Below are 55,811 nucleotides of genomic sequence, written 5' to 3'. Positions count from 1 at the left end.
ACCTCTTCGGCCGCCAGCTCTCCGAGATGGACATGGCCGAGGCCAGGCGGCAGGCCGAGCGCATGCCCGAGATCATGCTCCAGTCGCAGGCCATGCAGGAGCTGCGCAAGGAGAACGCGGCGAGCACGCAGAAGATGGGCGGCTACGAGCTGCAGAAGAAGGCGGAGGCCCTGGCCGAGAAACGGCTGAAGCAGATGCCCGCGGCCGAGCGCCAGCAGCTGGTGGACAGCGAGTACGAGCGCCAGGTGGACGAGCGTCGGGGCGGCTACTTCCCGCCGGACATGCACAAGGAGAACCTCGTCATGTACGGCGAGGCGCTGCTCGAGACCGTGGCCATCGCCATCTGGGGCACCCTCTTCGCCTTCATCGCGGCCGTGCCGGTCTCGGTCTTCGCGGCCAGGAATACGCTCGGCCTGCTCGTCTCGGGCGAGGACCGCGTCTCGGCGGCCATCCGCTGGTTCTGCCAGTTCGGCGTGCGCCGCTTCCTGGACTTCTGCCGCGGCTTCAACGAGTTCGTCATGGCCCTCATCTTCGTGGCCGTGATCGGGCTCGGGCCCTTCGCGGGCGTCATGTCGCTCGCCATCCACACCTTCGGCATCCTGGGCAAGGTCTTCAGCGAGGGCATCGAGGCCATCGAGCCCGGCCAGGTGGAGGCGGTGGAGGCCAGCGGCGCCGGACCGGCGCAGATCATCTCCTTCTCGGTCCTGCCGCAGATCATGCCGCTCATCGTCAGCTACACGCTGCTGCGCTTCGAATCCAACGTGCGCAGCGCGACCATCCTCGGCTTCGTGGGCGCGGGCGGCATCGGCTTCCTGATCTTCGACAAGATCAACGGCTACCTCTACCGCGAGGTCTCGACCATGATGATCATGGTCATCCTCTGCGTGACCCTGATCGACTACGGCTGCGGCATCCTGCGCAAGCGGTTCACCTAGGGAACGGGCTCAGGGGACGGAAGAGACATCATGCGGCGGTCAGCACAGATCACGCTCGGGCTCCACGGCGAGCTGCACGCGCTCGGAGGCCCAGCGGCAGATGCCCCATTCCACGGGCCTGCCCTGCGCGTCCACGTTCACGGACTCGGCCACGAGCACGGGACGGCTGCGCGGCTGGCCGAGGAGGCGGGCCTCGCGCGGGGTGGGCATGCGCGCCGTGACCAGGGTGCTCTTGCGCACGTAGTCCGGCAGGCCGCAGGCCCGAAGCGCCTCGGTGATGGAGCCGCTCTCCCGGTAGGCCTCGACGAGGCCGGGAAAGCGGGCGCCGGAGAAGTGGGAGGTGCCGATGCTGAGCGGCACGCCGTCGGCCTGGCCCAGTATCTCCAGGCGGCAGACCGGGTCGTTCTGCGCGACGTGCAGCGCCTTGGCCGCCTCGGCCGAGGCGCGCACGACCGAGGCCTCGAGCAGCCTGCCCCTGGGCGCGCGGCTCTGGCGCAGGAGGTTCTGGCTGAAGCGCACCCGCCGCGCGAGCTGGTAGCTGACCATCTGCGGCCTGACGAAGGCACCGCGGCCCTGCTCGACCACGATCAGCCCCTCGGCCTCGAGCACGGCCAGGGCCCGGCGCACGGTGTGCCGGTTGACCCCGAAGCGCTCGGAGAGCTCCTTTTCCGTGGGCAGCCTGCCGTCCTCGGCCTGTCCTGCATCCGCGATCTCGTGCTCCAGCACGTTCCTGATCTGGCGCCACAGGGCGACGCCGCTTCCGCGCTCAAGAGTCATGACTAGGTTCCTCGTGCATGGCGCGCGCGGGATGGACCGCGCGACAAGATGTCCACTCATCTAGACGAATACTGTTACGGGACGACTACACGTGAGAAACGAAGAGAATTCAGGGATGCGGGAGGCGAACGCCGCCCGCAGGGAATGGATGGGGCTTTTCGCCCGCGCGCCGCGCGAGGAGCTGGAGACGGCCGCGCGCGAGCTCGCGGCCGACGGCCCCTGCGAGATGCTGCGCCGCCCCGAGGCGGGGCTGGTCATGGTGCGCGGCCGCATGGGCGGCACGGGCAACGCCTTCAACCTGGGCGAGATGACCATGACCCGCTGCGTGGTGCGCGCGGCCTCCGGCCGCGTGGGCTTCGGCTACGTGGCGGGCCGCGACCGCAGACACGCCGAGCTGGCCGCGCGCCTGGACGCCGCCATGCAGGACGGCGCGGGCAACGACGCAGACAACGGGGCGGGCAACGGGGCGCGCGAGCGGGTCCTGGCGCGGCTGCGCGCGGGGCTCGCGCGGCTGCGCGCCGAGCGCGAGGCCGAGGTGCGGGCCACGCGCGTGGACTTCTTCACCCTGGTCAGGGGAGGCGACGCCAATGGCTGATCTCCTGTGCCGGACGGAACGCCGCCTGGGCCTCCTGCCCGGCTTCCCGGACGCGGTGCGCGACGCGCAGGCCACGTTCCGGGCCGTGCTCGCGGCCATGTCGCGGCCCGGCCGCGTCGTGCCCCTGCCCGTGCTGCCCGCCTGCGGCCCGGACCTGCCCGCGGCCGCCCTGGCCGTGCTCCTCTGCCTGTGCGACCTCGAGACCGCGCTGTGGGCCGGGGCCTACGGCGAGGGCGGCCATGCCGGGAGGGAGGCGGCGGCCTACCTCGCCTTCCACTGCGGCTGCCCCGAGGCCCGGACCCCGGGCGAGGCGGCCTACGCCCTGTGCGACGTGAAGAGCCTGCCCGAGCGGCTGGCCGGGCTCCCCCTGGGCACGCCGGAATTCCCGGACCGCTCGGCCACCGTGGTGGCGACCTGCGAGGCCCTGGGCCAGGGACACGGCGTGCGCATCGGCGGCCCGGGCGTCCCGGGCGAGGCCGAGCTTCGCGTCGCCGGGGCGCGCCCGGCCCTGTGGAGCCATCTGCGGGACCTCGCGCACGCCTTTCCGCGCGGGCTCGACTGCATCTTCGTGGACGGACGGCGCGTGGCCTGCCTGCCGCGCTCGGCCCGCATCCTGGAAATTCTGTGAGCATGGAGACGAAGATCATATGTACGTAGCCGTCAAGGGTGGCGAGAAGGCCATCCGCGCAGCCCACGAGCTGCTCGCCAAGACGCGCCGGGGCGACCCGGCCGAGCCCGCCATAGGCGTCTCCCAGATCCGTCGGCAGCTCTCCCTGGCCGTGGACCGGGTCATGTGCGAGGGCTCGCTCTACGACCCCGAACTTGCCGCCCTGGCCGTGAAGCAGGCCGCGGGCGACCTCGTGGAGGCCGTCTTCCTGCTGCGCGCCTACCGCACCACCCTGCCCCGCCTGGCCGTGAGCCTGCCCGTGGACACGGGCGCCATGCGCATCAGGCGGCGCATCTCCGCGAGCTTCAAGGACCTGCCCGGCGGACAGGTCCTCGGCCCGACCTTCGACTACACCCACCGCCTGCTGGACTTCGGCCTGCTCGCGGACGAGGACGGCGAGGCTTGCGAGCCCGAAACGCCGCCCCGGCCAGTCCCCCGACCGGAACCCCGGGCGGATGCCGGGGCCGAGCCCCACGCGGCCATGCCCGGCATCGCCGAGCTCCTGGCGGGCGAGGCCATGGTTGAGAAGCAGGCGGACGACGGGCGCGAACCGGGCGACCTGACGCGCGATCCCCTGACCTATCCGGCCGGACGCGATCTCAGGCTGCAGGCCCTGGCGCGCGGGGACGAAGGCTTCGTCCTGGCGCTCGGCTACTCCACGCAGCGCGGCTTCGGCAGCACCCACCCCTTTGCGGGCGAGATCCGCCAGGGCGGCGTGGAGGTGGAGATCGTGCCCGAGGAGCTGGGCTTTCCGGTCTGCGTGGGCGAGGTGACGCTCACCGAGTGCCAGATGCTCGGCAAGTTCGCGGGCGACGAGACGCGGCCCGCGCAGTTCTCGCGCGGCTACGGCCTGGCCTTCGGCTCCTCGGAGCGCAAGGCCATGTCCATGGCCCTGGTGGACCGGGCCCTGCGCCTGGACGAGTTCGGCGAGGACGGGAAGGGCCCGGCCCAGGACCAGGAGTTCGTGCTCAGCCACTGCGACAACGTGGAGGCCTCGGGCTTCGTGCAGCACCTGAAGCTGCCGCACCACGTGGACTTCCAGGCCGAGCTCGAGAGCGTGCGCAGGCTTCGCGCCGCGCGGAAGAGTGCGCGGGCCGCGGCGGCCGCCGCAGACGATGCCGCAGACGATGCCGACGACGCGGCCGGGTGCGACGCGCCCGGCGAGGAGAGGACCACATGCTGACCTTCGACGCGGCCGCACCGGCCGCCTCCGTCCCCCTTCCGGCTCCCGGCGCCGAGGCGCCGAAGCCTTCGGACAACGCCGCGCCCGAAACGGCGGACGGGGCCTACAACTTCGCCTACCTGGACGAGCAGACCAAGACCATGATCCGCCGCGCCATCCTGAAGGCCGTGGCCATTCCCGGCTACCAGGTGCCGTTCGCGGGCCGCGAGATGCCCATGCCCTTCGGCTGGGGCACGGGCGGCATCCAGCTCACGGCGAGCGTCATCGGGCCGGACGACGTGCTCAAGGTCATCGACCAGGGCTCGGACGACACCACCAACGCGGTCTCCATCCGCGCCTTCTTCCGCCGCGTGGCGGGCGTGGCCACCACGGAGCGCACGGCCGAGGCCACGATCATCCAGACGCGCCACCGCATCCCCGAGGCGCCGCTCACCGAGGACCAGATCATGGTCTACCAGGTGCCCATCCCGGAGCCGCTGCGCTGGATGGAGCCGCGCGAGCGCGAGACGCGCACCATGCACGCCCAGGAGGAGTACGGCGTGATGCACGTCAAGCTCTACGAGGACATCGCGCGCCACGGCCGCATCGCCACGAGCTTCGACTATCCCGTGCAGGTGGCGGGCCGCTACGTCATGAGCCCGTCGCCCATCCCCAAGTACGACAATCCCAAGATGGACGGCTGCCCGGCGCTGCAGATCTTCGGCGCGGGCCGCGAGCGGCGCATATACGCCATCCCGCCCTACACGGAGGTGAAGAGCCTCGATTTCGAGGACCACCCCTTCGAGGTCCAGCGCTGGGACGACTGCTGCGGACTGTGCGGCTCGCGCGAGAGCTATCTGGACGAGATCATCCTCGACGACGCGGGCGGCCGCATGTTCGTCTGCTCGGACAGCGACTTCTGCCGCTCGCGCCGCGAGGCCGGACACGTGGGCCCCATGGGCGGCCCCACGGACGGACAGGCATCGGCCAAGGCCGGGGAGGACGCGTGATGCAGACGACGCAGCCCGGCCTTTCTTCCGTCACCGGTGCCTTCCCCTCCGGTTTTGCCGCCGATTTCCCCGCCGACGCGCCCCTGCTCGAGGCGCGCGGCCTGTGCAAGGACTACGGCGGCCGTCCGGCCTGCCGGGACGTGGACCTGACGCTCTGGCCCGGCGAGGTGCTCGGCATCGTGGGCGAGTCCGGCTCGGGCAAGACCACGCTCCTGCGCTGCCTGGCGGGCCGCATCCCGGTCTCGTCCGGCCGCGTGACCTACCGCTCGCCCGAGCTCGGCGAGGTGGAGCTGACCGCCTGCGAGGAGCACGTGCTCAGGCGCCTGCACCGCACGGAATGGGGCCTCGTGCGCCAGAACCCGCGCGACGGGCTCAGGCTCTCGGTCAGCGCCGGGGCCAACATCGGCGAGCGGCTCATGAGCCAAGGGCAGCGCCACTACGGCGCCATCCGCGCCCAGGCCCTGGAGTGGCTGGCCAGGGTGGAGATCGACGCGGGCCGCATCGACGACCTGCCCCGGACCTTTTCCGGCGGCATGCAGCAACGCCTGCAGATCGCGCGAAACCTCGTGACCAGGCCCCGTCTGGTCTTCATGGACGAGCCCACGGGCGGGCTCGACGTCTCGGTGCAGGCCAGGCTCCTGGACCTCTTGCGCTCGCTCTCGGCCGAGCTCGGCCTGGCCGTGGTCATCGTGACCCACGACCTGGCCGTGGCCCGCATCCTGGCGGGCCGCCTCATGGTCATGCGGCGCGGCCAAGTGGTGGAATCCGGCCTGACCGACCAGGTCCTGGACGACCCCCACCACCCCTACACCCAGCTCCTCGTCTCCTCGATCCTGGAGGTCTGACCGGCATGCCCCAGCTCGCAACGACATCCGCAACGACATCCGCCGCGCCATCCGCCCCTTTCGCGGGAGCGGTCCCCATGGACGCGGCCCTGTCCCCCGACGTCCGCATCCTCGCCAAGGGCCTGAGCAAGAGCTTCGTCCTGCACACCCAGGGCGGGGCGCGCATCGACGTCTTTTCCGACCTCTCCCTGTCCGTCTCGGCCGGGGAGTGCCTGGCCCTGTCCGGCCCCTCGGGCACGGGCAAGTCCACGCTCCTGCGCTCGCTCTACGCCAACTACAAGCCGGACGCGGGCAGCATCCTGGTGCGCCACGAGGGCGCCTTCGTGGACCTGGCCTCGGCCGCGCCGCGCGAGGTCCTCGCCGTGCGCAAGAGGACGCTCGGCTACGTCAGCCAGTTCCTGCGCGTCATCCCGCGCGTTCCGGCCCTGGACATCGTGGCCGCCGGGCTGTGCGAGGACGGCCTGCCGCGCGGCGAGGCCGAGGCCCGCGCCCGCGACCTCCTGCAGCGGCTGCGCATCGGCCCGGAGCTCCTGGGACTCGCGCCCAAGACCTTCTCCGGGGGCGAGCAGCAGCGCATCAACATCGCGCGCGGCTTCGCCCGCAGCTACCCCATCCTGCTCCTGGACGAGCCCACGGCCTCGCTCGACGCGCAGAACCGCGCCACCGTGGTCGCCCTCATCCGCGAGGCCAAGGCGCGCGGCGCCGCCGTGGTCGGCATCTTCCACGACGAGGAGGTGCGCGACGCCGTGGCCGACAGGGTCTTCACCATGCCTTCCAGGGAGAGAACGAAATGAGATCCGAATGCGTCCTGACCAACGCCGCCGTGGTCCTGCCGGACGGTATCGTGCACGGCACCGTCTGCCTCGCGGACGGCCTCGTCCGCACCGTGGACGAGGGCAACACCGCCCTGCCCGGCTCCGTGGACCTCGAGGGCGACTACCTCATCCCCGGGCTCATCGAGCTGCACACGGACAACATGGAGGGGCACCTGCGCCCCCGCCCCGGCGTGCAGTGGCCCTCGGCGCTGGCCGCCCTCATCTCGCACGACGTGCAGGTCACGGGCGCGGGCATCACCACGGTGCTCGACAGCATCTGCTGCGGCGACCTGCACCGCGAGCGCGACCGGAGCGCCCTGCTCGCCACCTCCGTGGAGGCCGTGCGCTCCGGACGCGAGAAGGACGTCCTGCGCGCCGACCACATGCTCCACCTGCGCTGCGAGGTCTGCGACCCCGCCGTGGTCGACCTCTTCGCCCCCTATGCCGACGAACCCGGACTGCACCTCGTCTCCCTCATGGACCACACCCCGGGCCAGCGCCAGTTCACCTCCATGGACAAGTACCGCCAGTACTACCGCGGCAAGCACCTGAGCTGGAGCGACGAGGAGTTCGAGCAGAACATCGACGAGCTGCGCGCGCAGCAGACGCGCCACGCCGAGCCCAACCGCGCGGCCCTGCTCGGCCTGTGCCGCGCGCGCAACATCCCCGCGGCCAGCCACGACGACACCACGGCCGAGCAGGTCCGCCAGGCCGACGAGGAAGGCATCTCCATCAGCGAGTTCCCGACCTCCGTGGAGGCGGCGCGCGAGGCCCGCGAACGCGGCATCGGCATCGTCATGGGCGCGCCCAACGTGGTGCGCGGGGGGTCCCATTCCGGCAACGTCTCGGCCCTGGACCTCGCGCGTCTGGGTTTGCTGGACATCCTCTCCTCGGACTACGTGCCCGCGAGCCTGCTGCACTCCGCCTTCCTGCTGCACGAAAAGCTCGGCGTGCCGCTTCACGAGGCGATCGGCACGGTCACCTCGGCTCCGGCCCAGTTCCTGCAACTCTCCGACCGGGGAGCCGTGTCCCCGGGCAAACGGGCCGACCTGGCCCAGGTGCGGCTGGTGGACGGCTACCCCGTGGTGCGCACGGTCTACCGCCAGGGCACGAGAATCCTCTAACCACAGGCGAGCTGCCGGGAGGGGCAATGTCGTCGCGTTACGCCATCTACTATTCGCCGGAGGCCCAGAGCCCGCTCTCGGCCTTCGGCAACGCCTGGCTCGGCCGGGACACCGAAAGCGGCCTGGACGTGCCCCGCCTGCGCGCCGAGGCCCTCGCGCCCGAGGCCCTGGCCGAGGCCACGGCCCTGCCCGCGCGCTACGGGTTCCACGCCACCCTGAAGCCGCCCTTCCGCCTGCGGCCGCCCTACACCGAGACGGACCTGCGCAAGAGCATGGCCAGCTTCGCCGCCTCCCAGCCGCCCGTGGCCACGCCGCCCCTCGAGCTCACCGTCATCGGCTCCTTCATCGCCCTGGCCCCGGCGCGCCCGGCCGAGGAGCTGGACGACCTGGCCCGCAACTGCGTGGTCTTCTTCGACCTCTACCGCCGGCCGCCGGACAGGGACGAGCTCAAGCGCCGCCGCGCCGTGGGCCTCTCCCCGCGCCAGAACGAACTCCTCGAACGCTTCGGCTACCCCTTCGTGCTGGACGAGTTCCGCTTCCACATGACCCTCACCGGCAAGGTCGCGGACCAGGAGCTGCGCCGCTCCCTCTTCGCCACCCTGTGCCGCCTCGTGGAGCCCTTCTCCGGCCGCGCCGTGACCGTGCGCGAGATCTGCCTCTTCAGGCAGGAGGGCCCGGAACGGCGCTTCACCTGCGTGCAGCGCATGCCGCTCACGGGCAGGTGAGGCCATGCCCCGCCCGATCTACCTCATCGGCGCCTCGGGCGCGGGCAAGGACAGTCTGCTGGCTGGCCTGCGCGCGCGCCTCGACCCGCGCGCCTTCGCCTTCGCCCACCGCTACATCACCCGGCCCGCGGAAAGCGGCGGCGAGAACCACGTCTCCCTCACGCGCGCGGAGTTCACGGCCCGCCTCGACCTCGGCCTCTTCGCCCTCTCCTGGGAAAGCCACGGCAACCTCTACGGCATCGGCCGCGAGATGGACCTCTGGCGCGCCGCGGGCCTGCACGTGGTCATGAACGGCTCGCGCGCCTACCTCCCCACCGCGCGCGAACGCTACCCGGACCTCCTGCCCGTGCTCGTCTCCGTGCCGCCGGACGTGCTCGCCCTGCGCCTCGCCGCGCGCGGCCGCGAAACCCCGGAAGAGATCGGCCTGCGCCTCGAACGCGCCCGCGCCTACGATCTCGACGACCTCGACGACCCAGCCTGCCTGCGCATCGACAACAGCGGCACCCTCGACCAGTCCCTGGACCGCCTCATCACCGCCCTGCGCACGGCCCTTTGACGGGGGGAAGGACGGCGGCGGATGCCTCCGGCGGCCAGGGAGGGATTATCCCTCGGCGGCTGCGCGCCCCCGCCCTGGCCCCACCCCGCGCCAGGCTGAGCCTGGACCCGCTTCGCTCATGGCACGTGGTCAGGCCCGGCAGACGAAGCCCGGGCGCGGCAGGCGGCAGGACTGGAATGCCCGGACCCTTCACGCACCGGCGGCCCCGGGGGGCGTGCCCCCTCCTCCCTGGCTCCACGATCAGTGGTCCCGCACGAAGCGGACGCCCACGGGGATGCGCTGGTCGAAGGGATTCTGGTGTCCGGCATCCAGGCGATGCTCGGCGATCTCCTCTTCCTCGGGATCGCCGATCCAGGGAAGCTTCTTTTCGAGGATTCCGGACGTGGGGCCGTCGTGGGTCATCTCGAGCCACGCCCGTCTGAAGCGGTAGCCCGGTCCGAGGACCGCTGCGAGCGTGCCGGGCAGCACCACGCGGACAGAATCGGGATCGCCGGGATTCGTGAAAGTCACCAGGGTGGGCAGGAATTCGCCATACAGCTCGGCCTGGCCCGTCCAGAACGGGGCGGCGCGATAGAATCCCGTCTGGTAGCGTCCGAGCGCCGCTGCCGCCAGCACGGGAAGTCGGTTCGCGCAGGAGCCGGAAGGACCGAATGCGAGGAGCGCAAGGAGATTCTTGCCCTTGCCGAGGTCCACGTACACGGCTTCGCCTCGGACATCGGCCCGCAGGAATTCCAGGGACAGCTGCCCCCCGCTTGCTTTCTTGCGCAGGGAGACCTGTATGACGCTCGATCCGGTCCTCACGCCGTCCGGCGTGTCAACTTCGAGAGTGATGCGGTAGCGATGTGTATAAACATCTGAGTTACTGTAATATATGTAGCATCCAACCACGAGGACCAGGGGAAGGACCAGGAGCAGGATCATGGGGAAGATAAATCCCTTGAGGCGTCTTCGGAAAAGCAGCAGCAGGGTGACTGCGATGAGCACCGGCAGAAGAATGCCGGCCACGCTCGCGTAGAAGAATCCGACGAAGTTCATGATGGTGAGCATGGGAAGCGGCACGAGCGGTTGCTCCGTCCCTGCGGTTGCGGTCGTAGCGGGAGCGCTGCTCCAGGACGGATTCCCCCTGGAGCCGAGAGGCCGGATATGGCTGCGCGCCGCAGGGATGAGGCGCCACACGCGTCGGCCGCTTGCGGCCGGACGTATTGCAAGGAGGATACCTGTTGCGGCTCACCGATTTTCAGACGAGCCCGCATCTCGCGTCCAGGCGTGGCAACCTGCCTTCAATACGTATTCTTTTGGGAATGAATCATGGTTTGGCCCCTGCTTCGTGGAGAAGCCGGGACCCGTTTTCCGTGGGGTGGAATGCGCATTGCGGTCCACGATGTGTGGATGAATCCAGTGATTTCAGTTGCCTCTCGCAACGGTCGGCTTTTCGGCCGGAAGACGGATGGGGAGCAGCGGGATTCGTCCTCCCGGCTCCAGCGGAAGTCCGCGCGGGAGCCGGGAGGGGATATCTCAGACGCGAGTCCGGGGCCGGACTATTTCTCGCAGTGCTCGGGCACGTGCTTCTCGAGGTCGGCGACGACCTTGTCGAGGTCGCCGGTCATGCGCACGAGGATCTGCACCGCCCGGGCGGCCTCGTGCATGGCGTGGGCGCTCTGCTCGGCCTCGCGGGCGATGTCGCCCACCGAGGCGGAGACGGTCTCGCTCGAGGCGGACTGCTGCTCCGCGGCCGCGGCGATGCCGCGCACGCTGTCCGCGGTCTGCTCGGTCAGCCCCACGATCTCGGCGAGCACCTGGCCGGAGTCCTCCATGCGCCTGGTGTTCGTGTCGATGGCGGCCACGGCGGATTCCGTGCCCGTGACGCTCTTCTCCACGCTCTGGCGGATTCCCGCCACGGCGGAGGCGACCTCCTTGGTGGCGGTCATGGTCTTCTCGGCGAGCTTGCGCACTTCGTCCGCGACCACGGCGAAGCCGCGGCCCGCGTCGCCCGCGCGCGCAGCCTCGATGGCCGCGTTCAGCGCCAGCAGGTTGGTCTGGTCCGCGATGTCCGTGATCACGGCGGTGACGGCGCCGATGCCCTCGGCCTGGCGGCCGAGGTCGCTCATGTCGGCCTTGAGCGCGGCGGCCTGCTCCGCGACCTCGGCCATCAGGCTGCGGACCTCGGCGAGGACGTTCGAGCCTTCCTGGGCCTTGCCGCGGGCGTCCTCGGCCAGTCCGGCCGCTGTGGAGGCGCCCTTGGCCACGTCGAGGATGGCGGTGTTCATCTGCTCCATGGAGTCGGCCACGTGGGCGGTTCCGTCGCGCTGGCGGGCCACGGCGCCCTCGGCCTGCTCCACCTGCCCGGTCATCTCCGCGGCGGCCTCGTTCAGCTGGTGCGAGATGCGCGTGGCCTGCTCGGCGGCGGCCAGGATGAGGTCGTTCTGGGAGCAGATGTGGTCTTCCTTCTCCTTGATGGCGGTCATGTCCAGGTAGATGCACATCCCGCCGATGCAGCGGCCGTCCAGGTCGTGGATGGCGTAGACGTTGGCCAGGACGTGGCGCTTGCCGCCCTTGTGGCCGTTGATGGTCACCTCGAGGTTGCGGAAGACCGCCCCCTCGCGGATGGACTTGCCCACGGCCGTGGTCCGGCCTGGGTCGTTGTAGAAGATCTCGGCCAGGGTGCGGCCGTACTGCTTCTCCGGCGGGGTGTCGATCTCGAGCATCTCCATGCAGGCCTTGTTGCTGGCCACGGCGCGCTCGTTCTCGTCCACCAGGAGAAAGGGAGTGGGCAGTCCGTCGAGGATGCCCCTGGACAGGCCCTTGGCCTTCTTCAGCTCGTCGACCACCCGGGCCAGCCCCTGGGCGGCTTCCTGGGCGAAGCCGGAGATTTCGGGCGGCTTGGCGGAGAGCTCGCCGGACGCGGCCTTGGCCGCGTAGTCGGCGAGCGCGGCCAGGGGCTTGGCGGCGGAAGGAGCGAGGATCAGCGCGGCGAGGACGAAGAGGGCCGCCGCAGTGCCCCCTGCCGCCCATATCCAGGCGGAATCGCCGCCCGAGACCTGCGCGAAGACGGCCGCGCCGACGAGCGCCGCCGCCGCGCACACGCCGTTCACGACCCAAATCCTGGAAGAAATTCGCATGACCCCTCCGATGTTCCGGCCCTATACCGGCAATACCCCTGGAAATTCAGTCCCGCCGGTGACTTGGGGTTGAGGCAAACGTACCTGAGGGTCGGAACAATGTGAAGTGCTATGCAAGGGATGCGTGAGGCTGCGGCGCCGGCGGCGGACGGGATTCCAGGGAGAGGGGAAGCGGGGTTCGGGCGTGGCCGAAGCAAAAAAAGCCGCGCGGGAGGATTCTCCTCCCGCGCGGCCGTTTCGTGCGTCGTGAAGGCTTACGTGGTGGGCAGGTAGCGGGCGAGCTCCCAGTCGGTGACGTGGGTGCGGTACTCGTCCCACTCGGCCCGCTTGGCCTCCAGGTAGGCGGCGTGCATGTGCTCGCCCAGGACGTCCTTCATCAGGTCCGAGGACCCGAAGTGGTCCAGGGCGTCGGACAGGCTGCCGGGCAGCGAGGCGATGCCGCGCTCGACCATCTCGGCGTCGCTCATCTTGAAGATGTTCTCCTCCACCGGGGTGGACAGCTCGTAGCCCTCCTCGATGCCCTTGAGGCCCGCGCCGAGCATGACCGCGAAGGCCAGGTAGGGGTTGCAGGTCGGGTCCGGGCTGCGCAGCTCGATGCGCGTGGCGGCCTCCTTGCCGGGCTTGTACATGGGCACGCGGATGAGCGCGGAGCGGTTGCGGTTGGCCCAGGCCACGTAGACCGGGGCCTCGTAGCCGGGCACGAGGCGCTTGTAGGAGTTCACGATGGGGTTGGTGATGGCGCAGAATTCCTTGGCGTGGCGGAGCATGCCCGCGATGTAGGCCTTGCAGTCGCGGGAGAGGTTGAACTTCTCGGCCGGGTCGAAGAAGGCGTTCTTGCCGTTCTTGAAGAGCGACTGGTGGGTGTGCATGCCCGAGCCGTTCTGCCCGAAGAGGGGCTTGGGCATGAAGGTGGCGTAGCAGCCGTGCTTGCGCGCGGTCTCCTTGATGACCACCTTGTAGGTGATGGCGGTGTCGGCCATGCGCAGGGCTTCCTGGTAGCGCAGGTCGATCTCGTGCTGCGAGGGGGCCACCTCGTGGTGGCTGTATTCCACCGGAATGCCCATGCGGGAGAGGGAGAAGATGATGTCGCGGCGGATGTCGTTGCCGAGGTCGAGCGGCGGGGCGTCGAAGTAGCCGCCCACGTCCAGGATGCGGGGCTCGTTCGGGCTCGCGAAGAGGAAGAACTCGAGTTCGGGGCCCACGTACATGGTGTAGCCCTTGGCCGCGGCCTTCTCCAGCACGCGCTTGAGCACGAAGCGGGGGTCGCCTGCGAAGGGGGTGCCGTCCGGGTTCTTCACGTAGCAGAACATGCGCGCGACGGGACGCTCCGAGGGCCGCCAAGCCACGAGCTGGAACGTGGTCGGGTCCGGGAAGGCGACCATGTCCGATTCCTCGATGCGGGTGAAGCCGAGGATGGAGGAGCCGTCGAAGCCCATGCCTTCCTCGAAGGCGCCTTCGAGTTCGGAGGGGGTCACCTGGAAGCTCTTCAGGTTTCCGAGGATGTCCACGAACCAGAACTGAAGAAAGCTGACGTTGTAGTCATGGACCGCTTTGAGTACGTCGTCGGCGTTCTTGCAGTTGAAAACGGGCGTTTCCATGCAGCCGCTCCTTGTTCGAAAGTTTGGTGTTGACGGACGGCCCCGTCGCCGGGGGCGATACCCGCCGACTATGCCAAGGATATGTGAAAAAATCCATCCTGAAAAAGGAAGCTATTACAGCTGGTAAGAGATTTTCTGCATTTGTCCGCCTTTTCTCTTTTGACATAAATGTCATCGCCATCGTCAAGGGAGCCGCCCCATCCGGCGGCACTCCCCCGCATCCCCTTCCGTTCCAGGCAGGCAGGGGATCGGCGGCTTCTGGGCCCTGGCCGGAAAAGGGGCAGGGAAGGGCCGGAGACAGATGCCGCGGGGAGGCTGTTTGGCAAAAACGCAAATCACACTTGCCTTAGTCGTTTCGTTTTTGTAAAATTTCCTTTTGAACGGATGCGGCATTTTCTGCTTAACAGCTTGAAATCATGAGCCATGCGGCGGATGGCCCGGTTCTTGTTTAAGAAGAATGCCCATTCCCGTATCCGGGGTTGGAGGTAGGGTCCGGCGCCCCCTGTGCCGGGCCACCGACGTGCAACGCAAGGCCGCCGGCGTGTCCGGCGGCACATCTCGTAAAATGAGGAGTGTCGAATGAACCAGGGACGTATGAATGCCATCGCCGCCGTCACGAACTTCAAACCCATCTCGGAGCCGCTGAATTTCGCGGAGACTTCGGCGACCGAGATCTTCGGAAGCAACGTCTTCGGCGACAAGGTCATGAAGGCCATGCTGCCGAAGGAGATCTACAAGTCGCTGAAGAAGACCATCGAGATGGGCGAGGAGCTCGATCCCGCGGTGGCCAACGTCGTGGCGCAGGCCATGAAGGACTGGGCCATCTCCAAGGGCGCCACCCACTTCTGCCACGTCTTCTACCCCCTCACCGGCCTGACCGCCGAGAAGCACGACTCCTTCCTGACCCCGGACGGCAAGGGCGGGGCCATGGCCGAGTTCGACGGCAAGATGCTCATCCAGGGCGAGCCCGACGCCTCCTCCTTCCCCTCCGGCGGCCTGCGCACCACCTTCGAGGCGCGCGGCTACACCGCCTGGGACGTGACCTCCCCGGCCTACATCCTGGAGAACCCCAACGGCACCTTCCTGTGCATCCCCACGGCCTTCGTCTCCTGGACCGGCGAGGCCCTGGACAAGAAGACCCCGCTGCTGCGCTCCCTGCAGTCCCTGAACAAGCAGGCCCAGCGCGTGCTCAAGCTCTTCGGCAAGCAGACCGAGACCCCGGTCACCTGCTTCGCCGGTCCCGAGCAGGAGTACTTCCTGATCGACCGCAATTTCTACTTCGCCCGCCCGGACCTCTACATCGCCGGCCGCACCCTCTTCGGCGCCAAGTCGCCCAAGGGCCAGGAGTTCGAGGACCAGTACTTCGGCGCCATTCCCCGCCGCGTCCTGGCCTGCATGATGGAAGTCGAGCGTGAGCTGTACAAGATCGGCGTGCCGGTCAAGACCCGTCACAACGAGGTCGCCCCGGCCCAGTACGAGATCGCGCCCATCTACGAGCAGGGCAACATGGCCACCGACCACAACCAGATGGTCATGCACACCCTGCGCTCCGTGGCCCGCCGCTACGGCCTGGCCTGCCTGCTGCACGAGAAGCCCTTCGCCGGCATCAACGGCTCGGGCAAGCACCTCAACTACTCCATCGGCAACGCCGAGCTGGGCTCCCTCTTCGACCCGGGCGCCACTCCGCACGCCAACGCCATGTTCCTGGTCTTCTGCGCCGCCATGATCCGCGCCTGCCACAAATACAGCGGCGTGCTGCGCGCCACCGTGGCCTCCGCGGGCAACGACCACCGCCTGGGCGCCAACGAGGCGCCGCCGGCCATCATGTCCATCTACCTGGGCGAGATGCTCACCGACGTCTTCGAGCAGATCAAGAAGGGCGGCGCCAAGTCCTCCAAGAACAAGGGCGTCATGCACGTCGGCGTGGACACCCTGCCGCCGCTGCCCATGGATCCGGGCGACCGCAACCGCACGAGCCCCATCGCCTTCACCGGCAACCGCTTCGAGTTCCGCGCCGTGGGTTCCGCCATGTCCATCGCGGGCTCCCAGGTGGCCCTGAACGCCATGATGACCGAGTCCCTGGACTTCATCGCCACCGAGCTCGAGAAGAAGACCGGCGGCAAGAAGTCCCTGCTCAATCAGGCGGTGACCGAGGTCATCCAGGACATCATGAAGAAGCACGAGGCCATCGTCTTCAACGGCAACGGCTACTCCGAGGAGTGGCACAAGGAAGCCGAGAAGCGCGGCCTGCCCAACTTCCGCAACACCCCCGAGGCGCTGCCCGCCCTGACCACCAAGGAGTCCATCGCCCTCTTCGAGAAGTACGGCGTGCTCTCCCCGCGCGAGGTCGAGTCCCGCCAGGAGATCTACTTCGAGTACTACTGCCGCACGATCAAGACCGAGGCGGCCCTGGCCGTCAAGATCGCCAAGACCATGATCCTGCCCGGCGCCATCCGCTACCAGAGCGACCTGGCCGCCACCTGCGCCAACCTGAAGACCATCGGCAAGGAGTACCGCTCCGTCGCCCTGGACGAGGTCACCGCCAAGCTGCGCGGCCTGCAGGACGCCATCGTCGCCCTGGAGAAGCTCTGCGAGAAGGAGAACGGCGACGCCCACGCCGAGGCCAAGTACCTCTGCGACAAGGTCCTGCCCGGCATGCTCGAGGTCCGCAAGTGGGCCGACGAGCTCGAGCAGATCGTTGCCGACGACTACTGGCCGCTGCCGTCCTACATGGAGATGTGCTTCATCAAGTAGTCTGCGGCTGCAAATGGCTTCACGGCCCGTCTCCGCAAGGGGACGGGCCTTTTTTTCCCGCCCGGAACGCCGTTCGCCCCGGGCCTTCCGGGCGCTCCTGGCGCCCGGCCCCGGGCCGTGCTACCGCTTGCCGCCCGGATCGCGGAGAGGCTCTGCCGCCGCGAAAATCCCGACCACGGACCGAAACAGTACAGGAACACGCATGCCCATGGATCCCGATACCCTCTCCGGGGAGGCCGCGGGCGAAGACGCCGCGACCCTCGCCGCGCCCGGCATGCCGAACGACCTGGAGGCCGCGCAGTGCCTGGGCGTCCCCGACGCCGAGTCCTGCGCTCCCGATGTCCGCGAGGACGGCCGCTGGGCGCCCATCCTCTGGCTGCTCGCCGGATCGGTGTGCATCAGCTTCTCGCCCGTGCTGGTCAAGGTCGCCTCCATCGGCCCCATCGCCGCGGCCTTCTACCGCATGTTCTTCGGCGGCGCGGCCCTGGCCCTGCCGCTCCTCGTCCGCGGCGGGCTGCGCGGTGAGCGCGGCGGCCTCCTGCCCGCGCGCGGGGAGAGCTTCTCCCTGGGGCTGGCGCTCGTCTGCGCCCTGGCCTTCTGCCTGGACCTCAGCTGCTGGCACACCAGTATCCGCCTCGTGGGCCCGGGCATGGCCACCATCCTGGGCAACAGCCAGGTCGTCTTCCTCGCCGTCTACGGCGTCGTCTTCCTCGGCGAGCGCGGCATCGGCCGCCTCGTCGCCTCCCTGGTCCTGGCCGCCGCGGGCATCGGCCTGCTCTTCGGCCCGGACTGGGCCGTGAACCCCGGCGAGTCCCGCGCGGGGCTCCTCTTCGGCCTGGCCACGGCCGTCTCCTACGCCGTCTTCCTCATCACCCTGCGCCGCATGCAGACCGCCCAGGGCTTCACCGCGCGCCTGCGCAACATGGCCCTGCTCGGGCTGCTCGCCGCGGCCCTCCTCGGCCTCGGCGTCGCTTTCAGCGGAGAATCCTTCGCCATCCCCGGCCTCGTCTCCCTGCTCGCCCTGCTGGCCTACGGCGTGATCTGCCAGGGCGCGGGCTGGATGCTCATCTCCTCCAACCTGCCGCGCGTGCCCCTGTCCACGGCCGGGCTGGCCATCCTGCTGCAGCCCACCCTGTCCTTCGTCTGGGACGTGCTCTTCTTCGGCCGCCGCGCCGGGCCCATGGACATCCTGGGCGCCGCGCTGGCCCTGTGCGCCATCTTCCTGGGCGCGACCCGCCGCAAGTAACCGGGCGGACAGCGGTCCCGTCCGCGAAAAACCGCGATGCCGGGAGCGCCGTCTATGCGCGCTCCCGGCTTCGTGCTACTCTGACCCCATGTTCCGCATCCGCCGCATCTTCGACGACACCCTCTCCGTGGACCGACACGCCGTGGCCCAGGTGCAGGAGATCCTGCGCCAGCAGTTCCACCTGCTCTCGAACGAGGAGGTGGACAAGCTCCCGAGCCTGCTCAAGGAGCCCGTGCGCCACGGCTTCTCCACCGTGCTCTTCGTGGCCGAGAAGGCCGACAGCCTGCTCGGCTTCGCCACGGTGCTGCACTTCCCGGACGTGGGCTTCGCCTATCTCGACTTCGTCTCCGTGAAGCCCAGGCTCACCGGAGGCGGCGTGGGCGGCGCGCTCTACGAGCGCGTGCGCGACGACGCCCGCCAGGCCAGCCCGCTCGGCCTGTTCTTCGAATGCCTGCCCGACGACCCGGCCCTGTGCCGCGACCCGGCCACGCTCGAGCAGAACAAGGCGCGCCTGCGCTTCTACGAACGCTTCGGCGCCCGCCCCCTGGACGGCACCGCCTACGAGACCCCGCTCTCGGAAAACGACGACTGCCCGCCCTACCTCGTCTGGGACGGACTGGACCGCGGCCGCCCCCTGCGCCAGGGACCGGCCAAGGCCGTGGTCCGCGCCATCCTGGAGCGCAAGTACAAGGGCACCTGCCCGCCGGACTACGTGAACGCGGTGGTCAATTCCCTGCGCGACGATCCCATCCGCCTGCGCCGACCGCGCTACGGCGCCCGCCCCCTTGCGAAGACCGCAATCGACCACAATCTGGACCGCAAGATCCTCACCGTGGTCAACGACCGCCACGAAATCCACCACGTGCGCGAACGCGGCTACGTCGAGGCCCCCGTGCGCGTGGGCTCCATCCTCAAGGCTCTGCAAGACGCGGATCTGTGCTTCACGGCCAGGCCCCGCCACTACGGCGACGCCTACGTCCGCCGCGTGCACGCCGGGCCCTTCGTGGACTACCTCAAGCGCATGTGCGCCGCCCTGCCGCCGGGCAAGTCGCTCTACCCCTACGTCTTTCCCATCCGCAACGCGGCCCGGCCGCCCAAGGAGATGCCCGTGCGCGCGGGCTACTTCTGCATCGACACCTTCACGCCGCTGAACAGCAACGCCTGGCAGGCCGCGCGCCGCGCCGTGGACTGCGGCCTGACCGCGGCCGAGGCGATACTCAAGGGCCAGCGCCTGGCCTACGCCCTGGTGCGTCCGCCCGGCCACCACGCCGAGCGCCGCACCTTCGGCGGGTTCTGCTACTTCAATACCGCCTCCGTGGCCGCGGACCTCCTGGCCCGCCACGGCCGCGTCGCCCTCCTGGACATCGACTACCACCACGGCAACGGCAGCCAGGACATCTTCTACGCGCGAAGCGACGTGCTCACCGTCTCCATCCACGGCCACCCCAACTTCGCCTACCCCTACTTCAGCGGCTTTGCCGACGAGCACGGACAGGACCAGGGCGAGGGCTTCAACCTCAACCTTCCGCAAAAGGAGCACCTGGACGGCGAGGGCTACCGCACGGCCCTGCGCAAGGCCATGCAGCGCATCGAACGCCATGCCCCGGATTTTCTCGTCGTAAGCCTCGGCCTGGACCCGGCCAAGGGCGACCCGACCGGCACCTGGAGCCTGTCCGCGCGCGACTTCCTCGAGAACGGCAAGCTCCTCGCCGGTCTGCGCCTGCCCACCCTGGTCATCCAGGAAGGCGGCTACCGCATCCGCACCCTCGGAACCAACGCCCGGCATTTTTTCACCGGCCTGGTGGCGGTCCGCTGAAAACGCATCATCTGCTGCGTCGCTACGAAAAATGCAGACCCTCGCGTAGGGGGACCTGCATTTCTCTTGCTCCTTGCATCTGGCGCGTTTTGAGCTGCCCGCGCCGAAGGCTGGGGAGTGTTGAAGAGGAGGGCGCTTGCCTATTCTTGAAGAAGCGGAAGCGCCCGCTGGGTGCGGCACTCCGGACGCAAAAAAGCCCTCATATCATCAAAGATACGCGGGCCATAGAAACGGGAAGGGCCGCCTTCCCTTTCGGGGAGGCGGCCCTCTCGCATCCGGCGTACTTTCTTCCGCCGGGAACTCTTTGATTCCGAAACCCTCTGCGCAGGAGGCGGTTTGCCCGCCAGTGCCTTCGTTCTCTTGCCGAGCCGGCCACTTACAAGGCGCAATCCCGGGTCGGAATCGCCCCGCAACCTGTGCGGGTGCTGTATGGGGAGATGGTATTTATTTGATCCGACCCTCCGCTTGATTGTTTGTAACCTTTGCCTCTTGCCTCAAGGTACAGATAAGCACCGAACGCCCCGCGTCAACCCCCACCCCCTCGACTTCCCCCGCCCCGGCCGCGTTGCATTTTGCGCCGGGCCGCGTATCTTCGCCGCAGGGAGCGCGACCTCCCGCATCACACCACAAAGGATCCCGCATGACCGGAACGCTTCGCCGCCTGGCCAAACTCTTCGACTCGGACAGCAGCAAGAGCCTCGTCCTGGCCCTGGACCACGGCGCCCGCCAGGGCATGCTGCCCGGGCTGTCCAGCATGCCCCAGATCGTGGACGGGCTCGCGACCCGCCGCGTCCAGGGCGTGATGCTCAACAAGGGCTTCGCCCGCGTGCACACCATGGAAATTCCCCTGGAGATGACCATGATCGTCCAGCTCTGCGGCGGCACCAAGCACGGCGAGCCGCCCTACAGCTCCGCCCTGGTCTGCTCCCCGAGCGAGGCCGCCCGCCTGGGCGCAGACGCCGTGGGCATGCACATCAACATCGGCAACGAATACGAAGACCGCATGCTCGCCGACCTCGGCCTGACCACCGACGACGCCCACCAGCTCGGCCTGCCCGTGCTCGCCACCATCTGCCCGCGCGGCCGCAACGTGGTCAACGAGCTCGATCCCCACCTCATCGCCCACTGCATCCGCGTGGGCGCGGAAATGGGCGTGGACCTCGTCAGCGTGCCCTACTCCGGACACGCCGAGTCCTTCGCAGAGGCCGTGGAAGCCTCGCCCTCGCCCGTGCTCGTCACCGGCGGCCCGAGCCAGCCCGACTTCGACTCCTTCCTCGCCATGCTCAAGGAAGCACTCAGCACAGGCGCCGCAGGCGTCTGCGTCGGCCGCAACATCTTCGAACACACCGACCCCCTCGCCAAACTCGACGCCGTCATCGAACTCGTGCACGGCTGAGCCCGAAGGCCGAGGCGGAAGCCAGAGGGGGGCTGCGCGCCCCCTCTGGACTCCCCCGCGCCAGGCTGAGCCTGGACCCGCTTCGCAAGCGATACCTGGGATGATCGGGTAGACGTCGCCTGGGCGTGGGGGGCCGCGGAACGAATGTGCCCGAGCTTTTTCCCGCGCGCCGCGCCTGCGGCAGGGCGCGCGGAAAAAATCTCGGGCACGGTTGCCCATGGGGAGTGACCTCCCCATGCCCCTCCACCTCCGAACGCAAAGCCTTCTCCCATCTCTCCCCTTCTCCTTTGCCATAGGCCTTCAAAGGCGCTCGCCGGCATTTTCAGGGGCAAAGGAGATGGCGCGGGCCTGATTTTTCGCCGTCCGGCGAAAAATCAGGCCCGATCTTCCCATCCGGCCGCGGCGCACGACCGCACCGTCCCGACAGGCCCTTCACGCCCAGGCAGCCCCGGGTGCATCGTCCGTGCGTATCGCGTGCGAAGGCGGGTCGAGGGGGTGACCCCCTCGCGAGGGTGGGTGCAGGGAGGGGCGAGGAGCCCCTCCCTGCCCGCCGGAGGCATCTTCTCTTCCTCTCCTCTCCTCTCCTCCCCCTTCTCCCTTCTACAACAACCCGCTCCTGTCCATGCTGCGGTAGTTGATGGCTTCCGCGAGGTGGCTGACGGCGAGTGCCTGATCCTTCCCGAGGTCGGCGATGGTGCGGGCGAGCCTGAGGATGCGGGTGTAGGCGCGGGCGGAGAGGCCGAGGGAGCGGACGGCCTTCTCGAGGAAGGCGTGCTCGGCCTGGCCGAGGCGGCAGTGCTCCTCGAGAAGACGGCCGGAGAGTTCGGCGTTGAGGCGGATGGGCGTGCCTTTGTAGCGCTCGGCCTGGACCGTGCGCGCGGCGAGGACGCGGGCGCGGATGGAGGCGGAGTCGGTGCCGGACGTTCCGGCGCGCAGGTCTTCGTAGGGCACGGCCGGGACCTCGACGTGCAGGTCGATGCGGTCGAGCAGCGGCCCGGAGAGGCGCGAGCGGTAGCGGGCCACGGCCTGGGGCGTGCAGGTGCAGGTGTGGTGCTCGTCCGAGAGGTAGCCGCAGGGGCAGGGGTTCATGGCGGCCACGAGCATGAAGTCCGCGGGGTAGCTGAGCGAGACCGCGGCGCGGGAGATGGTCACGGCGCCCTGCTCCAGGGGCTGGCGCATGACTTCGAGCACGGGCTTCTTGAATTCGGGCAGCTCGTCGAGGAAGAGCACGCCGCGGTGCGCCAGGGAGACCTCGCCGGGCCGGGGGTAGGCGCCGCCGCCGATGAGCCCGGCGTCGGAGATGGTGTGGTGCGGCGCGCGGAAGGGGCGGGTGACGACCAGGGCCTGGTCCGCGTCGAGCATGCCTGCCACGGAATAGATCTTGGTGACCTCCAGGGCCTCGTCGAAGGAGAGCGGCGGGAGGACCGTGGGGATGCGGGCGGCGAGCATGGTCTTGCCGCTGCCTGGAGGGCCTGAAAACAAAAGATTATGTGAGCCGGCCGCGGCGATCTCGATGGCGCGCTTGGCGTGTTCCTGGCCTTTGACCTCGGCGAAGTCGAGGGGGAAGGTCTCGCGCCGCTGCCAGAGCGAGGCGACGTCGGCGCGGGCCGGGGCCAGGGGTTCGTCGCCCGAGAGGTGGGAGACGACCTCGGCCAGGGTGTTCGCGCCGAATACGGGCAGGCCGTCGACCACGGCGGCCTCCACGGCGTTTGCGGCGGGCACGATGAGCCCGGCGGCGCCCTGGTCGCGGGCGCGCACGGCAAGCGGCAGGACGCCGGGCACGGGGCGCAGCTCGCCGGTCAGGGAGAGCTCCCCGGCCAGGAACCAGCCGGAGAGGGCTTCGGCCGGGAGGATTTCGGCCCCGCCGAGCAGGGCCACGGCCAGGGGCAGGTCGTAGGAGCTGCCTTCCTTGCGCACGTCGGCCGGGGCGAGGTTCACGGTGATGCGCGCGGGCGGCAGGCGGTAGCCGCAGTTCTTGAGCGCGGCGAAGACGCGTTCCTTGGCCTCGCGCACGGCGCCGTCCGGCAGGCCGACCAGGGTGAAGGCGGGCATTCCCTGCCGGGCCACGTCGGCCTCGAGCGTCACGGTGATGGCGTCTATGCCGAGCAGCGCGGCGGTACGGACGGTGCAGAGCATTGTGCGGTGCTGCCTCCGGGGCGTGAAGGGTCGGCAAGGACGGCGAAAGGCCGCCGCAGCCGTTATAGGCGATGCAGCGTCCGAAGGCCAGGACGGAAAGTCGGGGCGGGGAGTCCGGGCAGAGAGGCGGCGGGCGAGGCGGGGCTCAGATGCCGCGGAACTCGCGCCGGGCCATGACGACCTTTTGGAGGTAGCGCCGGGTCTCGGCCGCGGGGTGGTCCTCGGTGAGGGTGTCGTAGACGTGGTCCGGGGGCATGGCGTTGATGCGCGAAAGCGCCTCGTCGCGGTCGCTGGAGAAGGTGCGCAGCACGCTGCCCGGGCCGCCGTTGTAGGCGGCGATGGCGCAGTACTCGGCGGAGATGGGGTCCGCGACGGGGCCCACGTACTTGCTGACGAGCAGGTGCAGGTAGGCGGCGCCGTAGCGGATGTTGGTGGCCGGGTCCTGCAGTTCGGCGCCCGTGGGGAAGCCGGGCCTGTTGTGCAGGAACTGGTAGACGTCGCGGCCCGCGGTGCCCGGCACGACCTGCATGAGGCCGAAGGCGCCCGCCTCGGACACGGCGAAGGGGTTGAAGTCGGACTCCACGCGGATGATGGACAGGATGAGGGTCTTGTCCAGGCCGTAGGCGTCGGCCTGGCGTTCGACCAGGGGCAGGATCTTCTCGGCGCTTCGTTCCAGGTGGCCGGGGACCATGGCGATGCGCACGGAGCGTACGGTGACGGGCTTGCCGTTGCGGGTGATGGTGCGTTCGCTCAGGGAGTGGTCCATGAGCCAGTCCGCGAAGCGCCCGGCGCGCCATTCCCAGCGGATGTCCCTGTCGTCCTGGTCCTTGACCAGTCCGAGGAGGTAGGGCTCCTCGCCGAGCTTGACCGGGTGGTCGGAGAAGAGGTCCACGGAGCGCGGGTCGCGCGGGGTGAGGAGGGTCACGACCACGGCCTCGCGCAGGGATTGGCGCGGCTTGTCCTGGTCCACGGTCTCCACGGTCACGGAGCCGTCCTCGAAGTCCACCAGGGTGCGGCTCTTGTAGTTGTCCAGGTACTTCACGTAGCGCTTGGCCGAGGGAACCTGTGCGCCGTCCTTGCCCCACTTGTCCTCGGCCTTGCCGCGCAGGACGTGGAAGAGCTTGTCCAGGGCGTCGCTGACGGACTTCAGGTCGCGCTCGAGGCTCGCGGGGTTGGCGGCGTAGTCCACGGCGCGGCGGCCGAGCACCCGGGTCAGGGTGGTGGGCGTGGGGCTCGCGGCGATGCTCACGGCATCGTTCAGCGTGCGGGTGGAGCAGGCGGGAACGAGGAACAGGGCGGCCGCGGCCGCGAGGCTTGAAAACCGGCGCAAGGATCGCATGGGCCTTTGCATTTTGGCCCAAAAACGCCTATTTGCCAAGGCTTCACGGGGGGAAGGACCTCCCCGGAAGATTCTTCTGGAGGCCGTTTCCCATGTCAGCCTGGATCAGCTCGTTTCTTCTCGCCTTCATCCCGCTCTTCGTGGCCATAGACCCCGTGGGCATGGCCGGAATGTTCGTCGGCCTGACCGACGGCATCGACGACGCGGTGCGCAACAAGGTCGCCAAGCAGGCGGCGGTGACGGCGTACGTCGTCACCCTGGCCTTCATGGGACTCGGCTCGTTCATCTTCAAGGCGCTGGGCATCACCATCGCGGACTTCCAGATCGCGGGCGGGCTCATCCTGCTCATCGTCAGCACGCGCGGCCTGCTGGACTACGAACGCAAGGCCTTCTCGCTGAGCGAGGACTTCGGCGTGGTGCCGCTCGGCCTGCCGCTCATCGCGGGCCCGGCCGTGCTCTCGGCCGTGCTGGTGCTCAAGGACACGGCCGGGCTCTCCGCCACCGTGGTGGCCATGACGCTGTGCACCTACCTGACCTACCTCTCCATGCGCCACGTGCGCGGGGTGGTGCGGGTGCTCGGCAAGCGCGGCATCCGCGCGGTCTCCAAGCTCATCGCCCTGCTCCTGGTGGCCTTTGCCGTGCACATGATCCGCGTGGGATGGCAGACCCTGTGAGCGAGGCGCTCGTCACCCCCGCACCCGGTCCGGCCTCCGGGCCGCTGTCCGGCAAGACGCGGCGCATGCGCGCCAACGGGCTTTTGCTGCTCACCGCAGCCATCTGGGGCGCGGCCTTCGTGGCCCAGCGCGTGGGCATGGAGCACATCGGCCCCATGGCCTTCAACGGCATCCGCTTCACGCTGGGGGCCCTGGCCCTGCTGCCGCTGGCCGCGCGCAGCGCGGGCACGGCCGAGCGTCCGCTCGGACGGCGCGGCGCCCTGCTCGTGTCCCTGGCCGCGGGCTGCGTCCTCTTCCTGGGCGCCAGCCTGCAGCAGTGGGGCATCGTCTACACCACCGCGGGCAAGGCCGGGTTCATCACCGGACTGTACGTGATCCTCGTGCCGCTGCTCGGCCTGTGGTTCGGCCAGCGGCCGGGCATCGGCTGCTGGATCGGCGCGCTGCTGGCCGTGGCCGGGTTGTACCTGCTTTCGGTCGAGGGCGACTTCTCCATGCAGTGGGGCGACGTGCTGGTGCTCATAAGCGCCCTGTTCTGGGCCGTGCACGTGCTGCTCGTGGGCGCGGTCTCGCCGCGCATGAACCCGGTGCGCTTCGCCATGGCCCAGTACGCGGTCTGTGCGCTGCTGAGCCTCGTTTCGGCCTTCTTCCTGGAGGAGACCACCCTCTCCGGCGTCACGGCCGCGGCGGTGCCCATCCTCTACGGCGGGCTCATGTCCGTGGGCGTGGCCTACACGCTGCAGGTCGTGGCCCAGCGCGACGCACACCCGGCGCACGCGGCCATCATCCTGAGCCTGGAGGGGGCGTTCGCGGCCCTGGCGGGCTGGCTCCTGCTGGACGAGGTCATCCCTTTGCGCGGCCTCGTGGGCTGCGGGCTCATGCTGGCGGGCATGCTGGCCGCCCAGGCAGACGAGCTGCGCCGTCCGGCCTGAGCTCCCCGCGGCGTCTTCCCTCCCTTTCCGGCGTGCCCGGGCCCGGGATTTCGGCGCCCGGCGGCGGGATGCGGCCCGGTGATTTTTCTCTTGCGCGCCACGCCCATTCCTCCATAGTCTGAAATTTCGCCCAATGTTCAGCGGCGCATCCGCGCCCGAAGGAGGACGCCGTGCCCACCACGCACGCAACCCCGTACGACGTGATCATCGTCGGCGCTGGCCCTGCCGGGCTCTTCGCCGCCTACCACCTGGCCGAGCACTCGGACCTTTCGGTCCTGCTCATCGACAAGGGCAAGGGCCCGGACAAGCGGCGCTGCCCCATCGCCCAGCAGACCTACAAGGACTGCATCAAATGCTCGCCCTGCCACATCCTGGCGGGCGTGGGCGGGGCCGGGCTGTTCTCGGACGGCAAGCTCAACTTCATCCATATCCTGGGCAAGACCGACCTCACGCAGTTCATGTCCGTGGACGCGGCCAAGGCGCTCATCGACGAGACCGAGGCCATCTTCAACCGCTTCGGCATGGACGGCCCGGTCTACCCGACGGACATGGACGCGGCCAAGCGCATCCGCCAGGAGGCGCGCAAGGCGGGCATGGAGCTGTTGCTCATCAAGCAGAAGCACCTGGGCTCGGACAACCTGCCCGGCCACATCCAGGGCATGCACGACTACCTCACGGCCAAGGGCGTGACCATCCGGACCGGCGTGGAGGTCAAGGACGTGGCCGTGTCCAGGGGCCGCATCGCGGGCGTGGTCACGGCCGAGGGCGAGTACGCCTGCAAAAACGTCATCCTGGCCCCGGGCCGGGTGGGCGCGGAATGGGTCGGCGGCGTGGCGCGGCGCCTGGGGCTGCACCTGGGCCAGCGCGGCATCGAGGTCGGCGTGCGCGTGGAGACGCACAACGACATCATGAACGACATCACGGACGTGATCTACGATCCGACCTTCTTCATCCAGACCCAGAAGTACGACGACCAGACGCGGACCTTCTGCACCAACCGCGGCGGCTACGTGGCCATGGAGAACTACCAGGACTTCGTCTGCGTGAACGGCCACGCCTACATGCACAAGAAGAGCGAGAACACCAACTTCGCCTTCCTCTCCAAGGTCATCCTCACCGAGCCGGTCACGGACAACCAGGCCTACGGCGAGTCCATCGGCCGCCTGGCCTCGATCATCGGCGGGGGCAAGCCCATCCTGCAGCGCTTCGGCGACCTCAAGCGCGGCCGCCGCTCGACGTGGAACCGGGTGCGCAAGGGCTACATCCAGCCCACCCTGACCGACGTGACCTGCGGTGACATCGCCATGGCCCTGCCCGAGCGCATCCTCACCAACCTCATGGAGGGGCTCTTAAAGCTCGACGCGGTGGTCCCGGGCGTGGCCAACGACGAGACGCTCCTCTACGCGCCGGAGATCAAGTTCTTCGCCACCCAGGTGGAAACGGACAACGACTTGCAGACCGCGGTCAAAGGCATGTATGTTGCGGGCGACGGCCCCGGCGTGGCGGGCAACATCGTCTCCGCCGCGGCCACGGCCCTGGTCCCGGCCAAGGCCATCATCGCGAAAAGCCAGGGAGGGGAATCGTGAAATACATCCTGTTCGAGGATTTCGCGGGCAAGTCAGTGCCCTTCATCTTCCCCGAGCGCATCGCCTTCGACGAAATGCGCGAGCAGATCCCCTATTCCACCGTGCGCTCGGCAGGCTACGTGAACCTGGCGACCGACGGCTTCCACTGCTACGGCGAGGCCAAGGAGCTGGACGCCGTCGCCCATCCGGACGACGCCGCGACCATCGCCCGCCACTTCGAGGGCTGAACCGCGGACGGGCTCGGCCGGGGGGCGGGGTCCGCGCAGCGGAGCCGCGGATATATTGCGGACCGCCCGCGCGATATCCGCGCGATATCCGCGAGATATCTGCAAGATATCTGCGACATATCAGGGTAAACCCTACTTGTACGGAGGAACGGCCGGGCTTACGTTCGTGAGGGGCGCACAGCGCACAATGCCGGATGCGCGGCCGAAGGCCGCGAGGGGGGAACCATCTTGGCATCCATCTTCGCTCAAACGGCGTACATGCCCATGCCCAACGTCATGTCCGAAGGCGACATCGCACGCAAGGTCTCGCGCCTGCCCGGCTCGAGCTGCCGCCTGGACCCCGGCGACGGAGTCCAGCTGATCCTGCGCTGCCTCAAGGGCAAGCTGGAGGGAAGGTACGTGGGCACGGACATGGAGAGCCTGCTGCTCTTCAGCCTGCCGCTCATCCCGCGCATCAAGGAGCGGCTGCTCGTGGACAACGGCGTGGTGATCAAATACCAGCGCCAGGGCGGCATCTACCAGTTCCAGTCCCACGTGCTGCGCATCATCCTGCGCCCGACACCGCTGCTCCTGGTGGCCGTGCCCTCGCTCCTCTTCCGCATAGACCTGCGCACCGCGCCGCGCATCTCCTGCATGCTGCCCATGTCCCTGCAGGGCCGCTTCGGCGAGCACGAGGGCGTGATCTGCGACCTCTCCGAGCACGGCATCCGGGCGCGCTTCAAGCTCACCGGACCGAGCGGCCTGCGCAAGGTCCAGGCCGGGGACTCGCTGGTGTCCACCTTCAGCCTGGGCGACTTCGGCGAGATCATGGCCGGGGTGACGGTCAGGCGCGTGGAGACGCGCATGGACGCCGTGACGCTCGGCCTGCAGATAAGCGAGCTGGACGCGGACGAGGCCCAGGCCATCAAGGGCTACATCGAGAAGATCCTGTTCATCTTGAACTGAGCCAGAAACGGGAGACGGGGTGGACGCCGAGATATCCGGGGCCTACGCCACCTACACGGAGCGCGTGCGCGGCATGGGCGGCTCGGCCCGCGAGGACCGCGAGCGCCTGCTCTGGTTCGCGGTGCGCGTGGGAACGCAGTACCACGTCCACGCCCTGAACGACCGCATGCAGGTCTCGAGCATCAAGCGCATCATCCCCGGCGGCGAATTCGACGGGATCTACGCCCCCGAGCCCGAGATCTGGGCCCAGTACATCGAGCCCCTGGTGCGCTCGCTCAGCGCCAAGCTGGGCGAGGAGGACGCGCTCGTCGACCTCTCCGCCGTTGCCCCCGAGGAGAAGGGTCTGCTCAAGGCCCTGCAGATATCCGTCCCCGGCGCCGGGAGCGGCAAGTTCGCCGCGGCGCGCAGCCTGCTGCGCAAGGCCGTGGACCGGCCGCGCGACATCATCCTGCGCCAGACCAGGGAGTGCAACGTCCTGGGCATCGCGCTGCGCAAGCAGAAGGACCTGGACGGCGCGCTCGAGCACTACCACAAGGCCGTCCGAGCCACGCCGGAGGACGAGCACCTGCTCTTCAACATGGCCCGCGCCTATTTCGAGAAGGGAGAGATGGACGAGTGCCGCAACCTGCTCGAGGAATGCCTCGCGCGGCGGCCCGACTTTCCCGAGGCCCAGGCCTTCCTGCGCTACCTCGACGCCAGGCGCTGAGGCCGGGCCCGTCCCGGCCCCGTCGGCCCCGTCGGCTCAGGCGCCCCGCTCCGCCTCGGCGATGGCCTGGCGGTGCGCGATGAGATGGTAGCGGAAGACCCAGCCCCCGAGCACCGGCACCTCGCTGCCGCCCTCGAGCCTCTGCCAGACGAGCCTCCCCTCGCCCTCGTCCACGGCGAAGCCCTCGATGCGCAACCCCACGTCCTCGTAGCCTTCCCTGCGCGGCGACTCGTTGCGCACCTCGCAGGCAAGCCAGTGGCGGGCGGGATCGCCGCTGCCGGGGTCGGTCAGGTCGAGGCAGACCACGACGTGGCGGCTGACCTCGGCCATGTCCCGCCCGCCGGGCGGCACGGGCACGTTGCCCAGGCGCAGGCCGTTGCCCGAGAGGTCCAGCAGGCGCACGCTCCCGCCCTGGCCCTTGCGCCAGGAGAGCAGCGGCTTGCCGAGCGTCGCGGGCTCGAGCGGCTCGCCGGAGGCCATCGGCCCGGGGGTCCAGGCCTGCACGCCGAGGAGGTAGCCGTCCGGCACCACGGTGCGCAGCGCGGAGCGGCGGGAGTAGAGCTGCATCTCCGCGGGCACGGCCAGGACCACGTAGCCCTGGTCCTCGGCCTTGTGGCCCACGTCGAGGATCTGGGTGCGGAAGCTGTAGAAGCTCATGCCCTGCTGGGTCTTGCCGGTCACGTAGCCCTCGGCGGTGAGTCCCACGAGGACCTTGCTGGGCCGGACGTTGGCGGGCAGTTCCACGGTCATCCTGTCCGGGGTGACGTCCAGGACCATGGTGGAGAGCAGACGGTCCTCGAGCAGGCCGTGGCGGATGCGCATCTCGAAGCGGTGCTTGCGCACCGCGGCCTGCCGCAGGATGTCGAGGATCCCTTCCGGCTGGTTGACGAGCAGCGGATTGAGATCCTGGTCGCCGTGGCGCAGCCTGCGCGCCAGGATCACGGCCAGGACGAGAAGAGCGGCGACGATCAGAAGCCAGACAGCTATCTGCGACTGGTCGGCGAGCTGGAACAGCGAGTCCTTCACGTTTCCCCCTCCTTTCGTGCGGACCGCGGAGGTCGGAAAATTTGCCATCAGGAAGGTGCGGATGTCAAATCCGGACCGCCGGGACAGGACGGGTTTCGTCCGAAAAAACAGTCAATTGCAAGGCCGGGAAGCGTGGGGAGGCGGCGCGGGACAGGACGGCTGCACCCGGCGGAAGACGCGGCGGCGCGGAGGGTTATTTTTTCTCCTGCTCGGCGATCCTGGCCTCCCAGACCTTCTTGCCGATCTTGCGCCCCAGGTCCGCCTGCCGCGCCTTGAGCAGGGCCTCGGCGGCCTCCTTGTTGCCGGAGTTGTGCAGCAGGGTCGCGGACTCGAGGTCCCGCAGGTAGCGCTCGCACTCGCGCACGATGCCGGACAGATCGAGCGCGGCCAGCTCCTCGGAAACCCGCACGGAGCGGACTTTTCTGGTCATCATGTCCCCCTTGGCTTGCGAAATGCATTACGTTTTTTGAAAATGGTGTCAAGATATGCGCCAGACGAACCTCCCATTCCGCCTACATTCCCGCATGGCAACGCCGCGGGAACGGGCCTTGCCCCTGCAGTCCGGGCACGACCTGCGGAAAGGCTCCAGCGATTTCTTTTATGAGCATTATTGAATATCTTTTTGTATTACAAAAAAATAATTCATATCGCGGCAAAAACAGCTCCAAAGACGCCCCCTTGCCATAATCCGCGGGCCCGGCTACTTCTCGCGCAGGCCCAGGCGGCGCGGTACGTGCCGCCGCCGCGCACAGGACACGCAAAGGAACGCCCATGACGCCCCCGACACAGCTGACCCCGCTCATCGCCCCGCCCACCGGCCTCCACGGCGCGCACGACCTGCGCAAGGTGGCCTGCGGCATGATCCCGCACATGCAGTCCGTGCTCGAGCAGAGCGTCGCGGACGAGGTCCGCTTCCTGGTGCGGGCCAAGATGGTGCTGGAGATCACCAACGCCCTGGGCGTCGGCGGCGAGTGGGAGATGGACGTGGACGAGGTTCCGGCGGACGCGCCGGAAGCGGCGGGCAGCGACGTGCCGGTCGCCCTGCTCGTGTTCAGGCGCGGGGGCCGGGCCGAGGACGACCCGCTGAACCTGGTCTGAGCCCTGGCCGGACAGCCCCTGGGCCCGGCAGGATCAATTCTCCGCGATCATTCCTGGAAATGGCGCTGCAGGAGCAGCCCGGCGCAGACCCCGATGGCCGCGCCCACGATGTCGCTCGCCAGGTCGCTGAGCTGGCAGCCCCGGCCGGGCACGAAGAACTGCAGCACCTCGATGAGCAGGCCGAAGCCGACGAGCCCGAGGGACATGGTCAGGGCCCGGCTGCGGTGCAGGAAGAGGAAGGGCAGGGCCGTCAGCCAGGCCCAGTCCAGGGAGTGGGCCCAGTGGTCGTAGCCCACCCGCAGGAAATGGCCCGGCGGCAGGCTGCCGTGCGGGAAGAGCGCGCCGACGGCGGTGACGAGCAGCGAGACGAGCCAGACGGTGCGCGCGCGGCGCCGCCTCCCGCTGCGGGCGGCGGCAAGCCCCGCCCCTTGCATTTGCCGTGGTTCAAGGTACATTTTGCGCAGCCGATCCTTCCCGGAGGTTTTGATGGAACAGGAAATCTACGAAGAGGACCTTCTCGAGCTCATCGAGAACGTGCTCGTGCCGCTCGAAAAATATTTCGCCACCTTTGTCGACATCGGCATCGACGACCAGGAACCGCGGCGCGTCTTCATCGACGACGTGGGCAAGGCCGGGCTGGCCCTGACCAACCACGCCCAGGACGAGATCCGCACCGCGCTCGAAATGCTCTACCAGAAGGTCGGCCGGGTCAAGGTCCGCCGTGCGGGCTACCAGAACCGCATGGGCGTCCGCCCGCGCAAGATCCTGGACGTGGACATCGCCGGAACCGGCGTCGAGGAAGGCTGGGCCAAGCACTAGGCCCCTTCCCCTTCTCCCCTGCCCTGCCGGGCGACCGTTTTCTTCCTTCTCTCCTGCTTCGGCCCGCACCGCGGCCTCCCTGCGCGACCGCGCGGCCCGGCGCGGTCTTGCGCCCCCGGGCCCCGGGCCGCACGCGGACCGGGCCTTGCGCCGCCCGGGCGCATCTACAGCAGGTGCTTCACGCTGCCGTCCACCTCGTCGATCTGCGCCAGGGGCACGAGCACGTTGATCTCGGGCTTCAGGGCGTGGGACTTGCGGAAGTTGGCCAGCTTGAGCAGCGTGGCCTCGGTCAGCTCCTGGTCCGTGACCATGAGCAGCACGCCGTTGTCCGCCACCAGCTCCTCCTGCAGGACCATGCCCGGCCGGAGGGCGGAGAGCGGCAGCTTGCGCCGGGCGAAGCCCGTGTCGTCGCACACGGCCCGCTCGAAGGCCGGAAAGAGATCCATGTCGTACCAGCCGTCGCGCCCGCGCATGGTGTCCAGGGCGTCGTGCCGCTCGACGCCCGCCTGGGCGAGGGTGTCGTAGTCCAGGGCCAGCTTCAGCGCCCTGGCGCCCAGGGGCATGTCCGGCGCGGCGGAGAGCAGGGTGTCCTGCAGCTTGATGATCGCGCCCACGTCCTCGAGGTAGGGGATCTTGCCCAGGAGCTGGGCCGCGAGCTCCGTGTGCACGGAGTAGTCGCGCAGCTCGGTGGCCGATAGCTGCACGTCCTTTTCCTCACCGAGCTTCTGCGCCTTTTCCACCAGCTCCGGCGGCAGGAAGATCAGGCCGATCTGCGAGAGCATGGCCGCGGTCTCCACCTTCCAGAAGGCGGGCAGCCCCCGGCGCTTGTGCAGCTCGCGGATGAGCCGCTTGGCCCGCTCGGCGCGGCCGTAAGCCTCCGGGTTGGAGAGCGAGACGATCTCGGCCAGGAGCTCGACGCAGCCCTTGAGCGTCTTGCGCAGGAAGACCTTCTCCGAGGTCACCAGGCGGTACTGCTCGAGCGCCGCGTCCAGCACCTGGCCGAGCACGCGCGTCTCGCAGGGCTTGGTCAGGAAACGGAAGACGCTGCCCTCGTTCACCGCCAGGATGGCGGTCTCGAGCTCGGCGTAGCCCGTGAGCATGATGCGCACCGTGTCCGGGCAGAGCTTGGCCACCTTGGCCAGCAGCTCGATGCCGTCCATCTCGGGCATGCGCTGGTCGGCCACGACCACGGCGTAGGGTTCCTCCACCTGCAGCCTGGCCAGGCCGTCCATGGGGCTTTGCGTGGTCACCACCTCGAAGCGGCCCGCGAGGCTGCGGCGGAAGGTGGCCAGGATGTTCTCGTCGTCGTCGATGAACAGGATGCGGCGGTTCACGTCTCTCCCCCGTTCTGGTCCTCTGTCTGTTCCTCGCCCAGGTTCTCCCTGCATATCCGCCGCCACTCGTCCAGATGCTCCAGGCATCCGGCGGCGGCCAGATAGCCCTCGTCAAACCTGTCGTCCTCGCCCTGTCCGCCCGATATCTCGCGTTCCAGGACGTCGGCCGCGTGCAGCACGGCCAGGATGTCCAGGGCCGGTTCCCCGCTCCCGGCGAGGTCGTGGTGGAAGGCCACGGCCTGCGTGACCTCCGGGGACAGCGCCCAGAGCCCCATGAGATAGGCGCCGATCTCGGCATGGCAGACGCCGAACTCCTCCCGCTCCAGGCGGTGCAGGGAGGCCTGCCGCTCTCTGGCCCAGACCTGGATCTTGCCGTATTCCTCGGGAAAGTTGTCCATGAACAGGATCTTGCCGATGTCGTGCAGCAGCCCGGCGAGGAAGCACTGCTCCGAGAACTTCACCCCGCCGCGCGCGGCAAGGGCGATGTTGCGCGCGCAGCCCGCGGTGCGCAGGGAGTGGCGCCAGACGTTCGAAAGCTCCGCGGCCGCGGCCTCCACGGGCGACAGGGTGCGGAACAGCCCGCCGAACAGGGCCAGGGCCTTGATGATCTCCGTACCCAGCAGGCGCACGGCCTGCACCGGACTGGTGATCTCCCTGCCCTGGCCGAAGAAGGCGGAGTTGCACAGGCGCAGGATGGTCGTGGTCAGGCCCGGGTCCAGGGCGATGACCTCGCCCACGTCCTCGAGGCTCACGGTCTCGCTGGACAGGAGCTTCTGCAGCCGCAGGTAGACCTCCGGGACCACGGGCAGGGAGCGCATCCTGCCCACCATCTCCGCCAGGGCCGGATTGGTGACGACCTCCTTGAGCCGCGCCAGGGCGTCCACCGTTGCCAGCAGATTGTCCACGGTCACGGGCTTGAGGATGATCTGATGCGCGATCAAAGCGTATCGCACCATGTCGGACGGATCGTAACCGCCGGAAAGGATCAGGCGTGCGGCCCCGGGCTGGAGCCTGGCCACCTCGGCGAGCAGGTCCGCGCCGTCCATGTCCGGCATGTGCAGGTCGGCCACCACCACGTCGAAGGGCTCGGCCTCGAGAAAGGCCAGGGCGACCTCGCCCTTGGCCGTGAAGCGCGCCTCGGCCGCGCCGCGCAGGAGCATCTGGCGGCGGATCATGGCCAGCATGGCCTCCTCGTCGTCGACGAAAAGGACCTTGGGCGCCATCACTCGTCTCCCTGGGGCGGAGCCTCGCCTATGGGGATGCGGATATGGAAGGTGGTTCCCTCTCCCGGCGTGGACGCGAAGGTGATACTCCCCTGGTGCTGCTCGATGATGGCGTGGACGATGGACAGCCCCTGCCCGGTTCCGAGCCCCGGGGCCTTGGTGGTGAAGAAGGGGTCGAAGATCTTGTTCTGGTGCTCGGGCTTGATGCCCATGCCGGTGTCCGCGAGGGTCACGACCACCGCGCCGTCGTCCTCGCGCGTGGCGATGCGGATGCTCCCCTTGCCGCCCTCGTGCTTGACCTTGTCCGCTATGGCGTGGGCCGCGTTGACCACCACGTTGAGCAGCACCTGGTTGATGTCGCCCGGGCTGCACCAGACCATGGGCAGGTCCGGGGCGAGGTCCAGGTCCACGTCGGCCACGTGCTTCCACTCGTTGCGCGCCACCTCGATGGTCGTGTGCACGGCCTTGTTCAGGTCCGTGGGCCGCCTGGAGTTGCCGCCCGGGTGCGAGAAGCGCCGGATGCCCTGCACGATGGTCGCCACGCGCTCCACTCCCCCCTTGGTCTGCTCCAGGGCCGGGGGGATCTCCTCGCGGAAGAGGGCGAGCTCGCCCGCGGTCCTGCGCAGCGCCTCCCCGGCCGGGGGAGAGCCCGGGGCCTCCTCTGAGAGCGTCCGCGCCAGCCCCTCCACCGCGCGCTCGTAGGCCGAGAAGGCGGATTCGAAGAAGTCCACGTTGCCGCCGATGTACTGGATGGGCGTGTTGATCTCGTGGGCGATGCCCGCGGCCAGCTGGCCGATGGACTCGAGCTTCTGCGAGTTGAGTATGCGGCGCTCGAGCTCCTTCTGCCTGCTGATGTCGAAGATGACCTTGACGATCTTGAGCTCGCCCTGCAGCGGCGCTGTGAGCACGGTCATGGACACGGGGATGATGGCTCCGTCCGGCCTCTTCAGGCGCAGATCCTCCAGGGTCCTGGGCTTGGAGAGCAACGGCTGCAGGCCGAGCGGCGCATTGTGGTTGTCCAGGAAGCCGACCGCGACCGCGCCCGTCCCGAGCAGCTCCTTCCTGCTCCGCCCGACGATCTCCGCCGCCCGTTCGTTGCAGTAGACGATGCCCATGTCCTTCGGATCCACCACCAGGATGCCCGCGCCGATGCCGTCCAGGACGCGCTGCAGCATGGTGCGCCCCTCGCGCACCTCCCGCTCCTGGGCGCGCAGCGGCGTGATGTCCGTGATGCCCGCCACCACGCCGCCCAGCTCCCTGCTCGCGGTGCGCATCCGGGCGAAGGCCACCTGCAGGGTGCGGGGCTCCCCCGCCACGAGCTGCTCGATCTCTATGCGGCGCTGATCCTCGCCGCTCTCCACGAAGGCCTCGAGCCCCTCGGCGAGCCAGGGAACGACGTCGCCGGTCCTGGCGCCGCTGAACCTGTCGCCTTGACAGTCCTTCAGGGCTTCGGAGCAGACCTCCCCGTAGTCGCCCGACGAACGGTCGATGGTGTCGGCTATCAGCCGCCCTCCGGCCAGGTTGCAGGCGCGGATCTCGCGCTCGGGACCGAAGATGAAGACCGGCGCGAAGGCGTTCTCGAAGGCCGCCTGGTAGGTGTTCTTCTCGCTCGTCAGGAGGCGGTTGGCCGCCTGCAGCTCGGCCAGGCGCTCGTCCGCGCCGTGGCCGATCCATTCCTCGACCATCCCGAGCTCCACGCGGTCGAAGAAGCGGCTCACGAGCAGGCCGAAGGCCTCCGCCTCCGCGTCCCCGGAGGCGAGGGCGCGCGCGGCCTCGAGAAAGCCCGAGCGGTAGTACTTGAAGAGTCCGAGGAACATGGACAGGGGCACGCCCCGTCCCCGGTGCGCCCGGGCCTCGGCGATGGCGAAATCGGCCGCCGAGCCTTCGGAGAAGCGATCCTCCGGCTCGAACTCGAGCGGGCTGCCCGCGACCAGGGAGGAGACCAGGGCGCGCCGCAGGCCCTCCACGGACATCTCCCAGGCCCCGCGGTGCATGGTCGTGCGGCGGGTGTAGCCCTGGCGCTCGGCATACTGCAGGACGCGCTCCAGGATGTCCTCCGAAGCCGCCTTGAGCCCTTCGGAGAGCCGACTCCTGGCTTCCTGCCCTATCTGGTCGGCGGAAAGCGGGGACATCTGCCGTGCCTCGCCCATTTCACCTCCCTGTTCCCGGGCTGCCTAGCCCCGTTTTTCTCCCACGGGCGCCTTGAGCCGCGTGATCGTGCGCAGCAGCTCGTCGAAATCGACCGGCTTGGCGAGATAGGCATCCATGCCCTCCTGCAGGAAGGCCTCGGAATCGCCGCGCATGGCATAGGCCGTGACCGCGACGATGGGCACCTGCCTGCCCGCCTCGGTCTCGCGGATGAGCCGCGTGGCCTCCATGCCGTTCATGACCGGCATCTGGATGTCCATGACCACCAGGTCCGCCCCGCCCTCGGCAAAGCGCTCCACGGCCTCGCGGCCGTTGCTCGCCGTGCTCACCTCGTAGCCGTGCTGCTCGAGGCCGATGCGCAGGGCGAGCTGGTTGATGCGGTCGTCCTCGACCAGGAGGATGCGCTTCCTGCCCGGTTCGGCCGCGGGCGGCGCCTCCTCCCGGGCCTGCTGCCCGTGAGCGGCCCGGCTGATGCGCGGCGCATCCTCGGCCGTCTTCAGGTCGAGGCGCACCAGGGCCTCGGTGCCCTCTCCCGGCAGGGAGGAGATGCACGCGTTGCCGCGCAGCAGCCCGACCAGCCGCTTGACGATGCGAAGGCCGAGCCCGGCTCCCTGGTAGCGGCGGGTGTAGGAGCTCTCCATCTGGGTGAAGGGCTCGAACATCTCCTGCAGCCTGTCGTCCGGGATGCCGATACCCGTGTCCACGACCCGCAGGAGGACCCGCATGGCCCCGGCCGTGCGGGGCAGGCTCGCCGCCTCCACCCGCACCTCGCCGCTTTCCGTGAACTTGACCGCGTTGCCCACGAGGTTCAGCAGGATCTGGCGGATCTTGGCCACGTCGCCGAAGACGATCTCCGGGATGTCCTCCTGCATGTGCAGCGTGAGCCCGATCCCCTTCTCCCTGGCCCCGTGCTCGAACACGGCGACGATGCTCTGCAGCACGTCGCGCAGCTTGAAGAACTCCTCTTCCAGGGCGGTCTCGCCCGCCTCGATGCGCGAGAGGTCGAGGAGGTCGGAGAGCAGCTGGGTCAGGGTGGAGCAGGACTGCAGGGCGATGTCCGCGTATTCCTGCTGGTCCGGGGCCATCTGCGTGGTGCGCAGGAGCTGGAGCATGCCCATGGCGCCGTTCAGCGGGGTACGCAGCTCGTGGCTCATGTTGGCCAGAAAGTCGCTCTTGGCGCGGTTGGCCGCCTCGGCCCGCTCCTTGGCCTGCACGAGCAGGGCCTCGGCCTCCTTCTCGCCAGTGACGTCCAGGGCGACGCAGCCCACCAGGGGATCGGCCCCCTCGCCGAAGGTCAGGGGAAACTTGATGGTGCGCAGGACGGAGGAGCGATCGCCCATGGTCACCTGCTCCTCGCGCTCGAGGGGAGCGCCCTGCCGGCGGACCTGGGCGGCGGCGTCCGAGAAGCGGGCCGCTGTCTCGGCGCCGAAGATGTCCGAAAGCGGCCTGCCCACGGACTGCTCCTCTCCCCGCCCGGTGAAGCGCTTCCAGGCCGCGTTGACCAGCACCACGCGGTCGCGGGGGTCGGTGATGCAGGACGGCAGGGGGGAGTTGTCCAGGAACCCGGCCAAGAGCCCGTGCAGCCTGGAAAGCTCCTTGTCCTTCTCGAAGGCCTCGGTCATGTCCACCATGGTGGAGAAGAGCAGCGTGCGGGACTTGATCCGGATCACGCTCGTGAAGACTTCCATGTGCCTGAGGCTTCCGTCGCCCAGGCGATGGATGAACCGGAAGACGTTGTGCTCCCCGCGCAGCACCTTCTGCATGCATCCGTGCAGGTATTCCGGATCGTTCATGTTGATCCGGGAAAGCGGCATGCCCCTGAACTCCTCGGGCGTGTAGCCGTAGACCTGGCTGGCCATGGCGTTGGCCTTGACCAGGCACTTGCGCGACGGGTCGATGAGCCACATGGGAAAGCGGCTCTGCTCGAACAGGCTGTCGTAGAGGGTCAGCTTCTCTTTGTAGGCGTCGCCCAGCTTCTTGAGCGCGAGATAGAGCAGGCAGGCGGTCAGGGCCACGAACAGCCAGCCCTTGATCGTCTGCAGGCTGGTCAGGAGGTGGGGGTCGTGGGTCACGAATTCCAGCGCCCGGTCCGAGAACAGGATCCAGGCGCAGAAGACGACCACGTAGAGGCCGACCACCCCCAGCGGGGAGGGGGGCCTCTTCTCCCCCAATTCCAGGTCCAGTCCGGCTTGCCCAGCTTGCCTCGACTGCCCGGATTGCTCGGACCGATTCATGTCCAACAGCGCCTCGGCATGAGTTGCGGCGGGATGGCGCCCGGAAATCGCGGCTGCGCGGCCGTCCGGCCTGTACCCGTTTTCCGCCCCTCCCCATGGAACCCTATAAGTTTCCGGATACCCTCTTCGCAGTGCCCGGGCAAGGAGTATAATCCCTTTGCCGAGCCCCGCGCTCGCGGGGCCCGGCGACCGAAACGCACCGGAAGGCTACTTCCGGCCGAGCTTGGCCTTGGCCTCGCGGCGGCGCGCGTGCAGGATCGGCTCGGTGTAACCGCTGGGCTGCAGGCGTCCCTTGAAGACCAGGTCGCTGGCCGCGGCAAAGGCCACGGACGAGGCGAAGTCCTTGGCCATGGGCCGGTAGGCGGGATCGAGCGCGTTCTGGCGGTCGACCACCTCGGCCATGCGGGCAAGCGTCTCGCGCACCTGCTCCTCGCTGCAGATGCCGTGGTGAAGCCAGTTGGCGATGTGCTGGCTCGAGATGCGAAGCGTCGCCCTGTCCTCCATGAGCCCCACGTCCGAGAGGTCCGGCACCTTGGAGCAGCCGATGCCCTGCTCCACCCAGCGCACCACGTAGCCGAGGATGGACTGGGCGTTGGTGTCCAGCTCCTCCTTGATCTCCTCGGCGCTCGGCCGCGTGCGCATGAGCGGCAGGGTCAGCAGGTCCGCGAGCCTGGCGCGGCGCTGTCCGGCAAGCTCGGCCTGGCGCTCGAAGACGTCGACATCGTGGTAGTGCATGGCGTGCAGCGTGGCCGCCGTGGGCGAGGGGACCCAGGCGCAGTTGGCCCCGGCCTGGGGGTGCTCGATCTTGGCCGCCACCATCTCGCGCATCATGTCCGGCTTGGCCCACATGCCCTTGCCCACCTGGGCGCGGCCGGAGAAGCCGCAGGCCAGGCCCACGTCCACGTTCCAGTCCTCGTAGGCCGCGATCCAGGGCTCGGCCTTCATGGCGCTCTTGCGCACCATGGGCCCGGCCTCCATGCTGGTGTGGATCTCGTCGCCCGTGCGGTCGAGAAAGCCGGTGTTGATGAAGATGATGCGGTCCGCCGCGGCCCGGATGCACTCCTTGAGGTTCACCGTGGTGCGGCGCTCCTCGTCCATGACGCCGATCTTCATGGCGCCCTTCGGAAGCCCCAGCTCCTCCTCGATGCGGGCGAACAGGGCGCAGGCGAAGGCCACCTCGTCGGGTCCGTGCATCTTGGGCTTGACGATGTACACGCTGCCCGCGCGGCTGTTGCGCAGGCCGCCCTCGGCCCTCAGGTCGTGCAGGGCCAGGGCGGCCGTGGCCACGCCGTCCAGGATGCCCTCGGGGATCTCCTCCCCGCGGGCGTTCAGGACCGCGTCCGTGGTCATCAGGTGGCCCACGTTGCGCACGAGCAGGAGGCTCCTGCCCGGCAGCACGAACTCGCCCCCGCCCGGGGCCGTGTAGACGCGGTCCGCGTTGAGCGAGCGCACGAGCTTCTTGCCGCCCTTCACGAATTCGGTGGACAGGTCGCCCCGGAAGAGGCCGAGAAGGTTCCCGTAGGCCTGGGCCTTGTCCTCGCCGTCCACCACGGCCACGGAGTCCTCGCAGTCGAGGATCGTGGTCACGGCGGCCTCGAGGATCACGTCCTTCACGCCGGACGGGCTCTGCGAGCCGACCGGGTGGGCGCGGTCGACGGCCAGTTCGATGTGCAGCCCGTTGTTCCTGAGGAGCACGGCCGAGGGCTCGGCGCCGCCCAGAAAGCCCACGAACTGCCCGGGGTCGGCCAGGGCGACGCGCCTGCCGCCCTGGAGCTCGACGACGAGCCTGGCGCCGTCCTCCACGAGGTAGCGCGCCGCCTGGGCGTGGCTGCCTTCGGCCAGCGGGGCCGCGCGGTCCAGGAAGGCGGCCGCGTAGGCGATGACCTTGGCGCCGCGGCCGGGGTTGTAGCCGAGCCCCTTCTCCGCGCCCTGCTCCTCGGGGATCACGTCCGTGCCGTAGAGCGCGTCGTAGAGGCTGCCCCAGCGCGCGTTGGCCGCGTTCAGGGCGTAGCGGGCGTTGGTCACGGGCACCACGAGCTGCGGACCGGCGATGGTCGCGATCTCGGGGTCCACGCCCTCGGTGGTGATGGAAAAATCAGGCCCTTCGGGCAGCAGATAGCCGATTTCGCGCAGGAAGGCCTCGTAGGCCCCGGCGTCGTGCGGCTTGCCCGCGTGCTCGCGGTGCCAGCCGTCGATGGCCGCCTGCAGCTCGTCACGCCGCGCGAGCAGCTGCCGATTGCGCAGCTCGAAATCGTCAACGACCCGTTCCAGGGCCCCGAAGAAGCCCTCGGTGGTCAGTCCGGTGCCGGGGAGCGCCTCCTCGAAGAAATCGTGGAGTTCCTTCGCAACCGCCAATCCGCCGACCTTAACACGCTCAGCCATGTCGTCCTCCTTCCGCCTCCCCTCGGGCAATCGGGGAACGGAGACCTGGGAAATGCGTGCCGGGCGGCCGCCTCCGCCCGGCACGGGGCCTGTACGGGTACGGCCCGCCTCGCCCCTGGGCAGGCCGATACCACGGCATACACTTTCCCCCCCCGTCTTGACCAGCCCGGGGCGCGGAAAAGAGCACGGCGCGGCCGTCGCGGGACGGCTGGCAGCGGTTTCCGGACCGGAGAGCGACCGCGGGCGGCCCCCGAGCAAAGTATAATCCTCTGGTGACTTGAAGACTGCGCCGGGCTGAAGTATCATGTGGTCAAAGGCGGCGAGCATGCTTCGGCTGCCGGGGCCGTCCGCCCGGCATCCGCGCGCTTGGCGACCCGGTATCCGCCGCCCTGACAGGCAAGAAGAAGAGATCACATGACCCTGCTCACCGGCAGCCTCACCCTCCGCACCACCCCCAAGATCTCCCCCGAGGAGTTCAAGGGGCTCCGGGAGTTCATCTACGGCCTCACCGGCATCGACATCCCAGAACAGCGGCAGTACCTGGTGGAGAACCGGCTCGGTCCGCGCCTCAAGGAACTGAGCCTCAAGAACTTCGGCGAGTACCTGCAGCACCTGCGCTTCTCGCGCGACAAGCAGGCCGAGGTCGATCGCCTCTTCGAGCTCATCACCACCAACGAGACGAGCCTCTTCCGCGACACGCGCCAGCTCGACGTGGTGCGGGAGCAGGTCCTGGCCACGCTCATCGCCCAGGCCGAGGCCTCCGGCCGCAAGGAGCTGCGCATCTGGTCCGCGGGCTGTTCCTCCGGCGAGGAGCCCTACACCCTGGCGATCATGCTGCACGAGCTGTTGCGCGTGAAGATCATCGGCTGGCGCATCGACATCATGGCCCACGACCTCTCCCCGGCCATGGTCGCCAAGGCCAAGGCGGGCGTGTACGGCGAGTACTCCTTCAAGACCACGCCGCCGGACATCATCGAGAAGTATTTCATCAAGAAGCCCGAGGGCTACGAGGTTCACCCCAAGGTCAAGAAGCTGGTCCGCTTCGCCACCCTGAACCTCAACGACAGCGCTGCGGTCAAGGCGCTGCCCCGCTCGCACGTGGTCTTCTGCCGCAACGTGATCATCTATTTCGACCAGGAGATGAAGCGCAAGGTTTTGGCAGGCTTCTACGACAACCTCCTGCCCGGAGGTCACCTCGTCCTTGGCCACTCCGAGACCATCCACGGCGTCTCGCGCGTCTTCACGCCGAAGCATCACCCCGGCGGAATCATCTACCAGCGCGAAGGATGAAGAGCATGGCAGCGACGGGATGGGGGCCGGAACAATGAGCACGATCAAGGTCTGCGTGGAATACCTGGAGCCGGGCATGGAGCTCGCCCTGGACATCAAGGGCGTGGACGGCAGCGTCCTCATGCCGCGGGGGCACGTGCTGGCCGAGAACGACATCTCGCGGCTCGCGGGGCTGCGCGAGGCCTCGGCCCCGGTGCGGCGCGAGAGCATCGCCGACGAGAAGGACTGGACCAGGCGCTCCTGCGTGGACTACGCGCGCCGCTTCTTCTACTACGTCGACGCCGACGACCCCTTCCTGAACGAACTTTTCCGCGTCTCGGCAGAGCGCGTGGCCAAGGCGCGCCAGCTCGGCTTCGAGCTGCGCTGCAGCGACGAGATCGCGGCGCGCAGCGTGGAGCACCTGAGCGACGTCTTCTTCAGCAACGACCTGAGCATCGAGAGCCTGGTCCTGCACGAGACCAAGCTGGCCTCCTTCCCGGACATCTACTTCAAGCTCAAGCAGGTCATCGACAACCCGGCGAGTTCCGCCAAGGAGATCTCCCAGGTCGTGAGCTCGGACGTGGCCCTGGCCGGCAAGCTCCTGAAGCTGGTCAACAGCCCCTTCTTCGGGCTCTCCTCGCGCGTGGACTCCATCGAGCGGGCCGTCTCCCTGGTCGGCGCGCGCGAGCTCAGCACCCTGGCGCTCGGCATCACGACCATCAACTTCTTCAAGGACATTCCGCCCGAGCTCGTGGACATGCGCTCCTTCTGGCGCCATTCCCTGTCCTGCGGCGTGTTCAGCAAGCTCCTCGCGGCCTACCGCAAGCTGCCCTCCGAGCGCCTCTTCATCGCCGGCCTGCTGCACGACGCGGGCCGCCTCGTGCTCTTCAAGGACATGCCCTACGCCTCGGTGCAGGCGCTCATCTTCGCGCGCAGCAACCTGCTGCCCCAGGTGGTGGCGGAGCGGGAGATATTCGGTTTCAACCACGCCGAAGTGGGGGGACGCCTGCTGGCCGACTGGAGCTTCCCCGAGGCGCTGGTGGCCACCGTGGCCCACCACCACGACCCGCACCGCGCGCCCGAGCCCGTGGAGGCGGCCGTGGTCCAGATCGCCGACCTTTTGGCCAACGCCGCCGAGATCAGCTCCGGAGGCATGTACATGCTGCCGGCCATGGCGCCCGAGGCGACCAAGCTGGCCGGAATCCCCGCACAGGACATCTCCCGGCTCATGGCCGCGCACGACGAGGCCATCGAGGAGCTGACCAAGGCCCTTCTCTAGCAGGCCCGAAGGGGCTGCCGACCATGCGCTACGACGTCAACTTCATCAATCCGTTCCTGTCCGCCGTGCTCAACGTGCTGGCCACCATGGCCCAGGTCGTGGCCCTGCCGGGCAAGCCCTACATCAACACCAAGGGCCTGGCCGTGGGCGACGTCACCGGGCTCATCGGCGTGACCGGCTACACCACCGGGACCATCTCCGTGACGCTGTCCAAGGGCGCCATCCTGGCCATCGTCAACAACATGCTCATGGAGAGCTACACCGACATCAACGCGGACATCGCCGACGCCGTGGGCGAACTGACGAACATGATCGCGGGCCAGGCCCGCGCCAAGCTCTCCGAGCAGGGCATGAGCTTTTCGGCCTCCACGCCCTCGGTGGTCGTGGGCATGGGGCACAAGATCCAGCACGTGGCCAAGGCCCCCATCCTGGCCATCCCCTTCACCACGGACCACGGCAACCTCGTGATCGAGGTCTGCTTCGCCGATCCCGAGCCCGACGGCGCCAAGCCCGCCGCGCCCGCGGCCGATGCCGCGGCCGCCCCGGCCTCCGAGTCCGCCCCGGAACAGGCCGCGGAACAGTCCCCCAAGGACGCCTGACCCTGCGGCAGCCCGCCTGCCGCGCCTGCCCGGACGCCCTTGAACAGCGGGCCGTTTGCGGCTAAGTGAAGCAACCCTCAACGCAACCGGACGGCCGCACCATGCAGATACGAATTCCCTTTCTCGGCATTCCCTCCCCCGCCCCGCTGCAGGGCCTGCTCGAGCACTACGAGCCCGTGGCCAAGGGGCTCTCGGTCATCGAGCGCGCCCTCAAGGGCTACCTGCACGGCGGCACGAGCAAGGGCTTCATGGCCCTGGCGGCGGAGATGGACAGCCTGGAGGGGGAGGCGGACAAGATCAAGCGCAAGGTGCGCAACCATCTGCCGCGCGGCCTGTTCATGGCCGTGGACAAGACGCTCTTCCTCAACTACTCGCGCGGCCAGGACGACATCATGGACCAGGCCCAGGAGGCCCTGCACTGGCTGGCCCTGCGCCACGTGGAGCTGCCGGAGAAGGTGCGCGAGGACCTGCGCGCCTTCCTGCCCGAGGTCACGCGCAGCGTGGCCATGCTCCTGCCCGCGCTCAAGGGGACCGTGGCCCTGGTGCTCGGGCGCGGCCCCAATGGAGGCGCCGACCGCAAGCAGCTCAAGGACGACATCCACAACGTGCGCGAGCAGCACATGCGGGTCGTCAAGGCGCGCTTCCGCCTGGTCAGCGACGTCTATTCCTCGGAACTGGACTTCAAGGACATCTACCAGATCATCCACTTCGTGGACTGCCTGCAGGGCATGAGCCATAGCGCAGAAGGCTGCGCCGACGTGCTCAGGGCCATGATCGCCCGCTAGGCGCAGGCGCTCCTTTCCCACTCTCCCCCGCAGTCCGGCCGCGCGCATTTCCGCGCGCCGCAAGGCGCGTTGCGCCGCGGCGGGCTTTCGCGCGGCCGTCCGCCTTGCCCTGTCCGTCGAGACGACCGGGCTGAACGGCTAGACGGCCAGCCCCAGCAGCTCGAGGATCCAGAAGCAGGTTGCGGCCACCAGGGCCGCGGCGGGAATGGTCAGCACCCAGGCCACGACCATGCTCTTGGCCACGCCCCAGCGCACGGCCGAGAGGCGCTTGGACGCGCCCACGCCGATGACCGAGGCGGAGATGGTGTGGGTGGTGGAGATGGGCGCGCCGAACATGGAGGCCGCGGTGATGACCAGGGAGGCCGAGGTCTCGGCCGCGAAGCCGTGGATGGGCTCGAGCTTGAAGATCTTGTGGCCCATGGTCTTGACGATCTTCCAGCCGCCCATGGCCGTGCCCAGGCCCATGGCCGTGGCGCAGGCCAGCTTGACCCAGGCCGGGACGACCATGCTCGGGATCTCGTGGAAGGTGAACAGCGCCAGGGTGATGATGCCCATGGTCTTCTGGGCGTCGTTCATGCCGTGGCTCGTGGCCATGAAGGCCGAGGAGACGATCTGCAGCTTGCGGAAGGCGCCGTTGACCGTTTTCGGGTGCGCCCGGACCACGAGCCAGGCCAGGCCGAGCATGATCAGGTAGCCCGCGAGGAGGCCCGCGATGGGCGAGAGCACCAGGGGCAGGATGATCTTCTCGAAGATGGTGGTGTAGTTGAGCACGCCCCAGCCGCCGTGCGTCACCGCCGCGCCGATGAGGCCGCCGATGAGCGCGTGGGAGGACGAGGACGGCAGCCCGAGGTACCAGGTCAGCAGGTTCCAGACGATGGCCCCGAAGAGCGCCGTGAGCACGAGCGTCTGCGAGCCCTCGACCATGTGCGGGTTGACGATGCCGCTGCCGATGGTCGAGGCCACCTTGGTGCCCACGAAGGCGCCCGCGAGGTTCAGCGCGGCCGCCATGATCACCGCGGTGCGCGGAGAGAGGACCTTGGTGGAGACGATGGTGGCGATGGCGTTGGCGCTGTCGTGCGCGCCGTTCGTGAAGTCGAAGATCAGCGCGATGAGCACCACGCCCGCCATGAAGAGCAGCATGGGATCATGCATTCTTGACCATCACTCCTTCCAGGATGTCGGCCAGGGCCTCGGCGGCGTTCACGGCCTCCTCGATGCGGTCGTAGAGGTGGCTCCACTTGATGATCTCGAGCAGAGAGGCGGCGGTCTTCTCGCTGTCGTCGTAGAGCTCGCCGAGCGCCACGAGCAGGATGGTCTCGCTGTCGTACTTGAGCGCCTTGACCTTCTCCAGGTGCACCTCGAAGCCCTTGCGCGTGGCGAGCCGCCCAAGCATGGCCGAGGTCTCCTCGATCATCTGCCTGAGGTTGCCCATGAGCTTTCGCGCCGGGTACTTGATGCGCTCCACGTCGTAGAGGCCCACCCGGGTGGAGATGGCCTTCATCAGGTTCAGCAGGTGCTCCTGGGTCAGGTTGATCTCGTGGATGTCCTCGCGGTCGATGGGCGTGATGAAGGTTCCGGCGAGCTGCGTGGAGATGTCGCGGCAGATCTTGTTGCCCTCGCTCTCCACGATGTTGATGCGCATGCACTTCTGCTCGACTTCCTCGAACTCGTTGAAGATGTCGAAGAGAACTCCCGCGGCCTTGACGAGCTTGCGGTTCTGCGCGTCGAAGAGCTCGTAGAACTTGACGGTCTTGGGGAAGAGGCTGAATCCCATGGTGGTCTCCGGCAGTGTCTTGTATCGCCGCGAGGGCGACCCGGCGCAGCGGATTTTACGAATTCGCGTCGAACCTGTTCCGGTTCGGTTACGGACGGGCAGGGCGTCCTTACCCCGGATTCGCCTCCATGAAAAGGGGCGCGGCAGGGCAGGTGAACCGCGGGTTCCGGCGGGCGGGGTCCGCCGGAAGCTGTGCGGCGCGGCACTGCGGCCTTTGCCGTGGACTGCTTGTTGCATCCGGGAAGGCTGCCAGGACAAATTTTCCAGGAGGACGGTGATGACGACGATCCAATCCGGAGATTCCCTTGGGGCGGCGGCCCGGCAAGAGATGTCCGTCTCCGGCGGCAAGAGGGCGGAGACCACCTTGCTGCGCTTCGGGGACAGCCTCGCGCAGGCGGTGCTCGTGGGCGACTGCTCGTCCCTCGCCCCCGTGCGCAAGCTCTCGGACGAGGAGGTGGCGAACCTGCACCAGGTCTTGATGGACCAGTTCAAGGTGCCGGCCGATCCCGCCCAGGCCGACAACCACCCGAGCAACACCTACGCCACGGTCGAGGTGGCCGGAAAGGTGGTGGCCACGATCTACAACTCCGGCTGCACCTCCACCTCGAACCGGACCTATGCCCAGGTGGCGAACCTGCCCAGCATGGGCGAGGGCGAGCACCTGACCGGCCCTGCCCTGGCGCAGAAGCGCGCCCGGGAGATAGCCGAGCGGCTCGGCGGGACCGTCCGCATGGCCGCCACGGCCGCGAGCCAGACCGCGTGGGAAAGCCGCCCGCCCGTGCGCTTCACCTACGACTACGCGGCCATGAACGCGGCCCTGGCGAAGTCCGGCTCATAGCTGCCGCCGGGATCCGCGCGGCCTGTTTCCGACTGAAAAGGTCGCATCCGGAAACGGCGGCGACTGCAGCGCCACTGCAGCCGCGCGCCCAGGCAACGGACTGCTGATGTTCAGGAAGCGTCCGGAAACGGCGCCGACCGGCTGCGAGACGGCCGCCGCGCGGCTATTGACGCATGCGCGCGAGGTCTTATAGTGCGCATTCCAGCCCGTACAAGGAGACACGCATGTACAAGATCGCCGTTCCATCCCGAGATGGTATGATTGATGAACACTTCGGCCACTGCCAGTACTTCACCGTGTTCACGGTGAACGACGACAAGGCCGTTGTGGGCGAGGAGACCTTCACGCCGCCCCCGCAGTGCGGCTGCAAGTCCAACCTGGTGGGCACGCTGCGCGACATGCAGGTCAAGGTGCTGATCGGCGGCAACATGGGCGACGGCGCGGCCGCCAAGCTGCGCAGCCACGGCATCCAGGTCGTGCGCGGCGCCGCGGGCCCCGTGGCCGAGGCCGTGGCCGCCTTTCTGGCCGGGAACCTCACGGACAGCAAGGAAGTCTGCCACAGCCACGAGTGCGGCGACCACGACCACGGACACGAAGACCTGTCCGCGAAGATGATCCACTAGGCCGGGCAGCCGCCTCGCGCGCCGCCCGTCCGCGCATGAGAGGCCCCGGCCTTTCCTGGCATTCCAGGAAAGGCCGGGGCCTCTTGCGTGCGGCGGCGCCCGGGCCTGCCCGCTCAGTCCGCGCGGCAGTAGAAGTGCAGGTTGAAGACGTCGCAGGGCACGGGCGCGACCTCGACGCGGAGAAACCCCGCCTCGCGCAGCATCCGCTCGGCCAGTTCGCGGCCCCACATCATGCCCAGCCCCGCGCCACCGTCCACCAGCCCCACGGGCAGGCAGTGCATGAGGCTCACGGTGTACAGGAACGGAGCCAGGGGATGGTCCAGGTTGTCCGCGAGCCGGGTGTGGGCCGCGATGTCCACCATGGAGAAGGCCCCGCCCGGCGCGAGCATGGCCCGGATGGCGGAGAGCGCCTCGGCGGGCCGTGTCTGGTCGTGGATGGCGTCGAAGGAGGTGATGTAGTCGAAGCCTGAAACGAAATCTTTTTCGTATGACGATTCAGCATCCATGGCGCTGCCGGAAAGCCGGGTGTCGTCCGCATCCGGCATGGCCGCGGCGTCGCGCACCAGGAAGCGGACGTTGGCGAGTCCCTCCTGCCGCGCCTTGTCCCTGGCCGCAGCCACGGCCTCGGCGCGGATGTCCAGGCCGGGGAAGGAGCTTGCGGGGAAGGCCGCGGCCATGAGCCGCACGGCCAGCCCCTCGCCGCAGCCCACGTCGCAGACGCGGATGCCCCGGCGCAGGCGCTCGAGAAGCGCCCCGTCCTCCACGGCGGGCAGGAAGGTCTCGAGGAGCAGGCGGCGCTGCTTGGCCTCGGCCAGCCCCTCCATGAAGGTCCCGAAGCGCAGGTAGTGTTCGTAGGCGATGCCCCGGCCGTCGGCAAAGGCCTCGACCACGCGGTCCAGGCCGCACTGCGCGAGCAGCGGGACCTCCTGGGCGTAGACGCCGAGGTTGGCCGGGCCCGCGCGCAGGGTCAGCAGGTCCGCGTGGCCGGGCGGCAGCAGGAACAGGTCCTCGCCCTCCTCACCCGGGACGAGCCGCACCACCCCACCCGCGGCCATGGCGCCCAGCCACTCGCGCACGTAGCGCGCGGAGAGCCCGGCGCGTTCGGCAATGGCCGCGGCGCCGAGCGGGAGGTCCGCCCCGTCCACGGTCGGGTCCATGGCCTCGAACAGGCCGCTTCGGTAGCCCACGGCCATGGCCAGCCCCAGGGCCGAGGCGTTGAGGATCCCGGTCATGCGCGCGGCAAAGGCGTCGCGCTCCGCGGCCCGGTCGCGCGGCGCATCTCTCGTCGCGTTGCGGCCGTCCAGCAGCCTTTCCGGGAGAGTCGTGGGGTTCCTGTCAAAGGCCATGGCTTCTCCCTGCCGCGCGCACGTGCATGCCGCGGGTTTCGGCGACGCCGGGAATCCCCCGGCGCGCGCACCGTCCGGCAAAGGCTCGGGCAAAGGCCCGCCGCGAAGGCTCAGACCTTGGGCGTGAAGGACGCCAGGTCCGCGATGCCCATGCTCTTCTCGAGCTCCGCGACCGTGGCCAGGGTCTTCTCGAAGCCCTTGGCGCCGAGCTGCTTCGTCTCCAGCTCCTCGAAGCGCTCGCCGTACTCCGCGTACTTCTCCGGCGACAGGGTCGCGTGGAAGGCCGGGAACAGGACCGTGTCCTCGCGCGCCAGGTGGGGGAAGTACATGCGCCGCAGGGCATGCAGGAGCTTGGCCGTCTCGTTGTGGTCGGTGGCCAGCTGCATGCCGCCCTTGGCCAGTTCCGCCAGCCGCGCGGTCACACGACGCCCGGCCTCGTGCTGGCTGAAGAGGATGCCCGAGAGCGTGGCCATGGGCCCGGAAGGGAAGCTCGCGAAGACGAACTCCTCCTCCATGCGCTCGTGGTAGTCCTGCCCGAAGCGGCGCATGACCTCCACGCCCTCGGCCAGCACGCCCTTGGGCGGGCTCTTGCCCGCCAGGAGATCTGCGGCCACCTCGTCGTAGACCAGGAAAAGGCGGATGAGCACGCCGTGCTCGCGCATCAGGTCCTCGTTGGCCGAGACCCGGACCTCGTCCCCGGCGGCCAGCGCCCGGCCCGGTCCCAGGACCGCGAGCCCGAGCGCGGCCATGCCGCCGACCAGCCCTTTGCGCAGGAAACGCCGCCGTTCCTCGTCCATGTGCCCCTTGGCGGGCGAACCCGCCGCAGAACGCGCCCCAATCCCGTGTGAGCCGGAATGCAACCCGGCATGCGAACAGGACATCACGCCTCCTCCCCGCGCCCTGGCGCGGGGCTTTCCACCCGCCATACCAGCTTTGCGCGGCCGAGGCCATGCCCCGGCGCGCCCACGGCCCCTCTCTGCCGCCCACCTTCCTGAGTAACGATGCATATTTTTATGGTTCAAGTGTGACCCGGGTGAGTACCAGGGCACATAATTACGGGTTATACCTTATAGCCCACACTCGACATGAACTTTATTTAGTGATCAGCCATACCTTGCCGATTTTTTAAATAACATTTAAATTTGAGGCATGCTTACCATGTCTGATCTTAACAATGGACAGAAGCCAGACTTCTGTATCGAAATTGATTTTCGGCCGAACACACCGAACCCTGAACGTATTTTCAAATTTGCTGCGTCATATATTGAGGCTTTACAACAAGTAGATTGGATGCTTGCTCAATCTATAGATGCAAAACTTCGTCCAGTATTACTTCTTGAAAAAGTCGAAAATGGATCAATAAAAGTTTGGCTCAAAGAATTTTTTGAAGCAATTGATGATGATGCTTTAAAAAAAATTGATTGGAGACCAGCTGTCGGTAAATATCTTGTAAAAGGAAAATATATTATACTTGAAAAACTTGGCGCTGCAAAAAAACTTGAAACGCGTGAGATGGTAGAACAGATCGCGTCAGACATTAATAAGCTGGCACAAGATACAAATGTTCTCCACATGCCTGCATATAGACCAATTTCAGCACGTGATATCGCTTATAGCGCGAAAGTTGTTAGCGATGCCACTTCGATATTGCAAGAAGGCGAAAGCGTTTCTCTTGTATCGGATTTTGGCGCAGCAACTGTTGGCAGTGATCTCTCTGTAACTCAAGAACAAATTGATCTCATCCTTGCTTCAGAAACCATTGAGAATACTAGCACACGCATATTGATGGTCCGGAGGCCGGATTTTTTAGGCAATGCGAGCTGGGAATTTAAATACGAAAAGAGACGTTTTGACGCTAAAATTGAAGATGATGGCTGGCTAGCTAGATTTCGAGCAGGAGAAATTGATATTCGCCCTGGAGATGCCCTGAAAGTAAAAATTTTCGAGCGCACCATTTACGATCGTAGTGGTGAGGTGCTTGATGAACATCGTGTAATTCTGAAAGTCATCGGCGTTATACGCGAAATAAGAAACACTTTACCAATTTAATCACCCTCCACAGACTAAGAGCAGCCGTTCATATTCTTGGAGAATGGAGAACCAAATTCATTCTCTGAGGCTCTCAGAGAGAGAGCACGCATTCCGAAATGTACATTAGCCTTGTAATCACAGCTGTTAAATGCCTTTATAAGATAAATACGCGTTCTTTCTTGCTGTGGGAATTTGGTACCCGGGGCGGGACTCGAACCCGCACGCCCGTTGCCGAGCTAGGGATTTTAAGTCCCTTGTGTCTACCAATTCCACCACCCGGGCTTGGACGGGTTCCCTATCCCGGTCCTGCGAAGGGCGTCAAGGCAAGGACGCCGACCGGCGGGAAGGCGGGGCGGCCTCCCTGCCGGTATTCCCCTTCTGCCGCCCACGCCCAGGCTTCTTTTCGCACGACCGCCCGGCGCGCCATGAGCGCGGGGGGTCGAGGCAGAGCCTCGCGCGGGAGAGTCCAGAGAGGGGCGCGCAGCCCCTCTCTGGTCCGGAAAAGAGCTGTGGCTAGGCGCGTCCTTTCCGCCACCCTCACCCCTTCCCCTCGCCTCTTTCCCTTACCTCGTCCTCTCGCTCCTTTCCCTTGCCTCTTTCCCTTGCCCCTGGGGCGCGGTAGAACGGCCCCATGCCTCTGTCCCTGCGCGTCGCCCTCTCCTCCCTGCGCGCCCATCGGCTGCGCGCCGTCCTGGCCATGCTCGGCGTGTTCCTGGGCGCCCTGGCGCTCACCGGGGTGCAGCACACCTCCATGGCCATGGTGCGCAAGGCCGAGATGGAGGTGGAGAAGTTCGGCCCCAACCTCTTCATCGCCCAGGCCGGGCAGGTCCACTTCTCCCGCTCCGGCACCCTGCGCCAGGGTGCCGCGGCCAAGACCTTCACCCTGGCCGACGCCGAGGCCCTGGCCGGGTCCCTGCCCAACGTCGCGGCCTGGGCGCCCTTCGCCAGCACGCAGCTGCCCATCCGCGCGGGCGCGCACACCGTGCCCTGCCGCCTCGTGGCCACCTGGCCCGCGTTCATGGAGGTGCGCAGCTTCCGCCCCGCGCTCGGCCGCTTCTTCAGCGAGGCGGAGAACGAGGCGCGCGCCAAGGTCGTGGTGCTCGGCCGAAAGATCGCCCAGCGCCTCTTCGGCCGTCCCGCTAAGGCCGTGGGCCGCGAGGTGATCATCGCCACCGGCTCCTACCGCGTGCTGGGGGTGATGGAGGAGAAGGGCCGCGACCTGGCGGGCGACGACCAGGACGAGTCCGTGCTCATGCCCCTGAACACCTATCTGCGCCGCGCGGCCAACCAGGACTGGATCAGCGGCGTGTACATGCAGCTCGCGCCCGGCACGGAGGGCGAGAACCTGAAGGAGTCCGCCGCGCGCCTCCTGCGCGCGCGCCACGCCATAGGCCCGGTGGAGAAGGACGACTTCTCCCTGATCACGGCCAAGGAGAGCATCAAGCTGCAGAAGCAGGCCCTGGACCTCGTCTTCACCCTGGGCGTCATCTCCTCCTCGGTCTCCTTCGCCGTGGGCGGGCTCGGCATCCTCTCGATCATGGTCCTGCTGGTCCGCGCCCGGCGGCTCGAGATCGGCGTGCGCCGCGCCCTGGGGGCCAAGCGGCGCGACATCGTGCGCCAGTTCCTGACCGAGGCCGCGCTCATGAGCGGCGCGGGCGGCCTCTTCGGCGTGGCCGCCTCGCTCATGCTGACCGTCTCCCTGGCCGTGGCGGGCATCTTCCCCTTCGTCTTCGATCCGGGCCTGGTCCTGGGCGCGCTGGCGGGCTCCGCCGCGCTGGGCGTGGCGGCCGGGGCCTACCCCGCGGCGCAGGCCGCGAAGGTGGCCATCCTGGACGTCCTGCGCGAAAACTGAGGATCCCCGCGCACGATCGGAGCCTTGCCGCGCGGCGTTCAGCCGATGCCCCGGGGCCCCCGCCTGTGCGACAAAATGACCCATCAACCGCTTGAACGACGTTTACAACGGGAGGGTTTCTGTGTAGATGCCACGCCCATGGGCACCAACGAACGGAAACGACGTGAACAGGAACGGATGCGCAGGGCGATCCTCGACGCATCCCTGGCGCTTTTCTCCAAGGGCGGCATCAAGGCCGTGTCCATGCGCAGCATCGCCGAGCGCATCGAATACAGCCCCGGCACCATCTACCGCTATTTCGACGGCAAGAGCGCCATCCTGCGCGAACTGCGCATGGGGGCCTTCGCCATCTTCTACGACCGCATGGCCGCGCTCGAGTCCGTCGCGGACCCGGTGGAGCGCCTCAAGGCCGCGTCGCGCGACTACATCGCCTTCGCGCTGGAGCATCCGGAGTACTACCACCTCATGTTCGACACGCCGGACGCGCCTTCCTTGGACGATCCGGACGGGATCTTCCCGCCCATGCGCTCCTACAGGAAGTTCCGCTCCTACGTGGAGGCCTGCATGCAGGCCGGCTGCATCCAGGGCGCGGACCCCATGGTCGCGACCATCTCCATCTGGAGCACCCTGCACGGCCTGGCCGGAATGCTCCTGGCCGGGACGTTGCGCATGATCCCCGAGGACCAGCGCCTGGGCGTGGCCGACAAGGCCGTCGAGTTCGCCCTGCGCTAGCCGCCGACGGGCTGCCCCGCCGACCCGCCATCCCCGGCCGAGGCCGGGCACCGCAAAAGGCCAGGCAATGAAGCTTTCGCGCATCTGCATCTTCCTCGGGGCCAACCCGGGAATCGATCCGGTCTACGCCGAGACCGCGCGGTCCATGGGCCGCGCCCTCGCAGAGGGCGGCATCGGGCTGGTCTACGGCGGCTCGTCCGTGGGCCTCATGGGCATCCTGGCCGACGAGGTCATGGCCCGGGGCGGCGAGGTCCTGGGCGTCATCCCCCAGGCCCTCTCGGACAAGGAGCTCGGCCATACGGCCATCACCCGGCTCGAGGTCGTGGCCTCCATGCACGAGCGCAAGGCGCGCATGGCCGAGCTTGCCGACGGCTTCGTGGCCCTGCCCGGCGGCATAGGCACGCTGGAGGAGATCTTCGAGGTCTTCACCTGGGGGCAGCTCGGCTTCCACAAGAAGCCCTGCGCCCTGCTCGACGTCCGGGGCTACTACACGGGCCTGTGCGCCTTCCTGGACCACGTGCGCGACCAGGGCTTCCTCAAGGACGCCCACCGCTCCATGCTCCTGTGCGACCCCGATCCCGCCCGCCTGCTCGAGCGCATGGCCGCCTACGAGGCGCCCACGGTGACCAAGTGGGTGGAGCGGCCCGGCCAGCTCTAGTGTGACAGATCGGAAGAGCGGTTCAGCAGGAATGCCGAGACCGGGAGCTAATATCGTATGCCGTCTTCTGCTTGAAAAA

General features: G+C 68.3%; 50 protein-coding genes and 1 tRNA gene (1 of these 51 running past the window's edge). 32 read left to right on the top strand and 19 right to left on the bottom strand.

Going from position 1 to position 55,811, the window contains the following annotated elements; translation table 11 throughout:
• On the top strand, positions 1 to 935 hold the 3' portion of the coding sequence (gene phnE / locus DSX2_RS04215) for a phosphonate ABC transporter, permease protein PhnE (protein ID WP_020878909.1). 169 nt of this gene lie to the left of the window's left edge; 935 of the gene's 1,104 nt are visible here — the last part of the coding sequence; its start codon lies beyond the left edge, outside the window; its stop codon occupies positions 933 to 935.
• 39 nt (positions 936 to 974) lie between these two features.
• Here phnE and phnF read toward each other — a convergent pair whose 3' ends face one another.
• Entirely contained in the window at positions 975 to 1,712 is a 738-nt protein-coding gene (phnF, locus tag DSX2_RS04210) for a phosphonate metabolism transcriptional regulator PhnF (protein WP_020878908.1), read from the bottom strand.
• A gap of 115 nt (positions 1,713 to 1,827) precedes the next feature.
• Here phnF and phnG point away from each other — a divergent pair, with 115 nt between their 5' ends.
• The 9 genes from phnG (at position 1,828) to phnN (ending at position 9,211) form a co-directional block, all read left to right on the top strand.
• On the top strand, positions 1,828 to 2,307 hold the full coding sequence (gene phnG, locus DSX2_RS04205) for a phosphonate C-P lyase system protein PhnG (protein ID WP_020878907.1): 480 nt from the start codon (positions 1,828 to 1,830) through the stop codon (positions 2,305 to 2,307).
• Positions 2,300 to 2,935, top strand: coding sequence for a phosphonate C-P lyase system protein PhnH (gene phnH, locus DSX2_RS04200; RefSeq protein WP_020878906.1), 636 nt, complete (start codon positions 2,300 to 2,302; stop codon positions 2,933 to 2,935). The genes phnG and phnH overlap by 8 nt, the downstream gene beginning before the upstream one ends.
• 19 nt (positions 2,936 to 2,954) lie before the next feature.
• A complete protein-coding gene (locus DSX2_RS04195; RefSeq protein ID WP_020878905.1) occupies positions 2,955 to 4,157 on the top strand; it encodes a carbon-phosphorus lyase complex subunit PhnI in 1,203 nt (400 codons plus the stop codon).
• A 140-nt stretch (positions 4,158 to 4,297) separates the two neighbouring features.
• Positions 4,298 to 5,146 carry an alpha-D-ribose 1-methylphosphonate 5-phosphate C-P-lyase PhnJ gene (locus DSX2_RS04190; RefSeq protein ID WP_236615079.1) on the top strand — a complete coding sequence of 283 codons (849 nt, stop codon included), beginning with the start codon at positions 4,298 to 4,300 and terminating at the stop codon, positions 5,144 to 5,146.
• Positions 5,143 to 5,991: a phosphonate C-P lyase system protein PhnK gene (gene phnK / locus DSX2_RS04185; RefSeq protein WP_236615076.1), complete on the top strand. Its 849-nt coding sequence runs from the start codon at positions 5,143 to 5,145 to the stop codon at positions 5,989 to 5,991. The genes DSX2_RS04190 and phnK overlap by 4 nt, the downstream gene beginning before the upstream one ends.
• Positions 5,992 to 6,068: 77 nt before the next feature.
• Positions 6,069 to 6,785 carry a phosphonate C-P lyase system protein PhnL gene (gene phnL, locus DSX2_RS04180; RefSeq protein ID WP_020878902.1) on the top strand — a complete coding sequence of 239 codons (717 nt, stop codon included), beginning with the start codon at positions 6,069 to 6,071 and terminating at the stop codon, positions 6,783 to 6,785.
• Positions 6,782 to 7,930 carry an alpha-D-ribose 1-methylphosphonate 5-triphosphate diphosphatase gene (locus DSX2_RS04175; RefSeq protein ID WP_020878901.1) on the top strand — a complete coding sequence of 383 codons (1,149 nt, stop codon included), beginning with the start codon at positions 6,782 to 6,784 and terminating at the stop codon, positions 7,928 to 7,930. Before phnL ends, DSX2_RS04175 begins: the two co-directional genes overlap by 4 nt.
• A gap of 26 nt (positions 7,931 to 7,956) precedes the next feature.
• A complete protein-coding gene (locus tag DSX2_RS04170; RefSeq protein ID WP_020878900.1) occupies positions 7,957 to 8,655 on the top strand; it encodes a DUF1045 domain-containing protein in 699 nt (232 codons plus the stop codon).
• A 4-nt stretch (positions 8,656 to 8,659) separates the two neighbouring features.
• Positions 8,660 to 9,211 carry a ribose 1,5-bisphosphokinase gene (phnN, locus tag DSX2_RS04165; protein ID WP_020878899.1) on the top strand — a complete coding sequence of 184 codons (552 nt, stop codon included), beginning with the start codon at positions 8,660 to 8,662 and terminating at the stop codon, positions 9,209 to 9,211.
• 240 nt (positions 9,212 to 9,451) lie between these two features.
• Here phnN and DSX2_RS17455 read toward each other — a convergent pair whose 3' ends face one another.
• The 3 genes from DSX2_RS17455 to DSX2_RS04150 all read right to left on the bottom strand — a co-directional run bounded on the left by DSX2_RS17455 (position 9,452) and on the right by DSX2_RS04150 (position 13,928).
• Positions 9,452 to 10,270 carry a hypothetical protein gene (locus tag DSX2_RS17455; RefSeq protein ID WP_020878898.1) on the bottom strand — a complete coding sequence of 273 codons (819 nt, stop codon included), beginning with the start codon at positions 10,268 to 10,270 and terminating at the stop codon, positions 9,452 to 9,454.
• A 479-nt stretch (positions 10,271 to 10,749) separates the two neighbouring features.
• Positions 10,750 to 12,303, bottom strand: a complete 1,554-nt coding sequence (locus tag DSX2_RS04155; RefSeq protein WP_236615075.1) for a methyl-accepting chemotaxis protein — start codon at positions 12,301 to 12,303, stop codon at positions 10,750 to 10,752.
• Positions 12,304 to 12,584: 281 nt separating this feature from the next.
• Positions 12,585 to 13,928 carry a glutamine synthetase family protein gene (locus DSX2_RS04150; protein WP_020878896.1) on the bottom strand — a complete coding sequence of 448 codons (1,344 nt, stop codon included), beginning with the start codon at positions 13,926 to 13,928 and terminating at the stop codon, positions 12,585 to 12,587.
• 579 nt (positions 13,929 to 14,507) lie between these two features.
• Here DSX2_RS04150 and DSX2_RS04145 point away from each other — a divergent pair.
• The 4 genes from DSX2_RS04145 to DSX2_RS04130 all read left to right on the top strand — a co-directional run bounded on the left by DSX2_RS04145 (position 14,508) and on the right by DSX2_RS04130 (position 21,140).
• Entirely contained in the window at positions 14,508 to 16,682 is a 2,175-nt protein-coding gene (locus DSX2_RS04145; protein ID WP_020878895.1) for a glutamine synthetase III, read from the top strand.
• A 208-nt stretch (positions 16,683 to 16,890) separates the two neighbouring features.
• Positions 16,891 to 17,928: a DMT family transporter gene (locus tag DSX2_RS04140; protein ID WP_236615074.1), complete on the top strand. Its 1,038-nt coding sequence runs from the start codon at positions 16,891 to 16,893 to the stop codon at positions 17,926 to 17,928.
• A gap of 88 nt (positions 17,929 to 18,016) precedes the next feature.
• On the top strand, positions 18,017 to 19,744 hold the full coding sequence (locus DSX2_RS04135; protein ID WP_020878893.1) for a histone deacetylase family protein: 1,728 nt from the start codon (positions 18,017 to 18,019) through the stop codon (positions 19,742 to 19,744).
• A 640-nt stretch (positions 19,745 to 20,384) separates the two neighbouring features.
• Positions 20,385 to 21,140 (top strand): class I fructose-bisphosphate aldolase, encoded by a 756-nt coding sequence (locus tag DSX2_RS04130; protein WP_020878892.1) that lies wholly within the window; start codon positions 20,385 to 20,387, stop codon positions 21,138 to 21,140.
• A 600-nt stretch (positions 21,141 to 21,740) separates the two neighbouring features.
• Here DSX2_RS04130 and DSX2_RS04125 read toward each other — a convergent pair.
• Together DSX2_RS04125 and DSX2_RS04120 are read right to left on the bottom strand one after the other, a co-directional pair.
• Positions 21,741 to 23,276, bottom strand: coding sequence for a YifB family Mg chelatase-like AAA ATPase (locus tag DSX2_RS04125; RefSeq protein WP_020878891.1), 1,536 nt, complete (start codon positions 23,274 to 23,276; stop codon positions 21,741 to 21,743).
• A 145-nt stretch (positions 23,277 to 23,421) separates the two neighbouring features.
• Positions 23,422 to 24,615: a murein transglycosylase domain-containing protein gene (locus DSX2_RS04120; protein ID WP_035040595.1), complete on the bottom strand. Its 1,194-nt coding sequence runs from the start codon at positions 24,613 to 24,615 to the stop codon at positions 23,422 to 23,424.
• A 92-nt stretch (positions 24,616 to 24,707) separates the two neighbouring features.
• On the opposite strand from DSX2_RS04120, the gene DSX2_RS04115 reads away from it, so the two are divergent.
• The 6 genes from DSX2_RS04115 (at position 24,708) to DSX2_RS17450 (ending at position 29,682) form a co-directional block, all read left to right on the top strand.
• Positions 24,708 to 25,289 (top strand): MarC family protein, encoded by a 582-nt coding sequence (locus tag DSX2_RS04115; RefSeq protein ID WP_020878889.1) that lies wholly within the window; start codon positions 24,708 to 24,710, stop codon positions 25,287 to 25,289.
• 65 nt (positions 25,290 to 25,354) lie between these two features.
• The gene (locus DSX2_RS04110; protein WP_035040641.1) at positions 25,355 to 26,218 is read left to right on the top strand and encodes a DMT family transporter; all 864 of its coding nucleotides are present in this window, start codon (positions 25,355 to 25,357) and stop codon (positions 26,216 to 26,218) included.
• Between the two features lie 170 nt (positions 26,219 to 26,388).
• The gene (locus DSX2_RS04105) at positions 26,389 to 27,804 is read left to right on the top strand and encodes an NAD(P)/FAD-dependent oxidoreductase (protein ID WP_020878887.1); all 1,416 of its coding nucleotides are present in this window, start codon (positions 26,389 to 26,391) and stop codon (positions 27,802 to 27,804) included.
• On the top strand, positions 27,801 to 28,031 hold the full coding sequence (locus tag DSX2_RS04100) for a hypothetical protein (RefSeq protein WP_020878886.1): 231 nt from the start codon (positions 27,801 to 27,803) through the stop codon (positions 28,029 to 28,031). Before DSX2_RS04105 ends, DSX2_RS04100 begins: the two co-directional genes overlap by 4 nt.
• 264 nt (positions 28,032 to 28,295) lie before the next feature.
• Positions 28,296 to 28,976 carry a flagellar brake protein gene (locus tag DSX2_RS04095; RefSeq protein WP_020878885.1) on the top strand — a complete coding sequence of 227 codons (681 nt, stop codon included), beginning with the start codon at positions 28,296 to 28,298 and terminating at the stop codon, positions 28,974 to 28,976.
• A 19-nt stretch (positions 28,977 to 28,995) separates the two neighbouring features.
• Positions 28,996 to 29,682 (top strand): tetratricopeptide repeat protein, encoded by a 687-nt coding sequence (locus tag DSX2_RS17450; RefSeq protein ID WP_020878884.1) that lies wholly within the window; start codon positions 28,996 to 28,998, stop codon positions 29,680 to 29,682.
• Between the two features lie 36 nt (positions 29,683 to 29,718).
• Here the strand turns inward: DSX2_RS17450 and DSX2_RS04085 are convergent, their stop codons facing one another.
• Entirely contained in the window at positions 29,719 to 30,708 is a 990-nt protein-coding gene (locus DSX2_RS04085) for a hypothetical protein (protein ID WP_020878883.1), read from the bottom strand.
• A gap of 193 nt (positions 30,709 to 30,901) precedes the next feature.
• Complete coding sequence (locus DSX2_RS04080) at positions 30,902 to 31,138, bottom strand: hypothetical protein (protein ID WP_020878882.1); 237 nt, start codon at positions 31,136 to 31,138, stop codon at positions 30,902 to 30,904.
• Between the two features lie 341 nt (positions 31,139 to 31,479).
• Between DSX2_RS04080 and DSX2_RS04075 the strand changes: the two genes are divergently transcribed.
• Positions 31,480 to 31,806, top strand: coding sequence for a hypothetical protein (locus DSX2_RS04075; protein ID WP_020878881.1), 327 nt, complete (start codon positions 31,480 to 31,482; stop codon positions 31,804 to 31,806).
• A 47-nt stretch (positions 31,807 to 31,853) separates the two neighbouring features.
• On the opposite strand, the gene DSX2_RS04070 is transcribed toward DSX2_RS04075, so the two are convergent.
• Positions 31,854 to 32,261: a VanZ family protein gene (locus tag DSX2_RS04070; protein ID WP_084486418.1), complete on the bottom strand. Its 408-nt coding sequence runs from the start codon at positions 32,259 to 32,261 to the stop codon at positions 31,854 to 31,856.
• Between the two features lie 31 nt (positions 32,262 to 32,292).
• On the opposite strand from DSX2_RS04070, the gene DSX2_RS04065 reads away from it, so the two are divergent.
• A complete protein-coding gene (locus tag DSX2_RS04065) occupies positions 32,293 to 32,625 on the top strand; it encodes a hypothetical protein (protein WP_020878879.1) in 333 nt (110 codons plus the stop codon).
• Between the two features lie 164 nt (positions 32,626 to 32,789).
• On the opposite strand, the gene DSX2_RS04060 is transcribed toward DSX2_RS04065, so the two are convergent.
• The 5 genes from DSX2_RS04060 to DSX2_RS04040 all read right to left on the bottom strand — a co-directional run bounded on the left by DSX2_RS04060 (position 32,790) and on the right by DSX2_RS04040 (position 41,946).
• Positions 32,790 to 33,959, bottom strand: a complete 1,170-nt coding sequence (locus tag DSX2_RS04060; protein WP_020878878.1) for an HD domain-containing phosphohydrolase — start codon at positions 33,957 to 33,959, stop codon at positions 32,790 to 32,792.
• Complete coding sequence (locus DSX2_RS04055) at positions 33,956 to 35,182, bottom strand: response regulator (protein ID WP_020878877.1); 1,227 nt, start codon at positions 35,180 to 35,182, stop codon at positions 33,956 to 33,958. The genes DSX2_RS04060 and DSX2_RS04055 overlap by 4 nt, the downstream gene beginning before the upstream one ends.
• Entirely contained in the window at positions 35,182 to 37,332 is a 2,151-nt protein-coding gene (locus DSX2_RS04050) for an ATP-binding protein (protein ID WP_020878876.1), read from the bottom strand. Before DSX2_RS04050 ends, DSX2_RS04055 begins: the two co-directional genes overlap by 1 nt.
• 24 nt (positions 37,333 to 37,356) lie before the next feature.
• Positions 37,357 to 39,501 (bottom strand): PAS domain-containing hybrid sensor histidine kinase/response regulator, encoded by a 2,145-nt coding sequence (locus DSX2_RS17445; protein WP_052014680.1) that lies wholly within the window; start codon positions 39,499 to 39,501, stop codon positions 37,357 to 37,359.
• 270 nt (positions 39,502 to 39,771) lie between these two features.
• Positions 39,772 to 41,946, bottom strand: coding sequence for a malate synthase G (locus DSX2_RS04040; RefSeq protein WP_020878874.1), 2,175 nt, complete (start codon positions 41,944 to 41,946; stop codon positions 39,772 to 39,774).
• A gap of 414 nt (positions 41,947 to 42,360) precedes the next feature.
• Here DSX2_RS04040 and DSX2_RS04035 point away from each other — a divergent pair, with 414 nt between their 5' ends.
• From DSX2_RS04035 to DSX2_RS04020, 4 genes are all read left to right on the top strand, one after another.
• A complete protein-coding gene (locus DSX2_RS04035; RefSeq protein ID WP_020878873.1) occupies positions 42,361 to 43,236 on the top strand; it encodes a protein-glutamate O-methyltransferase CheR in 876 nt (291 codons plus the stop codon).
• A gap of 34 nt (positions 43,237 to 43,270) precedes the next feature.
• Positions 43,271 to 44,494, top strand: coding sequence for an HDOD domain-containing protein (locus DSX2_RS04030; RefSeq protein ID WP_020878872.1), 1,224 nt, complete (start codon positions 43,271 to 43,273; stop codon positions 44,492 to 44,494).
• A gap of 23 nt (positions 44,495 to 44,517) precedes the next feature.
• The gene (locus tag DSX2_RS04025; RefSeq protein ID WP_020878871.1) at positions 44,518 to 45,093 is read left to right on the top strand and encodes a chemotaxis protein CheX; all 576 of its coding nucleotides are present in this window, start codon (positions 44,518 to 44,520) and stop codon (positions 45,091 to 45,093) included.
• A gap of 101 nt (positions 45,094 to 45,194) precedes the next feature.
• Complete coding sequence (locus DSX2_RS04020) at positions 45,195 to 45,878, top strand: DUF47 domain-containing protein (protein WP_020878870.1); 684 nt, start codon at positions 45,195 to 45,197, stop codon at positions 45,876 to 45,878.
• Positions 45,879 to 46,016: 138 nt separating this feature from the next.
• Here the strand turns inward: DSX2_RS04020 and DSX2_RS04015 are convergent, their stop codons facing one another.
• Positions 46,017 to 47,030 carry an inorganic phosphate transporter gene (locus DSX2_RS04015; RefSeq protein ID WP_020878869.1) on the bottom strand — a complete coding sequence of 338 codons (1,014 nt, stop codon included), beginning with the start codon at positions 47,028 to 47,030 and terminating at the stop codon, positions 46,017 to 46,019.
• Positions 47,023 to 47,652, bottom strand: a complete 630-nt coding sequence (locus tag DSX2_RS04010) for a DUF47 domain-containing protein (protein ID WP_020878868.1) — start codon at positions 47,650 to 47,652, stop codon at positions 47,023 to 47,025. Before DSX2_RS04010 ends, DSX2_RS04015 begins: the two co-directional genes overlap by 8 nt.
• Positions 47,653 to 47,929: 277 nt before the next feature.
• On the opposite strand from DSX2_RS04010, the gene DSX2_RS17440 reads away from it, so the two are divergent.
• Both DSX2_RS17440 and DSX2_RS04000 read left to right on the top strand, forming a co-directional pair.
• Positions 47,930 to 48,490: a hypothetical protein gene (locus tag DSX2_RS17440; RefSeq protein ID WP_020878867.1), complete on the top strand. Its 561-nt coding sequence runs from the start codon at positions 47,930 to 47,932 to the stop codon at positions 48,488 to 48,490.
• A 224-nt stretch (positions 48,491 to 48,714) separates the two neighbouring features.
• Complete coding sequence (locus tag DSX2_RS04000) at positions 48,715 to 49,113, top strand: NifB/NifX family molybdenum-iron cluster-binding protein (RefSeq protein ID WP_020878866.1); 399 nt, start codon at positions 48,715 to 48,717, stop codon at positions 49,111 to 49,113.
• 113 nt (positions 49,114 to 49,226) lie between these two features.
• Here DSX2_RS04000 and DSX2_RS03995 read toward each other — a convergent pair whose 3' ends face one another.
• Complete coding sequence (locus DSX2_RS03995) at positions 49,227 to 50,459, bottom strand: methyltransferase domain-containing protein (RefSeq protein ID WP_020878865.1); 1,233 nt, start codon at positions 50,457 to 50,459, stop codon at positions 49,227 to 49,229.
• 110 nt (positions 50,460 to 50,569) lie between these two features.
• Entirely contained in the window at positions 50,570 to 51,256 is a 687-nt protein-coding gene (locus DSX2_RS03990) for a hemerythrin domain-containing protein (RefSeq protein WP_035040590.1), read from the bottom strand.
• Positions 51,257 to 51,617: 361 nt separating this feature from the next.
• Between DSX2_RS03990 and DSX2_RS18210 the strand changes: the two genes are divergently transcribed.
• Positions 51,618 to 52,508: a hypothetical protein gene (locus DSX2_RS18210; RefSeq protein ID WP_020878863.1), complete on the top strand. Its 891-nt coding sequence runs from the start codon at positions 51,618 to 51,620 to the stop codon at positions 52,506 to 52,508.
• 175 nt (positions 52,509 to 52,683) lie between these two features.
• Here DSX2_RS18210 and DSX2_RS03985 read toward each other — a convergent pair.
• Positions 52,684 to 52,772 (bottom strand) — tRNA-Leu (locus DSX2_RS03985).
• 349 nt (positions 52,773 to 53,121) lie between these two features.
• Between DSX2_RS03985 and DSX2_RS03980 the strand changes: the two genes are divergently transcribed.
• The 3 genes from DSX2_RS03980 (at position 53,122) to DSX2_RS03970 (ending at position 55,732) form a co-directional block, all read left to right on the top strand.
• Positions 53,122 to 54,342, top strand: a complete 1,221-nt coding sequence (locus tag DSX2_RS03980; protein ID WP_020878862.1) for an ABC transporter permease — start codon at positions 53,122 to 53,124, stop codon at positions 54,340 to 54,342.
• A gap of 177 nt (positions 54,343 to 54,519) precedes the next feature.
• On the top strand, positions 54,520 to 55,074 hold the full coding sequence (locus DSX2_RS03975; protein WP_020878861.1) for a TetR/AcrR family transcriptional regulator: 555 nt from the start codon (positions 54,520 to 54,522) through the stop codon (positions 55,072 to 55,074).
• A gap of 67 nt (positions 55,075 to 55,141) precedes the next feature.
• The gene (locus DSX2_RS03970) at positions 55,142 to 55,732 is read left to right on the top strand and encodes a TIGR00730 family Rossman fold protein (protein WP_020878860.1); all 591 of its coding nucleotides are present in this window, start codon (positions 55,142 to 55,144) and stop codon (positions 55,730 to 55,732) included.
• The last annotated feature ends 79 nt before the right edge of the window (positions 55,733 to 55,811 follow it).

Origin of the sequence: Desulfovibrio sp. X2 (assembly GCF_000422205.1) — a bacterium.
Lineage (GTDB): Bacteria > Desulfobacterota > Desulfovibrionia > Desulfovibrionales > Desulfovibrionaceae > Alkalidesulfovibrio.
This window is presented reverse-complemented; position numbering and strand designations above follow the sequence as displayed.

Bases quoted from the DNA above. Each gene is read 5' to 3' on its own strand.
- phnF (WP_020878908.1), bottom strand. From the start codon at position 1,712: ATGACTCTTGAGCGCGGAAGCGGCGTCGCCCTGTGGCGCCAGATCAGG.
- phnG (WP_020878907.1), top strand. From the start codon at position 1,828: ATGCGGGAGGCGAACGCCGCCCGCAGGGAATGGATGGGGCTTTTCGCC.
- phnH (WP_020878906.1), top strand. From the start codon at position 2,300: ATGGCTGATCTCCTGTGCCGGACGGAACGCCGCCTGGGCCTCCTGCCC.
- DSX2_RS04195 (WP_020878905.1), top strand. From the start codon at position 2,955: ATGTACGTAGCCGTCAAGGGTGGCGAGAAGGCCATCCGCGCAGCCCAC.
- DSX2_RS04190 (WP_236615079.1), top strand. From the start codon at position 4,298: ATGATCCGCCGCGCCATCCTGAAGGCCGTGGCCATTCCCGGCTACCAG.
- phnL (WP_020878902.1), top strand. From the start codon at position 6,069: ATGGACGCGGCCCTGTCCCCCGACGTCCGCATCCTCGCCAAGGGCCTG.
- DSX2_RS04175 (WP_020878901.1), top strand. From the start codon at position 6,782: ATGAGATCCGAATGCGTCCTGACCAACGCCGCCGTGGTCCTGCCGGAC.
- DSX2_RS04170 (WP_020878900.1), top strand. From the start codon at position 7,957: ATGTCGTCGCGTTACGCCATCTACTATTCGCCGGAGGCCCAGAGCCCG.
- phnN (WP_020878899.1), top strand. From the start codon at position 8,660: ATGCCCCGCCCGATCTACCTCATCGGCGCCTCGGGCGCGGGCAAGGAC.
- DSX2_RS04150 (WP_020878896.1), bottom strand. From the start codon at position 13,928: ATGGAAACGCCCGTTTTCAACTGCAAGAACGCCGACGACGTACTCAAA.
- DSX2_RS04145 (WP_020878895.1), top strand. From the start codon at position 14,508: ATGAACCAGGGACGTATGAATGCCATCGCCGCCGTCACGAACTTCAAA.
- DSX2_RS04140 (WP_236615074.1), top strand. From the start codon at position 16,891: ATGGATCCCGATACCCTCTCCGGGGAGGCCGCGGGCGAAGACGCCGCG.
- DSX2_RS04135 (WP_020878893.1), top strand. From the start codon at position 18,017: ATGTTCCGCATCCGCCGCATCTTCGACGACACCCTCTCCGTGGACCGA.
- DSX2_RS04130 (WP_020878892.1), top strand. From the start codon at position 20,385: ATGACCGGAACGCTTCGCCGCCTGGCCAAACTCTTCGACTCGGACAGC.
- DSX2_RS04125 (WP_020878891.1), bottom strand. From the start codon at position 23,276: ATGCTCTGCACCGTCCGTACCGCCGCGCTGCTCGGCATAGACGCCATC.
- DSX2_RS04120 (WP_035040595.1), bottom strand. From the start codon at position 24,615: ATGCGATCCTTGCGCCGGTTTTCAAGCCTCGCGGCCGCGGCCGCCCTG.
- DSX2_RS04115 (WP_020878889.1), top strand. From the start codon at position 24,708: ATGTCAGCCTGGATCAGCTCGTTTCTTCTCGCCTTCATCCCGCTCTTC.
- DSX2_RS04110 (WP_035040641.1), top strand. From the start codon at position 25,355: ATGCGCGCCAACGGGCTTTTGCTGCTCACCGCAGCCATCTGGGGCGCG.
- DSX2_RS04095 (WP_020878885.1), top strand. From the start codon at position 28,296: ATGCCCAACGTCATGTCCGAAGGCGACATCGCACGCAAGGTCTCGCGC.
- DSX2_RS04080 (WP_020878882.1), bottom strand. From the start codon at position 31,138: ATGACCAGAAAAGTCCGCTCCGTGCGGGTTTCCGAGGAGCTGGCCGCG.
- DSX2_RS04075 (WP_020878881.1), top strand. From the start codon at position 31,480: ATGACGCCCCCGACACAGCTGACCCCGCTCATCGCCCCGCCCACCGGC.
- DSX2_RS04070 (WP_084486418.1), bottom strand. From the start codon at position 32,261: ATGTACCTTGAACCACGGCAAATGCAAGGGGCGGGGCTTGCCGCCGCC.
- DSX2_RS04065 (WP_020878879.1), top strand. From the start codon at position 32,293: ATGGAACAGGAAATCTACGAAGAGGACCTTCTCGAGCTCATCGAGAAC.
- DSX2_RS04055 (WP_020878877.1), bottom strand. From the start codon at position 35,182: ATGGCGCCCAAGGTCCTTTTCGTCGACGACGAGGAGGCCATGCTGGCC.
- DSX2_RS04050 (WP_020878876.1), bottom strand. From the start codon at position 37,332: ATGGGCGAGGCACGGCAGATGTCCCCGCTTTCCGCCGACCAGATAGGG.
- DSX2_RS04040 (WP_020878874.1), bottom strand. From the start codon at position 41,946: ATGGCTGAGCGTGTTAAGGTCGGCGGATTGGCGGTTGCGAAGGAACTC.
- DSX2_RS04035 (WP_020878873.1), top strand. From the start codon at position 42,361: ATGACCCTGCTCACCGGCAGCCTCACCCTCCGCACCACCCCCAAGATC.
- DSX2_RS04030 (WP_020878872.1), top strand. From the start codon at position 43,271: ATGAGCACGATCAAGGTCTGCGTGGAATACCTGGAGCCGGGCATGGAG.
- DSX2_RS04025 (WP_020878871.1), top strand. From the start codon at position 44,518: ATGCGCTACGACGTCAACTTCATCAATCCGTTCCTGTCCGCCGTGCTC.
- DSX2_RS04020 (WP_020878870.1), top strand. From the start codon at position 45,195: ATGCAGATACGAATTCCCTTTCTCGGCATTCCCTCCCCCGCCCCGCTG.
- DSX2_RS04015 (WP_020878869.1), bottom strand. From the start codon at position 47,030: ATGCATGATCCCATGCTGCTCTTCATGGCGGGCGTGGTGCTCATCGCG.
- DSX2_RS04010 (WP_020878868.1), bottom strand. From the start codon at position 47,652: ATGGGATTCAGCCTCTTCCCCAAGACCGTCAAGTTCTACGAGCTCTTC.
- DSX2_RS17440 (WP_020878867.1), top strand. From the start codon at position 47,930: ATGACGACGATCCAATCCGGAGATTCCCTTGGGGCGGCGGCCCGGCAA.
- DSX2_RS04000 (WP_020878866.1), top strand. From the start codon at position 48,715: ATGTACAAGATCGCCGTTCCATCCCGAGATGGTATGATTGATGAACAC.
- DSX2_RS03995 (WP_020878865.1), bottom strand. From the start codon at position 50,459: ATGGCCTTTGACAGGAACCCCACGACTCTCCCGGAAAGGCTGCTGGAC.
- DSX2_RS03990 (WP_035040590.1), bottom strand. From the start codon at position 51,256: ATGGACGAGGAACGGCGGCGTTTCCTGCGCAAAGGGCTGGTCGGCGGC.
- DSX2_RS18210 (WP_020878863.1), top strand. From the start codon at position 51,618: ATGTCTGATCTTAACAATGGACAGAAGCCAGACTTCTGTATCGAAATT.
- DSX2_RS03980 (WP_020878862.1), top strand. From the start codon at position 53,122: ATGCCTCTGTCCCTGCGCGTCGCCCTCTCCTCCCTGCGCGCCCATCGG.
- DSX2_RS03975 (WP_020878861.1), top strand. From the start codon at position 54,520: ATGCGCAGGGCGATCCTCGACGCATCCCTGGCGCTTTTCTCCAAGGGC.
- DSX2_RS03970 (WP_020878860.1), top strand. From the start codon at position 55,142: ATGAAGCTTTCGCGCATCTGCATCTTCCTCGGGGCCAACCCGGGAATC.